Raw genomic sequence first — 55055 nt, 5'->3', positions numbered from 1 at the left:
AGCTGCCCGGGTGTTTCCCACCAAGTTAGCCTTGACCTGACTCCAGACGGCCCTTCTCGCTTTCAGCTTGAGCCCCCCGGCTACCTGCTGCACCAGTGGTCAGCGGCGCATGGCATGATTACTCACCAAGGTTTTATAGCGTGCTACCCGGGCCCTTTCCCATTTTATGATGCCAACGGGCTCATTGATTAAGACGTGGCCATGGGAGCACGCGCTGTATCGTTCATTGCTAGCTCCCAGGCTTGCACCATCTGCTTTTTCTCCACCCCCCAGCGGTAGCCGCCTAGTGCGCCGCTTTGTTGAATCACTCGGTGGCAGGGAATCCACAGCGCGATGGGATTAGCGCCCACGGCGTTACCCACCGCACGGGAGGATTTAGGCGCGCCCAACGCCTGGGCTAGGTGGGAATAGCTGGCTAACTGGCCTTCAGGAATGGTCAACAGCGCTCGCCATACCGCCATTTGGAAATTGGTACCGGTCACGTGCAGCGACAAAGCGGCTGCGCCCTCTTGGGGTTTAGAAAATTTAGGTTTAGAAAGTTTAGGTTTAGAAAACCTAGATTTAGCAAATAACCCTTCTACCGCGTAACGCGTGGCCTCAGTATTGTGCTGCAACGTACTAAGCGGCCACTCCTTGGCAAGCCGTGCCAACAGCGACTCTGCGCTGGTGGCATCAACAAACCCCATTCGGCAGATACCGCGGGGGGTCACGGCAACAAAGATGTGGCCAAACGGCGTTTCATGAACGCCATAAGCAATCTCAACGCCCTCACCTTGGCGCTTATATTCACCGGGAGTCGCTGCTTCTAGCTGCACGAAATGATCATAAAGCCGTGAGCCGCCGCTCAAGCCCAGGCTATGGGCAACATCCAGTAGCGAAGATGAGGATTGAATCAGCTGCTTGCCGCGTTCTAACGTCAGCGCCTGCAAAAAGCGCTTGGGGCTAACCCCCACGTAATGACTAAATAGGCGCTGAAAGTGAAAGGCACTTAAATGAACGTGATCAGCCACCATCTCTAAATGAGGCTGCGCCGCTGCATGGGCCACCATGTAAGCCATGGCTTTTTCGATACGCTCATAATCATTCATCTGTGTCTCTCTAGCGGTCAGTTTATTCGTTGTGGTGCCCTGCTGGCAGCCTAAGCGACCTGACTGCGTTTGCCGACCCGAATCTTGCTCAGTACCTACACTCGGATGCAGCTGTCATTAGCGTTATAGTGAGGCTAAAGACATCCTCACACTTTTCCGCTAGGGTGTGGCCCCGCCTCAAATGACGGTACACAATACGCCCATGCAAGACTTGATCAATGATATTGCGACAGCCATGGCGAACGCAGAAGAGCGTGGCAAAGTAGCAGACTATATTCCCGAGCTTGGCCACGTTGACCCGAAGAAGTTTGCCATCTCACTCGCCACCGTAGACGGCAACGTGTACTCGGCAGGTTGCGCAACCACACCGTTCTCTATTCAGAGTATCTCGAAAGTATTTACGCTGACCATTGCCCTTGGGCAGATGGGCGATGCGCTATGGAAAAAAGTCGGCCGCGAACCGTCAGGCGACCCTTTCAACTCGATTGTCCAGCTTGAGCACGAGAGCGGTAAACCGCGTAATCCGTTTATCAATGCCGGCGCGATCGCGGTTGTCGATGCCATCATGATGGGCCATGAACCCAAAGAAACATTGGCCGAAATTCTCAATTTCGTGCGCTATATTGCCGATGACGACAGCATCTGCTTTGACCACGCAGTGGCTGCTTCCGAGATGGCGCACCGCGACCGCAACGCATCACTGGCACACTTTATGAAAGCGTTTGGCCACCTGCGCCACGATGTTGATAAAGTGCTAGGTACTTACTTTCACCAGTGTGCGATTGCCATGAGCTGTGAACAGCTCGCTCATGCTGGCCTATTTTTGGCATCAGATGGCATAAATAAGCCCAGCGGCATTCGTGTGGTAGCCCCCCAAAGAGCACGGCGTATTAACTCGCTAATGATGATGTGCGGGCACTACGATGCCTCTGGCGAGTTCGCTTTTCGTGTTGGGCTCCCCGGTAAAAGCGGCGTGGGCGGCGGGATACTGGCTATCGCCCCAGGGCATGGCTCTATTGCGGTTTGGTCACCGGGGTTAGATTCCTTCGGCAATAGCCTGCTAGGTAGCCAAGCGCTGGAGATGTTTGTGCAACGTACCGGCTGGTCGGTGTTTGGGCACTAACACCGTTTAAGAAGCCACCTCAATTTTGTTCAATACGAAGTCGTGGCTGCCATTGCAAACTCCTTGCTTGCCTTAAGGAGGATGACAATGAGCACGTCACTACTGCTACCTATAATGTTACCCATGTCGGCCTTTGCACTTGCTGCTTCTATTTCACCAGGGCCGGTGAATATCGTTTGCCTGAGCAGCGGCACGCACTACCCCATCGCTCAAGGGCTGAATTTTGTGACAGGCGCTACGCTGGGGTTTATTGCACTTTTTTTATGTATCGGTGCAGGGCTTTATTCACTTTTGAATGTGCTGCCTCTGCTGGAAGCATTTTTACGTTGGGCAGGCTTGCTGTTTTTACTTTATCTCAGCTATCAACTGTTACAGCACGATGGCCGCTTGCAGGAAAGAAGCGCCGATAATGCTCCGGGCTTTATTGCGGGCGCCGTGATGCAGTGGCTCAACCCCAAAGCATGGCTAGCATCTGCCGCAGGCATTGCCGCTTATACCAGCGGTAGCGAGCCTTACCAACTATGGCTCTTCGCTGCCCTCTACCTACCTATTTGCTGGCTATCGCTTGCCAGCTGGGTATATGCCGGTGCATTTCTCAAACGCTATATTCACCGTCCGTTCATTCTGCTAACAATTAACCGCATATTGGCGGGCAGCTTAGCCGCAAGCGCGCTTTTTCTGTTATTTAACTAGCTTCTGCAGCTTGATTGATGGATGTATGGCGGTACTGATTCGGCGTAGCCGCAACTAGCCGCTTAAACGTTCTTTGAAAGTGTGGCTGATCATTAAATCCTGCATTAAGGGCGGCCTCGACGATAGGCTGCCCTTGCTTAAGCGCCTGTTGTCCCATCTGAATACGCTGATTTATCAAATAGGCATGTGGAGTCAATCCAAAATGTTGTTTAAAAGTGCGAATCAGGTGCCCAGCGCTGTAGCCAGACTGCTGGCATAAGCGTTCAAGCGAAATATCAGTGGCGCAATTTACACGCAAGTAGGCAGCGATTTTTTCCAGTTCACAAGACACTTGAGGCAATATCACAGGGGGGTCTTGGGCAAGCGCCTGCATCATCAGAGATAGGCACTCCCTCAGCACCATTTGCTTATCGTCAATAGCTCGCTGATCATCCAGTAAGCATGCTGCCATATCGCAATACTCTGCATAGAGATTTGGCTGAGTCACCACGGCCGTCGATATGTCTTGCCATTCAGGCGCGTCGAGTAAACCTAGTTGATAACGCAGCTGGCTCAACCATTCGGCGTCGATATAGAGCATCAAATAGGCCCATGGCTGGCTCTCAATAGGATTACAGGCGTGCACCCAGTGGGGGTTCATCATAACCATGTCGCCCGCTTGAATCCGGTAAGATGCGTCACGATAGCAAAACGTGCTACGCCCTGCGGTAACGGCCCCGAGCGACCAATGCGAATGGCTGTGAGGGGCATAGCAAATTTGCCGCGCATCACTAATATGACGTAGTTCCACATAAGGCATGCGAGCATCGCGCCAGAATCTAGGTGACGAGTCAGTACTGGAAAACATCGTGTTGGGTGTAAGTATCGATGACGAAAGTGTACTCATGTTCTGCTCTCATTATTGCAGAGGGTTTGCTCGGCTATGCTATGTGGCGAACCATTCAAGCGGTTAAAGACGCTGACCACCCTAGCAACGACACCAAAGGGTTAGCTATCCGCGCAGACCTAATGGTGAGTGCCGTCTAGGTACAGATAGCTTAATCTACAATGAACAGCTTGGCGCCCTGCTGGGTAGAGGAGCGATGAGGCTCCGCATTGTCAGCGACCTGATAGCTCATGCCAGGGCTGAGTACGAACTGGCGGCCATCTTTTAATTCGGTGTGGAGCTCGCCTTCCAAGCAAAGCAATATGTGGCCCTTTACACACCAGTGGTCGGCCAAATAGCCGGGGCTATACTCGACCATACGTACCCGCATATCGCCAAAGTGCTGAGTGCGCCAGTAAGCCACTCCTTGCTCACCTGAATGCTCGGTCTTCTCAATCTCAGCCCAGTCAGTAATCCCAAAAGGTAGGTCTTTAATGTTCATCGCTGATCCTCTAGAAGCACGAAATATTACGTTTCCATCGGTGCATACTATCACCTCAGAATGAGCCACCGCTGGCATGAAGCGGTACTTCCTTCTCAAACTCCACGCGCTCGTTTACTATGCGCCACCCACCCCATCGACCACCACTAGGCGACCATGTCTGTCAACGCGCTCTATACCGACCTTTCTGGCTACTACGACTTGATGTGCGTGGATATCGACTACCAAGCACAAAGCAACGCCATTCGTAGGCTTCATCAGATTTTCGGCAACGGCGGTACGCGCCATCTGGATTTAGCCTGTGGCACCGGCCCACATGTACGCCATTTTATTGATGCGGGCTACACCAGCAGCGGCCTTGATATCAATCAACCCATGCTGGATATCGCCGCCAAGCGCTGCCCAGAAGCAGATTTCACGCTGCAGGATATGAGCGATTTCACGGTTGATGAATCTCAGGACTTAATAACGTGTTTTTTATATTCGATTCATTACAACGATGGGATTGAAAAGCTCACGGCGTGTATTGCTCACGCCCATCGCGCCTTAAAAACGGGCGGCGTTTTTTATTTTAATGCGGTTGATAAAGACAAAATTAATAACGATTTATTTGTTAAGCACACTGCCAAACATGAAGGCGATGTGTTCACGTTTCGTTCTGGGTGGCACTACGCAGGCCAAGGGGAGCAACAATCGCTTCGGCTCAGCATTGAAAAAATCAGCGGGGCAGAGTCTCAGCAATGGAACGATGAGCATCCGATGGTGGCGTTCAACTTTGCAACATTATTAGCGCTGTTGAAGCCATACTTTGACGTTCACGTCTTTGAACATAACTACGAGACTATTACCCCTTGGGACGAAAACGCAGGAAATGCGATTTTCGTCTGCGTCAAAGTTTAACGTTCAAACTTAAGTGGCAGAGAGGCAGGCACACGTCGCCCTGCCTCTTTGTGTAATACAGCAAGCTGACTTTTATAAACTCAGGCCTCGACGTCACTCTGATTAGGCCGCTGCTGACGCTGAATGCCGAGTAAAAAATTGCGTAGCACTTGATCCTTGCACTCGCGATAATTCTTATGGCTGGGCTTGCGGAAAAATGCGCTCAGCTCGTGATTACTTAAACTGAAATCTGCCAGCTCAAAAATAGCAGCGATATCACCTGCTTGTAAATTCAACGCAATTCTCAGCTTTTGAAACACCATATTATTATTCAAATGATCTTCTAACTTGGGTTGCGGACCATTACGCTTACCACGTTTAAAGCTAATAAAACCATTGAGAAATGCGGCTAACTCTTTGGCTCTCATATTGAGAAAAGCCTCATCTTCTTCCTTTTTCAACCAAGAAGACACTTGCTCTTCGCTGGCCTCAAAATCTGCCAGGGCGAAGATTTTAATCATAGTGCTATCTTTAAAATCAAAGGCGTACCGTATACGGCGCAAAATATCATTATTGGTCAAAATTACAGCTCCTAGTCTTAGGGAAATCAGCCCAGCCCTTTATCGTATAAGGCTGTGCTTAACATCAGCAACCTACAGATGACAACGTGACGCTTATGCAGCCGTTAGCGTTGCCAGCAGTTTATCTATTTCTTCTTTCAAATCATTATCTTCAATCTTATTCGCATTCAGTTTTGCCGCTTGAAGATTCTTGATAGCCGCATCTTTTTGACCTAGCTCAACTTGCAATGTCGCCATTGAAAAACCGATGGAAGACATGTGGTCTTTCGAATTAATAGCGACCGCTTTCTCTAGCGCTTTGTCATAGACACACAGCGCATCGTCTAACTCTTCTGTAAAGTCAGCCAGCGTTTCCCACTGTTCAGGGTGATCTTTATCGGTGTTTTCGTTATCAGTGCAAATAGCCTTCAACTCTGCATAGAGTGACTCAAATGCCTCTCTATCATCTTTATCAGCCGCCTTCATTAGCTTCTCAGCCAACTCATAGACAGACTTGTAAATTTTAGTATTAATCACGTCAGCTACCTTCAACAGTAAAATGTGAATCGACTGATTAACTCGCCGATACGATCCATTGCGCGCCAACACTACGGCCATTGGCGATGGCTCGCATTATACCCATGAAGCAACGCATTGAAGTCTTTTTCCAGAGTGATGCCCATGCCACGCTCTGCCGATGACGACGACAACTTTTTAAACGAATCCCTAAAAAGCACAAACCTTACGATAAAGCCTATTCAAACACCTCGTAATGACGCGTCACGTTTCGGGTTAGCTGTCCCCAATCGGAGTTTGCTACACGCTGCTGATGTCGCTCAAAGGCGGCACGGTCGACAAACTCTTCATAGACATCAAAACGGCAAGGGTCGGCGCTATTCTGAGCAACCTCGAACGTCATGCAGCCTGGTTCTTCAAGGGTGAGCGCGCGGTGATCGACAAGCCCGGTTTTCACGGCTTCCAGATCGCTGTCAGGGACGGTTATAAAACCTTTCAAGGTTACTTTTGGCACTGAGGTCTTCCCTTTATACAGCGTTACCATTCAATGTGAATGGGCGTACCCACCTTAACCAGCTCCATGAACTCATCCATTTCCAAGTTGCTCAAGGCAATGCAGCCATTGGTCCAGTTGAAGCGTTGAGCAATGGGCGCCAGCCACCCCAACCAGTTAAACTGGCCGTGCACCATGATAAAACCACCTGGCGATACGCCGAGGCTTTCGGCATGCGCTATATCTGCTTCATTGGGGTAACTCACATGCATGGAACGATAAGCCGCGGAGTCCTCTTTCTTGTAGTCCAGGGTGTAGTGACCTTCAGGCGTTCGCTGGTCGCCCTCCTGCACCTTATGGCCCTGCGGGTTGCCGCCAAACGCAACGCGAAACTCTCTAACTACGTTCTCCCCATCCAGGAGATACATACGGTTTTCTGATTTATCTACTTTTACCAGATCGACATCCGCCAGAACCGGAGTCACTAGAAACAGCAGCAGCCATGCTAGTTTATTCATCGTATAAGCCAGTAGATAAAAGCCCTGGAGTGTACGGGAGATCGTTTAGGCGGTGCTACCGCTAAAACGCGATGTACAGCCGCAACGCATACTGATGCTGTATGCCCTGCTCGATAATCGGTTCAGGGTAATGTCTTAAAACCGATTACGCGGCGGTGATAGGTAGCGCTTCCAATACTCGTTATGAAGCCAGTCAATAAACTCATCAGAACTAGTATGGCCCGCGAAGGCAAAATTATAGATAAGCCAGATAGCCCCACGATTAGAGGCGGCTTTATAAGCGGCAATCGCCTGAGCGCCATCAAGCCAGTGAAAGGCCATACACGTCGAGATAAGATCAAAACGACCCTGCTTCGAAAGCTCGGTATAGTCGGCCCTTCTTACACATAGCCCGCGCTTTCGTGCTATGGCCAGCATCTCGTCAGATGAATCAATTCCCATGACGTCCTGACCAAGTTCAAGTAATAGTATAGTAGAATCACCAGTGCCACACGCCACATCAACCACGCGCTCAAAGTGCCTGTCCTGCATGTGCTGGTGCATTTTTTGAACGACAGCCTGATGGATTTTGGGGCGATAGTGGTCATACCGTTCACCCATGCCACTCTCTGTGAGGTACTGGGTCATGGGCGCTTCCTGTCCAGCCGGCTATTAGTAAATACATGGCTAAAAGTTAAGCTTCCGAGGCTTCCACTGCTAAACCAATTTCTTGTCCATAGGAGATCTCTAGAATATGACCATCAGGGTCATTGATAAATGCCCAATAGCCAACCGGATCGCCTGAATCAGTCGCTTCTTTGGATAAAATACCTTCATGCCTAGCACGGTCGCATAGGTCATCCACTGCGCGTCGACTTTCACACCCCACACCCAAATGAGCAAAAGGCCCTAAAATAGGAACCGGCTGGCTATTTTGGACGAGAACGAGGACAAATGGGCGCGTTTTATCTGACAACCAGACAACGCGTTTGCCGGCTTCCTCATCGATTCGCTCGTGCATGACTGACATGTTGGCGTAGCGCTGATAAAACGCAATGCTGCTATCCAAGTTACTCGCTGATAATGCAATGTGGGTAAAGCCAATATCTTTTGCCATCGAAAACTCCAAAGCGATCTAGATAATTCAATAAGTATTACGGCGCTAGGCTTTAACAATGCCGAGCCAAAAGTTTCTTCACGGGCTCAAGCGTCACCGTCACTCCGCGCAATTGCCTACAACGCATCACGATTTAAATTGCGCTCCGCCGGGATGTCACTGAGGTACTCGACAAACTCGACTTCAAAACCCGCCGGGTCGACAAAATAAACGTTTTTGCGAAACGGCTCTGTCGCGCCGGGTTTGGCAATGGCAAAACCCGCGTTATTTAACCGGGCAACCGCAGCATCCAGGTTATCGGTCACGTAGGCAAAATGCGCTAAGCCGACGCTATGCCCCGTCAAATCGCGATTCGTTCCTTCGCCATGGTCGCTTAATGCTAGGTAATGTCTATCGTCACCGAAGTGCACCCATTTACGCGGCTTGCCGTACCACTCGCCTTGGCCCTCATCGCGTATCTGCCAGTGTGGGAAAGCGGCGCGGTAAAAGTCCAGCATGGCATCCATATCCGCAACGACCAGGTTAACGTGCTCTAAGTACATAAACGTTCTCCTTGTTTGATTTCCAATAAGAGGTTAAAACCTCAACCCATATTGAGGTAAAGCTTTTTTTGAACATGAACAAAAGCGGGAGCGAGCATGGCGGAGGCAAATTGGAGTGTTGGCAAAGTGGCCAAGCGCTGCGGAATCAACGTCAGTGCCCTGCATTTTTACGAGCAGCAAGGGTTGATCCACAGTTCTCGCAATGCAGGAAACCAGCGCCGCTATAAACCCGAGGTGCTTAGACGCATTTCTGTGATCAAAGCCGCGCAGAAAGTCGGCGTGAGCCTTGAAGAGATTAAACAGGCCTTTGAATCGCTGCCGAATAACCGCACGCCCACGATGGAGGACTGGCAACAGCTTTCAAAACGCTGGCAGCGCATGCTGGATGGCCGTATTGCGTATCTACAAACGCTGCGCAATAACCTGAGCGGCTGTATCGGCTGCGGTTGCCTGAGCATGACCAACTGCCCGCTGTATAATCCGGATGATCAATTGGCGAAAGTGGGTAGCGGGCCGGTGCTGTTGGATCAGGCGGAAGAGCGGGCCGGAGGCAACGCTCATCAACAAACCAACGCCAGCTCATAGGCCAGCACTTGCCGCTAACGTGCGCCTCGATAAAACCACGTTGATCAATCAGTGTGCGAATGCAGATGGTGCTAATCTTGGATAATGAGTGGTTGCTCAGTTTTCTCACCATACAATGACAAGGATGGTTATGGCCGCTTTTTTTACCTCTTCAAGTGCACGTCGGTCTTTGCGCGTCTGTTGTCTATTATTGCTTCTGTTAAGCATTGCCTATGGATTCTCTGCTGACGCGGCAGCCGGGGATGCAACAACGGCTCGGGCGTCCAATAATGTAGAACAAGGCGATACTGGTGCCGCTGCCCCCGCAGCCCTCCCAGCGCCTGCTACTATCAGCAGTGAGGGCACTAACAATGCGCAGATCGAAACCACACCTTCACCGCTCAAAGACAATGAGATTCGCCAGCGCATAAGCGGAATTTTTTCTGAAATTGAGGGACTGGGAGCGATTGAGGTTAGCGTCGCCCAAGGCGTGGTCATCCTGGCAGGTGAAACGGCCAATGAAAGAAAAGCCCAGCAAGCCATCAATTTAGCCAATCGGCTGACTGATGTAGTAACGGTAGATGATCAGATCAACCGTACCTTGGACGTGCAGGATAATGTCTCGACCGCCTATCAAGGTTTAAGGACCAAAGGCCGAAATCTGTTCAAGGCCCTGCCCTTATTAGTGGTCGCTTTCTTACTGTTTGGGTTAGTCGCGTGGTTTGGCGCCTGGCTGTCTAGACGCCAAAAACTCTGGCAACGATTAACGCCTAACCCATTCGTGGCAGAGTTGTTGGCACAAACTATCAAAGTTATTTTTATTATCTTGGGGCTGATACTGGCGTTAAGCCTGATAGGGGCTGAGACAATTATAGGTACGCTGCTGGGCGGTGCGGGGGTGATCGGTATCGCCATTGGTTTCGCCGTGAAAGATACCATTGAAAATTACATTGCATCCTTGATGCTCAGCATTCGCCAACCTTTTCAAGCGCGGGACCACGTGGTCATCAATGATAAAGAAGGCATTGTGGTGCGCCTGACCTCCCGCGCCACGATTCTCATGACCCTGGATGGTAACCAGCTACGTATACCCAACGCGGATGTATTCAAAGGCATTATTCTCAATTACACCCAGAATCCAGAGCGCCGCTTCACGTTTGAGCTAGGGGTTGATGCCAATGACGACCCGCTAGCGGCCATCAAGGTAGGCCTTGATGCCGTTCAGACATTAGACTTTGTTTTAGCCGAACCCAAGGCCATTGCCATCATCACTCACGTGGGCGACTCCAACATCATATTAGAATTTCAAATGTGGGTAGATCAGTCAAAAACGGACTTTGGTAAAGCGCGCAGTATTGCCATTCGTGAAACCAAACACGCCCTAGAAGATCAAGGGTTCAGCCTACCAGAACCGATCTATCGCTTACGTTTTAATTCCAAGCTTGAGCAAGCATTGGAACGCTTTCAGATCCAAAGCGCAGATTCGCTCACCCCTGATATGACGCTGACCTCGACCACGCCTGATTCCCAAATAGCCATGGGGCCCAATGCGCTTGACGAAAGAGAGAAACAACAAGCCAAAGCACGCGCAAAGGAGGTACTGCGCGGCCAGGATGCCGATGAAGTGCTGGATGCACGGCCTGACGAGAAGCTGATGGAAAAGGTAGATCAGGAAATTGCTGAGAATGCTGATGGAACCGATTTATTGAATAAGAACTCGCTGCGGGAGTAGATCTCAGGCTATCCGGCACATGCGCATAGCGCCCTTTGCTTGACGATAGCGGTAGCTGAATGAAGCGGCGTTAGCCTGGAATAGATCAAGCGCATTCTGTATAGCTCATGAATAATGGCGTATTACCCTTTTACGCTATACTGCATCATCTTTTATTTTCGACACACCTTACGACAATCTGTCAGAGTTCATTATGTCATTTGCAAAACTAGGCTTATCCAGTCCGCTTGTTCAAGCGATTACCGAACTCGGATACAAAGCGCCAACGCCCATCCAGGAACAAGCGATTCCTGTCATTCTCTCGGGTCAAGACTTAATCGCCACCGCACAAACGGGAACAGGCAAAACCGCGGCCTTTGTTCTGCCGCTGCTAGAACGATTCAGTAACGCGGGAACGTTACGCGGCAAACGCATACGTGCGCTAATTCTAGTACCGACGCGTGAGTTAGCGGTCCAGGTTGAAGCCAATGTGGCTCAATACGCTAAACACACGCACTTAACGTCTATGGCGATGTATGGCGGTGTAGACACCGAAGCTCAAAAAGAGCGCCTAATCGCAGGGGTGGATATTCTGGTCGCCACGCCGGGCAGATTGCTGGATTTGGCTCATCAGCGGGCGCTGCACTTTGATGAGCTAAAAGTCATGGTGTTGGACGAAGCGGACAGAATGGTCGACATGGGTTTTGTCGATGACATCAAAAAAATCATCGACCGCCTGCCTGAAAACCGTCAGAACCTGCTGTTTTCGGCCACCATGACTGGCGACGTTCGGGCGCTGGCCTACGGCTTTTCAGATAGCAAAATGACCGACCTGGCGGCGGATATCTCCATTACGCCCAACATTCGCGCCGCCGCCAGCATCAAGCAATGGCTCATCACGGTAGATAAGGACACCAAGTCCGCACTGTTGAGTCACTTGATCAACGAGAACAAGTGGGATCAGGCGCTTATCTTTGTCGAGAAAAAACACAATGCCGCCAAGCTGGTGGCGCAACTGGAAAAACGCGGCATCACCGCGGACTCCATTCACGGCGGCAGAAGCCAGGCCATGCGCGAGCAGGTCTTGGCTCAGTTCAAATCCGGCGAACTCAAGTACTTGATTGCCACCGGGGTGGCCGCTCGTGGTCTGGATATTGACGAACTGAGCCGCGTGGTGAATTACGATTTACCGTTCCAGCCAGAAGATTACATCCACCGCATTGGCCGAACCGGTCGTGCGGGCGCCTCGGGTGAAGCTATATCGTTGGTCGATATCAGTGACTTCAAGAACTTGTGTGCCATTGAAAGGCGATTAAACGCAATCATCGAGCGCAAGGAAGTCGAAGGCTTCCCGGTTAAAAAGGCCGTGCCCGCTTCAAACTTGAATTATAAAAAGAAGTAACCGCTAATACGTAACCAGGAAGCTCACCCCTCAAGCGATCAAAAGGTGAGCTTCGCTAGTCGGATTTAAACGCATCCAATAGCTCGGCATTAGTGGGATATTTCTCCAATAGCGCAAGCAACTTCTGCGCGCCTTCTATTGGCTTAAGTGCTGTCAAACCTCTACGCAATGTGCGTACTTTTTCAATATCTTTTTCATCAATCAAAAGCTCTTCACGACGGGTACTGCTTTTGGCGATATCTATCGCCGGGAAAATCCGTTGATTGGCCACGTCGCGAGATAACACGAGTTCCATATTGCCCGTGCCCTTGAACTCCTCGAAAATCACCTGATCCATACGGCTTCCCGTATCTACCAGCACGGTGGCCAGAATCGTGAGCGACCCGCCGTTTTCGATCTTTCGCGCGGCGCCAAACAGCTTGCGGGGTATTTCCATCGCGCGGGAATCCAGCCCACCCGACATCGTACGGCCATTGCCCCGCTGCTCGGCATTATGAACGCGCGAGAGTCTGGTAAGAGAATCAATCACAATCATCACATCATGCCCCTCGCCCGCTTGCTTACGCGCCGTCTCAAGGAGCTTATCTGCCATACGCACATGGTGTGTATAGGTTTCGTCTGAAGACGATGCATGAACCTCTGCCGATACACTGCGCTTAAAATCGGTCACTTCTTCAGGGCGCTCATCAATCAGCAAGGCATACAGCTTTATATCAGGATGAGCCTCAGCAACGGCCTGACAGATATGTTTTAACATCGTCGTTTTGCCTGAGCCTGGCGGCGCCACGATTAATCCTCGTTGCCCCATTCCTATGGGCGTAATTAAATCCATCGCCCGCACAGTGCGCTCTTGAGAGCCAGGCGCCAAGTAAATGCGTGGGGAAGGATGAATAGCGACGCCATTTAAAAAACGTTGTTCGGGATTGTCAGGAAATTGATCTTCCACTTCGTCGGCGGGGTTGTCGTCTATCTGTTTTTTTGCCTTCAAAGCTAATGTTTTTCTAGCCATAATATCGATGGATTGCCTTAAATAATCTGAATTTATAGAATAACTGCAGCACTTTGAAAATGACATTGGCCTCTTGCCGATATATAACGTCCAGCGTATGAGTGCGAACGTGCGAGCGTCGCAGCAGCCGAAATCCGTGAATAACACGCTCCGTTATGTGGCAATCCAACCAAGTGCTACAATTTATGACATTGCAACACATTCTGAAGTAGTTATCATGAAAAGCGAAATACTTAAGCACACGCATAGATCATGACACAAAAGTCGCATTTACCAGCATCTGTGATGATCTCGGATTAAGCCCATCTCAGGCACTCAAGCTTTTTGCACGTGCCGTCATCAATCATGGCGGTATACCCTTTGAGCTTAAAACGCGCCAACCAAATGAAACAACTGCGGCTGCAATTCAGGAACTAGCAGAAGGTAAAGGCCACCATGCTTTCATAGTTTCGCCTGCGTGGAATCACGGCCTCCATGCCCTTTGCCTCAACCTGTTCACGGATACGCTCGCTGTCATAGCCTTTGTCAGCCACCAGCGCATCACCTGACGGCAAGTCGTAAATTAATGCCTGGGCTTCTGTGCTGTCGTGTACCTCACCGCCCGTTATCCTGAAAGCATTGGAAGTTCGTAAGCGTCAACGGCCAGATGAAGTTTGCTGGTGTTGTCTGCACGGCTTTTACCAATGGCTTCTGTTTGCTCTGTGGCGGCCCTGTACTGTCCTGGTGTGCTTTAACATAAGAGCCATCAATGAACAGCCACTCAACATCAGGGTAATCCACCAATGTGCTGAAAACCGTCATCAGTGTTCCAGCCGCTGACCAGGCGTTAAAGCGCTTATAGACAGTATTCCAAGACCCAAACGCTTCGACCAGTGTTCATCCGTGAGCATTTGTCAGGGCATCGCAGGCTCGCAGTTTGTTGGTGCGGGGACCTCTATTCTGCGAGCTTGCTTCTACTCTACCAAATCTTCTTCGCCCAAACGTCAACAGGCCCTAGCTAATTCAGCTAATCAATATAGGTAGGCTCGCTGGAGAGACGGTCTTCCGGCAGTTTGTCTCGCACGCCGGCTACTTGGCCAGCACTTACCTCACCACCTTCATTGCCCCAGGCATTACGCACGAAATTGGCCACATCAGCTACCTCATCATCAGAAAGCCGCCAGGCGAAATCGGGCATGGCCAGCGCTTCTGGACGCTTCTCGGTCGAAGGCATACGAGCGCCGGATAGAATCACGCGAATGATCCCGGTGGGATCCTCGGCATTGACCAGCGAACTGCCCTCCAGTGACGGAAACACCTGCGATGCCCCTTTACCATTGGCAAAGTGGCAGGCGTTGCAGTTATCCAGATAGAGCCGAGCACCGGTATTACCGTCCACATCGGCGTGGGTCAGCATCGCTTGGGTCTGTTCGGCGGCCTGTTCATCGTGGGGCGCCTCGTCGCCTTTTCCTGCGGGCAATGATTTGAGATAGCTCGCGATAGCATAGAGGTCGGCCTCATCCAGATGCGATGTACTGTACGCAACCACCGGGGCCATCTCACCGGCAACGGCGCTATAATCATTTCGGCCTGTCTCCAGATAGGCAACGATATCCTCTTCGCTCCAGCGCTGAAGCGGATGGCGCTGATTACCACTACCGCGCAGATTAGGTGCGTACCAGCCTTCCAGCGTTTCCCCTCTCAGGAAGTCACGGCCCTCGCCGTTCATGGCCTTTTCCTGGAAGAACAACCCACGCGGTGTATGACAACTGCCGCAGTGCCCCAGCCCTTGCACCAGGTAAGCGCCCCGGTTCAGCTCATCGCTTCGATCATTAGAGGGCGTGAACGGTTCAGAGGATGTGAAAAACCAGTTCCAAATCCCAATACCCCAGCGCTGGTTGAACGGAAAGCTCAGATCCGTACTCTCCGGCTGATTCGACACCGGCGCAACGCCTTCCATGAAGTAGGCATAGAGGGCGTCAATATCGTCATCGATAATTAACGAGTAGGAAGGATACGGCATGGCCGGATAAAGCTTTTTGCCATCATTACGCACGCCATCGCGCAGCGCAGCGGCAAACTCATCGCGCGTATAGTTGCCAATTCCGGTATCTGGGTCAGGGGTAATATTGGTCGAGAAAATCTCCCCAAAAGGGCTTTCAATCGCCTGACCGCCAGCAAAAGGCTCGCCACCTGGAGCGGTGTGACAGGCAACACAATCGCCCGCTCTGGAAAGGTACTCACCGCGCTCTATCTCAGTCTGATCAAATGCCATGCCTTGCGCCGCCGCGCTTAAAAGACCAACGCCCGCCAACCCCTGACGCCATTGTCGATGTATCATCATGGTCGCTCTCCTTATGCTTGAACCAGCGGGCCGGGGTTGGGTAAGTACTGCTCGCGGATCGCTTTCGCAGCCCAATAGGTCAGCGCGCCCACAAGCCCCGTGGGGTTGTACTGAAGATTCTGGGGAAAAGCATTGGCCCCCATCACAAACACGTTGTGGACATCCCAGCTCTGCAGATACCTATTCAGCGCACTGCTGGAAGGGTCGGACCCCATGATCGCACCACCGACGTTATGGGTCGTCTGGTAAGGCCGGACATCATAATGCGAATCGAAATCCTTGAACGAGAGCTTGTAGTCGTCCGGCCCCAGCGCCTTGGAGAGCGTGTCGATCTTCTGTTTCATGAACTGGGTCATGCGCACATCGTTTGCCTTCCAGTCAAACGTCATGCGCATGAGCGGTCGCCCATGGTCATCGGTATAGTTGGGGTCAAGATCCAGATAGCAGTCGCGGTAGGCCATGTTGCTGCCGTGAGAACCAATCGTCATGGTGTGACCATAGGTTTCCTGCACGGCCTGTTTCCAGCCAGCGCCCCAGCTTGGCGCACCTGAGCGCAGCGGCATATTGCGAATCGGCTGCCCATTGGTCATCGCGGCATTGATATAGGAGCCGCCAATGAAGCCTTCCTGGGCAAAGTCGATCTGCTCAACGCCGAAGTCGTTGATGATTTCGCCATTGGCACCTGCACCAATGAAGGGATTGAACTCTTTATCCTTGAAGTAGAGCGTTGAGCCACCGTTCATCTGGTAGGCGTAGTTCTTGCCGACCACACCCTCGCCGCTTACCGGGTCATAAGGGGTACCAATACCCGATACCAACATCAGGTGTACATTGTTCAGCGAGAACGTACCCAGCACCACCAGATCAGCCGGCTGAAATATCTCATCGCCCTCGCTATCGATATAGGTCACGCCGGTGGCCTTTTTGCCATCGCTATCTAGCTCGACCCGTATCACTTCGCTATTGGCCTGGTAAGAGAAATTTTCGCGCCGCTTCAGTGCGCCCAGAATACAGGTCTGGGGCGAGGACTTGGAGTAGTTCATGCAGCCATAACGTTCACAGAAACCACAAAAATTACACGGCCCAAGCTGCATACCATAGGGGTTGGTATACGCTTCTGAAGCGTTACCGGCAGGCAAGGGAAAAGGATGCAGTCCCTGATCACGCGCCATGTCAGCAAACAGCGTATCGTTATGGGTACGCGCGAGCGGCGGCATGGGATATTCATTTGAGCGCCATCCCTCGAATGGGTTGCCCCCTTCCTGAAGCTCGCCGTTAAGGTTACCCGCCTTGCCAGAAATACCCGCCACTTTTTCGAAATAGTCAAAAAAGGGCTCCAGCTCTTCGTAGCTCACGCCGTAATCCTGAATGGTCATTTCATCAGGAATGATATCGGCGCCGAAGTTCTCCTCGACGTAGCTTTTAAGGCGCAATTCCTGAGGCTGTGGCCGCCAAGTATGTCCGTTCCAGTGCACGCCCGCGCCGCCAACACCATCACCGGGTAGGAATGAACCCAGGGTACGGTAAGGGACAGCCATATCACCAAGACCATGACGAACCGTCAGCGTGCTTTTGGCCGGCTGTTGCATCAGTTTAAGGCGCACGCCGTAGGTAAGCTCATCGGCCATTTTCGGATAGGAAAAGTCCGGTACGGTATCGCGGTCTTCACCGCGCTCAAGCGCCAAAACGCTTAAGCCTTCCTCGGTTAATTCCATGCCCATAATCGAATTGGTCCAGCCAAGACCAACCAGTACAACATCAACCGGTGGATTTATTTTTGCCATGCTTATCCCCTTTCGCCGGTAAGGCTGACCGGCCCTAACGGATATTTGACGTTATGTTGGTCGACCCACTCCAGATACGCGCCCCTGGCGCCTGGGAAGCCGATAAATTTCCAGGCGGCCATATGCTTGTTGCCGCCATGGATTGGGTCGGCAAAATAGCCCTCTTTGGTATTTTGCAACAAAAAGGCAAAAAACTGGCGAGCACTAACGTTGTCGAAGGTTATGTCGCCCTGCTCAAGCTGCTGTAACACCTCTTCCTGAGTGGCGTTATCCAGGGCTGAGAACCTTTGGCCATACTGGCGCACGCAGTAGTCAAGCGTTGCGGCAATCCCCGCCCGATAAACCTCCCGTGGGAGCATTGACGACTGATATCCCATCAGCGGTAATACATCGTCAGGAAAGGGACCTTTCATGTACCAATCAGCCGCATAACCAAAGCTGCCTTCCATCTGCCTATCAATAAAGATGGGCACATTGGTTTCCAGGGCACCGGGCCCAGGCCCGTCGCTGGGAATCAACCGGTCACAGGCCGCAAGCAGAAAAACCCATTCGTCTGCGTCGAAAAAAACTGGCTGATAGTCACTTAGCTGTTCTGGTGGTTCGCTGGCGGAGACGGTAAGTGAGATGCCACTCCCCAGGGTGACGGCAGGAATGCTGGTTAACGCACCCTTCATAAATCGTCGACGCGATTCATTGTTTAGGCTCAACGGTCTGCTCCTTTATGCTTTTTTCAGTCACGGTTTTTTATAGTTAGCTCGGGCTAATTAATTAAGTCTAGGACCTGTTGACGTTTGAGCGAAGAAAATTTGGCAGGATAAAGGCAAAATCGCACAATGTTGGTTCCCACACCAACAAACTGTGAGCCTGCGATGTCCCGAAAATGCTCACGGATGAACACTGGTCGAAGCTAAAACCTATCCTGCTTCAACAAGGTGTCTATGACAAGGCCAGTCTGCGACCCACTGTGGAAGGTATTCTTTACCGGATGCGCACGGGTTGTCAGTGGCGGAACCTGCCCGAAGCGTTTGGGTCTTGGAATACTGTCTATAAGCGCTTTAACGCCTGGTCAGCGGCTGGAACACTGATGACGGTTTGCAGCACATGGGTGGATTACCCTGATGTTGAGTGGCTGTTCATTGATGGCTGTTATGTTAAAGCACACCAGGACAGTACAGGGCCGCCACAGAGCAAACAGAAGTCATTGGTAAAAGCCGTGCAGGCAACACCAGCAAACCTCATCTGGCCGTCGACGCTTACGGACTTCCCAATGCTTTCAGGATAACGGGCGGTGAGGTACACGACAGCACAGAAGCCCAGGCATTAATTGACGACTTGCCGTCAGGTGATGCGCTGGTGGCTGACAAAGGCTATGACAGCGAGCGTATCCGTGAACAGGGCACGATTGAGGCTGTCCAGTGCGCGAACCTTGAGCGACTTGTTAGAAGGCGACCTACTGATAAACTTCAATACAGAACCGCACCTTGCCTAAAGGCTTAACCTCATGCCGTATGGTCGGTTCTACGACACCACTATTTTCCGGATCAAGAATAATAACTTCTTTTACTGGCTCGTTGATTGTGTACTGTAGTTTGCCCTCCAGCACCACAATTTTTCCTCATATGAATTCCTTGATTTGGTGCTCGTTCAGCAGCCCTTTAGGCATTGTATGCTCATCAAAGTCTGGGGTTTTCTTGTATGGAGTAACGCTGTTCGGTAACGGCTTCAAGTTGGGTTGCCTTCTAACGCCTTAGCTCAGTTGCCGCCGGAGCGGCCGAAGGCCGCGGAGGGAACCCGAAGCGCGGCAGCGCTTTGGGCGGTCAACTGCAGCGATCTGTTAGCTTTGTTTGGCAAGGTATTCTTTAGCGCGCTGGCCAACGAAACTACGCCCAGCATTTGACCCGTTAATCCATTCATCAACTGAAAACAATTCAAACAGTCCGACTTTAATCAACGTCGGAACGGCCACTTCCAAGTGTTCTTCTACTTCTCCGCGTTCGCCTGCGTTGTACAAAGCGACATTGCGAAGCATCGTCGCGACCGTACCTGTTTGCACCCTACTCCCGTCCTTGAGAGTGACGGCGGGAAGCTCTTCTCCGTCGGCCACGATCTTTTTATTGATCGACCTGAGCTGTTCGGTGTTATCTGGCGAGCTTTCAAGCATCTCTATTTCCTTCAACAATTATTCGTGATAGCTAACGCCGCCAACACGCGCAGCTTTGTAGTGAAGGCGAAGCCGCAACGAAAAAGCTGTCGCTGTGCTTGGCATTGTTAGGCGCTGAACTACGGACGGTTTTCATTTATATATTTAATTGCATGTTTGGATAATGTTAGTGGCTGAGGGCCTCGCCTCGACCGAAGGGTTAGGCCGCACTTGGCGGAGGCTGCAAGGGCTGGGGCTGCTTTTCGACCCTTTGGAGCTCGGGGCTGAGGTACGCCCACTTTGGGGCACTTGAACTCCAGATGCTTGCCACCGGGGTGACGGAAGACGGATCATCAAGTGTTCCAACACGGACAACTGTCATGCCGAGGCGACCCGTGTTGTCGGCAAACAAGTGGCTTCCGCACTTCGGGCAGAACCTTCGACGGACATGGTTGCCGCTATCCGCGATGCTGATGTACTCGGCTGGGTTTCCCTCGATTTCAATCGATGAAGTCGGGAAGATGGCATTGACCGTCCCGTTGGATGAGATGTACTGGCAATCACGGCACCAGCACATCCTGGAGATTACTGGATTGCCGGCCAATCGGTATCGGATGTCTCCGCAGAGGCAGCCTCCGGTACGTTCTTGCATGAGTCACCCCTTCTCGTGATTCAGGCGGAAGAACCGCTGTCATGTATTTAGTGCGGCCTAACGCAAAGCTTTGGGGCGGCTGGAGCGCAGCGTAAGCCGTCCCAGCCGCGCTAGCGGCGACAACAGCGTCTTGTTAGGAGACTTCCACTTCCATATTGAAAAAACGTTCATCTTCGCTTTGTGTAACAAAACCATTCCTTTGGTAGAGACTGACCGCTGGGCTAATTTTTAATACCCGTAATGCAAGCCTACTTAAATTTTCATTTACAGTACGATTTTTAGCTTCTTGTATTGCGACCTGTCCGATTCCTTTATTTTGCGCCGACGGGATAACCTGAAGATCCCTTAAGACACAGCGATCATTGTCAAATTGCAAGCGCATTACTCCAACGACGTCTTGCTTATAAATGATGTCATAGTTTTCAAGTTCAGCAGTAACTTCATACACCTTTGACGCGTCCCACTCAGGAGCAAATTGCTCGTAGTAAACTCGCATATTCTCAAAGGTGAAATTAGCCGCTCTTCTGAGGTTTTTAGAGCGTACAAATGTTATATCCATCGAGTCTCCTAACGCCTGAGTTAAGCCGAACCGCGAAGCGGGTTCGGCTTGAACGAATTGTTAGGCATCTTCATACGGAAGGTCCTCTGGATCAACGCCGATATAGTCTGGCTCAGGCATGGCATCAAGGCGCACTGCCGTGATCTCTGAGTGACCAAGTAGAAGAGCCTTGGCTATGCGATGCATCCCATCCATAACTTGACCGTCCGGCGAAAGGATGATTGGGTAAGTCAGGTCTGTAGCTTCAACTAGTCGCATGTGGCCCACCAAGTCACGGCAGGTAGGAGGCGGATCGTCCGAGTCGTACCAATACGCCTCATCGATTTCTTGGATTTCGGATAGCTGGACGGTCGAAGGCTTGGCTGTGCGAGCCAGGTCGATCAACCGATGCACGTCCCAAGCAAGCAATCCTTCTTTGCTTTCTCGAAAGTGATATTGCTTACGCATAAGTGATACCTAACAGTGATTATATACCCGGCTGCATAACCTCAATGAACGTGCCAGCGCGTTCATTGAGGTTATCTAGCCGCCTTGATCAAATCTACCTCATTGATTCTATTGATAGCAAAGCAAATTTTGGCTACATATTAAAAATTCATGCGCCTTCTCGTTTTGCTTTTTGCGCATGAGGGGCAATCGCTAATAAATAAATGATACCCACATATCTTGAACCGCTACTTTCCAGCAGGAGGGCATGGCAGGCGGCAATTAATAACAGCGGAGGTGGCCACGCTGGCTTTTTGAGAAAATTCGATAATATATCGCAATAGCGGGTGGCCACTTTTGAAAAGCATATTTTATAAATACCTGTGACCTTATCCACTAGGCTAGCCTTACTGATTCGGCAAGTTAATGAGTGGGTTGTAACGCATTCATGAACAACACATCATCACTACTCACAATAGCCGCATACTCCCCTTCCAAATTAGTCAGTGACATAGCATGCACTTCATCTGCAGTGCGATAAGTGCCTGAGTAGTCCTGCTTGGCAAAGGTAAACGTAGCGTCAGCGACTACCTGGGTATCAAAACCAAGATTTCCTACGTTGCGAGCGGTGGCTTCAACCGAATTGCTGGTACTCACACCGACGATAACCAGCCGCTTGACCCCGCGAAGGTAAAGCCAGCGCTCTAAACCTGAATGAGTAAATGCACAGGGTACGCTCTTTTCCACGACGTGCTCGTTAGATTGCGGGGCTAGTACGGGCTGGAACTCTGCGCCTAGGCTGCCCCGGCCAAAATGGCGAGCCGGGGGAGCGTGAGATATGGCGTACATACACCACTAACCCGCCAACATTACGCCATTTTATAAGCAGAGATTATATTATCTTCAGCATCTGGGTTATTGCGCTCACCAGCGGCAGGGTCGCTCATATCTCGCCGCATATAAATGATCATCAGGGCGGAAAGTTGATTACTCAAAATACTTCAACCTTCTATACAGCTTGCCTAAAAAGCGTGTGCCCAGCATTAATCCAATACTGAGTACAACCACTGCCAGCGAACCGTAAGCCACTATTCCGCCCCACGCCCACTGGCTAATTACCGTGCCTAGATGCTGAACGAAAAGATACACGCCAATTAAGAAACTACCTGCCCGTACCAAACCTGTCTCGCTGATGGATAAGGCTGAGTAAGTGCTATCACTTTCATGAATCTTATGGGCCAGTAACCCAGCAGAAAACCACAATGCAACACCCGCGATGAAAGGCATAACGGTGGTTGCTACTAGGCCTGGTAGCCACTGGGATAAGGTTGCATCCAGTGCCAGGCTTGGGCCAAACAGCAGTCTCGATACGTTTAAGAGCGGGTTTATGGCGAGGTAAATGGCGAGTAATCGAATCAGCAGTACGGAGAAAGGCTTCATTGTCATACCTCACATTTAAAACTCTAGCATAATCAAAAGTCCTCTATCAGATGCAGCATTGCCCTGATAACGCCTGAGTTGAGGGGCTTTTGTGGAGCACGCGCAGCGTGCGGAACAAAAGTACCTCTCCAACGATTTGTTATGCGACTGCATATCTAGCGCTCTATGCCGGCCGAATTATCGCTAGGTCCTAGCGTACTGATTAGATACTCCTCTAGAGCCGGTGCTTCAAAGCGAGTTTTCTCGGGGACCGCGACGGTGAGAACATACCGAGGAAAACTGCTCCATTCGTGGTAAAAACGACACGATCGATCTGACGCGTAGCCGCAATACGATGAAATACGGGCTCCTAAAGAGCTTCTACCTGAAGCCTTTCCCACGTAAACCACGTTCAAATCCTTGTTAAGAAAAGCGTATATCCCGGCACGACCGGCGTGAGGCCACACTTCAGGCCATTGAGCAAAGCACTTGATAGATGCGGGGCCCAGTTCGGGTGACATGTCATAAGGCGCAGAACTCTCGAACGGCTGTAGAGTCGGATTTCGATATTTCTCCGCGTAATTTTCAACCGCCGCCAGTAGCTTTTCTAAATTAGGTGACATTAAACCTCCACTGTTGCATAAAGCCTAAGCTCAGTTGGCCGCCGGAGCGCGAAGCGCGGAGGGAACCCGAAACGCGGCAGCGTTTTGGGCGGTCAACTGCAGCGACCTGTTAGGGGCACTACGGCGGGGAGTAGAACGCCGCAATAGAGCACACACGCTAATGTCGCGCATACTAGAAATGGATTCGTAAACGACGCAGGAAGCTGCAGCCAGACCAAACCGGTGAACAGAAGCACCGACGCTGCAAACAAAAGAACAACTGCCCATCGATTAAGAATGACGAGCCCTAAAGCGTAAATTAATGTGGCTGCAGCCACTACGCTCAGCGGCCAATGGAGCTGTGGGCGGTAAGTCGTGAATAGAATGATAAAGATCCAGCGCAGTGCGAGCGCTATGAGCATAGAAGCGGCTAGCCAGATGAACAACTTCTGTAAAAGACTCAAATTCATACTTATCCCCTAACGGCCAAGTTCAGTGAGCGGCGTAGCCGTCCACTGCAACGCCGAGTTAGAACCGAGCCAACTATGAGGCAAAGTTCCCACGACGCTATGAAAATGAAAGCTGCTTGCGCAAGCTGGACGCGCGCTACAGGAAAATTTGGCATGAAACCAGTGCTTCTCATGCGAAGCGCTTAACAACGCGCAGTTGTGAGGAGAAAGAGAGAGGGCGCGATTAATCGTGGGAGACTAAAAAGAGCGGACTTACATTTTAATCAATCGGCGCCGTTAAGCATCTCGCTTGAATTTCGGGTTAGGGCTGGCACCACTCACGACTGCGGCAGCAGGAATCGAAAAGGGGAGTGACGCGGCGCGCCAGGACCCATGTGGAAGTGTCGCTCGACAGAAATAAGTCATGCTGCCTTCTCCTACCAGCGATCCGTCTAAAACTTCTTCGGTGTCTAATAAAACGGCGCGCGCCCTTACACAATCAACGAGTTCTTCGCTCTTTATATCCCACCCGATTTCCAGAAGTGGCGAAAGAATCCTGTCTGCACGACTAATGGCCATAGTGGCCACATGTACAACCGGCAGATCGTATCTCTCGTAACTTCTTACCGACACTACGACAAACGCCAGCCGCTGGGCCTCTAGGACAACAGTCCCAGCGCTACATCCAAGCAGTGCCGCGACAGCCCAGTAGTCTCGATCATTCGATATAAGCCGTGTGATGCAACGATTTGCCCATGCCTCTTCTGTTTTTCGAAATTCCATCCAATATGGGGAAAGAGAGTTCCGCAAAGCCCCGGTTTCGTGAAGGGAGCCCACAAGATTAATTTGATAATCTAGGGACTCTGGGTTCTCGGTGAGGCACGACGCAGCAGCGTCAACAACAAAATGGCCTTTTTTTTGTGCATTGAGGCGCAGCTTGTTGAGTTTGTTAAACAGTTTATCGGACATGTAGACCCTAACGTTTGGTTAAGGGGCGGGCTTTAGCCCGTCCCAGAGAGCGAAGCGAACGATTTGAACCACTTGTTAGGTTTTAATACGCTATCCAAGCTTCACTTCCGTCGAACTCATATTTTGTCTCTTGTGAGGTTGAGCGCAACACAGGCCAGACTAAGTTAAAGCTGTGAATGTACTCTGGTAGCACAAAGTATTTTCTGGTCTCTGAATCAATGACAACCGTTTTTCGCTCAACTAATTTCTCCATCCAACTCAGAGCTAGATAACGCGAGTCTTTTGAATAGGCAAAAAGGCAACCCCATACATAGCCCGGGAACTTTTTACCGTCAACAGTTAGCTTATGGTAGGAGTCACCGTGAGGGGGCTCGCCGGCATACATGAGAGATGCACGGTGGTTAGCATCAGGGGAAATTAGTACATAGTCGCCCATGCCGGCCCACTTACAACTCCCATCGCTGGGCAATATTAGTTCTTCTGGTTCCACGCAGATGTACCTTTAAAACCTAACAGTGATTATATAGCCCACTACATAACATTCTTGAATGTGCTCGCGCATTTATTAACATTATCCAGCATTCAAAAAAGCTCTAAACATCTGTTTTATATAGCACAGGCGCGACATTCGGCTATATATCAAAAATTCGCGTGTCCGCTCGTTTTGCTCTGTTCAATCATACTTTATTGATAAATTTTGCTTCGGTCACCTGAAAACTTGATCGCGAGGGGTAGCCATAGGTCTTAGGTGGGTGTTGGTTTGGGTGACGTCACCGCTGCGCCCTGAGGCGCAATGCCTGCGCGGTGGGGAGTTGACGATGTGGGCATGTGGCTGAGCGGGGCTGCGGGTGCTGCCCTTCGCAAGTCCCTTTTTGGCTTGTGCCTCCCCAAGGCGGTACCCGCATTACAGGGGGCTTTATTGTGGCGGAATATATCGCGCGCTAAAGCGCCCTCCCGCAACACTTGTTCAACACCACTAATGCAGTGGCTATGTTTGTGGGAGGAGCTTTGGATTTATGCTTTGAGGACATAGCGCAGAGTTTCGACGACTGGATCGTTAGTCGTACGCATGGCCTGGGCCTTGGCATCATCTGCTTTAAGCGATCTTCTTCGCTGAGTAGGGTAATATAAGGCTAGGCCAGCGCTGCAACGTTTATTGCCATTCCAGCTTAAGGTCTTTATGTGACTGTGCGCAGTCGCGCAGGTAAAGATTAATCAAGCTTTGATAAGGAAGGTCTTTTTCTTCAGCGAGATGTTTGAAATACGCGATGGTGTCTTCATCCAGGCGGATCGTGACCTGCTTTTTAAGCTTTTTGGCGTATGGGTTTTTAACAGACTCTGAAAAATCATAATGATCACGCATATCTATATCCTTCGTAGGCTTTTCTCTCTCGTTTATCTGCCTTGCGCGCTGAGATAATGCGAATGGTCTCACCGTCTCTAATGCAGTGGCACACCACCAACAAGCGCGAATGAATGCTCGTCCCGAGCAGTATGAAGCGATCCTCCTCTTCAGAATGATCGGGATCTGATATCAGACGGCCGAACTCATCTGTAAAAGCAGTTTTGGCCTCTTGAAACGAGACGTCATGCTTTTTGCGATTAGCGGCATCCTTACGTGGATCCCAGTTAAAGGTCAGATGATTCATAATTACATTGTAGTTATAGTGTAAATATTATCAAGATATTGGAAATGATAATTTCTGGGGCAGGGATTTTTCACGCGTTAAAGCATGCTCCTACAAAGCCTGGCTACTTAGAAGCGGGAGTTCCGCAGGCCACTTTGGGCCTGCAGAATATTTTGCAGGCTTAAGCTTTCAGCACGTACTTGAGGGTTTCAACCACTTGATCTGTAGTAATGCACCATGCTTGCGCACCCGCATCCACCTCTTTCAGCGGGTGAACGATGTCGTCGCTGTGCAGGGTAATGTAGGGCTTGGCGAGTGCGGCGCAGTAGCCTGCATCAAAGGCGGCATTCCACTGCTTGTACTTGTCGCCAAAACGCACCACGACTAAATCGCTTTGCTCAATCAAAGTGCGGGTGCGGATGGCGTTTACCTTAGACGACTGGTGGTCGCGCCAGAACTGATTGCTCTGCTCGCCCAGGTGATCACCTGCGGCGTCACTGGCGTCGTGGTCGGTGACCGGGGCGGTGAAGACGATATCCAAACCTGCAGCTTCTGCACCACGCTGGATTTCATCGCGCCAGTCGGTGTGGATCTCGCCGGATAGGTAAACGTAAAAGCTCATGGCTTACTCCTTAAATATTGAATATCAGATAACTAAGTAGAGCCATTTTATGGAAAAACATTCCAACTTAATACCGGCGTTACAGTAGCGGGTGTTTGGCGAGCATATAGATATCCATAATCCAGCCATGTGCTTCACGCAGCGCGGCGCGTCGCTCAATAATCTCATCGTTTACTTCGCTTAGCGGGCCTTTGATCAAGCATTGCTTGTCCATCCCCAGGTAAGCGCCCCACCAGATGTAAGTATCTTCTTGTGGCAGCGTGGCAAACGCCCCGCCGCTGTCGAGCATGACGGCAACGGTGGCGGCATCGCTTGGCCAGCCGCGTTCGCGTAGGCGGCGGCCGGTGGTTATTTGAACGGGCTCGGCGAGCGCGTTGAGCGGAACTTTGTGCTCGGCGGTGAGCACTTGCAGGCTGGTGATGCCGGGCACTACCTTGACCTCAACAGCGCGACCACTATCAGTCAGGCGCTTGGCAATACGCAGGCTGCTGTCATAAAGCGAAGGATCGCCCCACACCAACATGCCCACCTGCCCGCCGTTGGGTAAATGCTTATCCATAAGCTGTGCCCACACCCGCGCAATGGCGCTATGCCAATCGTCTACCGCGCTGAGGTACGCACACTTGGCATCGCGGGTGGGTAAATCGAACTCCACGATGTTGGCCTGTGTAGCGCTATCAAGCAGCTGTTCGCACAGCAGTCGGCGCAAGTCGAGCAGGTCTGATTTTGCCTCACCCTTGCGCGGCAGCAGAAGCACATCGGCGCTGTTGAGCGCCCGCACGGCGGCTAAGGTAACGTGATCGGGGTTGCCAGTACCGATACCAATCAGCGAAAGCGTGATCATGCGCGGTCCTCTCCATCATCCACGCTGCCCGCAAACGGTGAATCCGCAGACTGCGGCCGAAAGCGGCGGTCGTAACCTACCGCGTACAGGCTGCTTTCCTGAAAATCGTCGCTTTCCAGCACCGGCCCTACCAGAATCAGCGCCGTGCGCTGCAGGGCGCCTGCAGCTAATGCTTCAATGCTGGAAAGACGGCCTCGAACCACTCGCTCATCGGGCCAGCTCGCCCGCCAAACGATAGCGACCGGGCACTGGGGGCCGTAAAACGGCGTTAAATCACTCACTACCTGCGCCAGATTATGCACGGAAAGGTGAATAGCCAGCGTAGCGCCGGTATTAGCGAAATTGGCGAGGCTTTCACTGCTGGGCATTGCGCTGGCGCGGCCCGGCGTGCGTGTTAGCACTAATGATTGCGCCACTCCTGGCAATGTTAGCTCTTGGCCCAGCGTTGCCGCCGCCGCCGCAAAGGAAGGCACGCCGGGGGTGACGCTGTAAGGAATATCCAGCGCACGCAGGCGGCGCAGCTGCTCCCCCATGGCCGACCACACCGACACATCGCCGGAGTGAAGCCGGGCGATATTCTGGCCCACAGCGTGGGCGGCTTGAATTTCATCAAGAATCTCATCCAGAGAAAGCGGCGCCGTATTAACGATGCGCGCGCCTTCTGGGCAGTGCTCAAGAATCTGCTCGGGCACGAGTGACCCTGCGTAAAGGCATACCGGGCAGGCCGCGATTAAATCGCGCCCGCGCAGCGTGAGCAGGTCCGGTGCGCCGGGGCCTGCGCCAATAAAATGAACCGTCATGAAGTAACTCCTGTTGCCCGTGCCTTTGCCACCGCGGCCGTGGCTTTTCTGTCGGCTGAAATGATTCGCGGCCCCAGCAGCTGGGCACCGCTGCCCGCAGCCAAAAGCGCAACGGCTTCCGCCACGCTGCCGGTGCCCTTTGCCTGCTGGCTATAAGCTGAGCGGGTAAGCGTCGCCATGCTGGTTAAGTCTTCGTCTGCCACCACGATAACCTCAAGGCGATGCTGGCGGCCGAGGCTTTCCACCAGCGGGCGCATCGCGTGGGTAACGGCCAACCGGGCGATATCGCCATATTGTTGGCAAAGCTGCTCAAGCGCTTGTTCTAGCGATGCCAGCGTTGCCTCTCGGCGAAAACCAAACCCGGCTATGAGCATCGGCGTAGTGCTCATCGGCGTACCTTCTGCATTACCCGCCCTTTCAACGCACCACCCGCCACTGCACAACCGGGTAGCTGGCTTTCCAACCCCTGCGTTGGCCGATAGGCGCGGCAATGGCCAGCTCAAGGCGATAAAGATCGCCACCCACCGCCTGATGCCAGTGCGCCAGCAGCGCTTCTGATTCCAACGTAACGGCATTGACGACCACCCGCACGCCCGCTGGCAGGCGCTGCCATAACTGTTCTAAAAGCGCTTGAGAAAGCCCGCCGCCGATAAACACCGCCTGCGGCAGCGGCGCATTCGCCAGCGCTTCCAGCGCATCGCCTTCTTTGACGTCTAGCCAGTCAACGCCAAGATGCTGGGCATTGCTGCGCGCCCGTGCGGCCCGCTCAGCGTGGTGCTCAAAGCCAATGGCCTGGTTGTCAGGGTGAGCTAGCAGCCACTCAATGGCGATGGAGCCTGAGCCGGTGCCGATATCCCACAGCCGCTCACCGGGTTTAGGGGCCAGCGCTGCCAGCGTCATAGCGCGCACAGGCTGCTTGGTGATTTGCCCATCGTGGTCAAAAAAGCTGTCGGCAAGGCCGGGCGTGAGTGGCATAGACGGGCCGTCACCGGCCACAAGAATGCCCAGCGCTACAGGATGAGTGATATCCGACGGCAGCGCCTCACTCATACTCAGCGTGCGGATTCGCTGGTTATCACCGCCTAACGATTCAAGCAGGGTTAGCTGAGACTCCGCAAAGCCAAACCGCACAACAAGCGAGGCCAGTTCGGCCACCGCATCGGCGTCTCTTACCAACACCAGTAAGCGCCTGCCGGTATGCAGATAAGGGCGAATGCGGGTCAGCGGCTTGGCATGCAGGCCCAGGCAGGTGCAACGCTCTAACGGCCAAGCCAAATGCGAGGCCGCTAGGCTAAACGTTGAGGGCGAAGGAATGGCCATCCATTCGCTGGCGAGCAGGTGAGGCGCCAGGCTTGTGCCGGCACCAAACCAGAACGGGTCACCGGACACCAGCATCACGACTCGGCGGCCCCGCTCGTTCAGCAGCTCGGCAATACCCTCGGCAAACGGCACCGGCCATTCACGAACCGCCGCATTGAGTGGCGGCAAAAGGCGCAAGTGGCGGCGCGCACCGAATACTACCTCGGCATCCGCCAGCTGCTGACGGCTTGCCGCCGTCAATCCCTCTGTGCCACTCTCCCCCCAGCCTAAAACTGTCAGCCAGGGAGTATTGTTAATCTCAGCCATGATAAACGTCCTGATTCTTGGCGGAACGAGTGAAGCCAGCGCCCTGGCCTGCGCCGTTGCCGAACTTGGGCTTCCGGCCATCTTCAGCTACGCAGGCCGCGTCAATGCGCCAAAGCCCCAACCGCTTCCTACCCGCGTGGGGGGCTTTGGCGGCGTGGATGGCCTTATCGCGTTTATTAAGCACGCGGGTATTACCCATATCGTCGATGCCACCCACCCTTTCGCTGCGCAAATGAGCCGCAACGCGCTGAGTGCCGCGGCGCAAAGCGGTGTGGCTATGCTGGCATTGACCCGCCCCGCTTGGCAGCCTAAGCAAGGCGACCGGTGGCAGCCAGTGGCCAGCATTAATGACGCCGTGGCCGCGTTGGCCGGCCCACCCCAGCGCGTGCTGCTAGCGATTGGTCGTCTACATCTGAAAGCGTTCAGCGCGCAGCCCCAGCATCACTACGTGCTGCGGCTGATTGACCCGCCAACTGAAACGCCGCCGCTGACTCATTTTACCACCACGCTAGACAGAGGCCCGTTCACTCTCGATGGCGATTTAGCGCTGCTACAAACGCAGCGTATCGAGCGTATTGTTTGCAAAAACGCTGGCGGCGAAGGCGCCGCGGCTAAGCTTGCGGCTGCGCGTCACCTGAAGGTGCCTGTGATGATGATCGAACGGCCGATGCTACCAGCGCGTCGTGAAGTTCATTGTGTCTATGACGTGCTTGCGTGGATTAACTCAGCAAACTGACCTTGGGGTATACACCAGCGGAGCCTGGTCTTCATCCGCGCCGGGGCTTTTCATTCGGTCAATTCGGCGCGTTTGGCTAGAGCCGACAATCACCAGCGTACGCATATCAGCCATTTCTGGCGTTGCTTCGGCTAAGGTCGTCACGCTAATCGCCTCATCTGACGTGGAAACCGCTCGGGCAAAGATGATCAAACGCTCGGACTCACACACCTCACGCAATACCTTCAACGTGCGCTCAAACCCCACCGGCCTTGCCTTGGAACGCGGGTTGTAAAACGCCATGGCGAAATCAGCCTCTGCCGAGAGACGCAGGCGCTTTTCAATCAGCGACCAGGGCTTAAGGTTGTCGGATAAATTAATACAGCAAAAATCATGGCCGAGCGGTGCGCCTGCCCGTGCGCTGGCTGCCAGCATGGCGGAAATACCCGGCAACACCTGAATATCTATTGATCGCCAACGCGGGTCGCCTGCCTCTAGCGCCTCAAACACGGCGGATGCCATGGCAAACACACCCGGGTCGCCGGAGGAAACTACTGCAACGCGATGCCCCTCAAACGCGAGCTGCAGCGCCTGTTCAGCGCGATTAATCTCTTCGCGATTATCTGAACCATGGCGAATAAGCCCTTCACGTGGCGCGACTCGATTAACGTAGGGCACATAGCCCACCACATCAGATGCCTCTAACAGCGCTGCAGATACTTCGGGCGTGATCATGCTCGCTGCCCCCGGACCTAAGCCAACAATTTTTAGCCATCCGCTCATGGGCGCCTGCCGTTGCCGTGGATCAGCACAATCGAGAAATAAGGCACGTTCTCAGTTCCTTCAGCTAGCGGATCAAGATCGCTTAGCGGCAGCACGCGCTGCTGCGCCATCGCCGCGTACTCGATTAGCCACGCCTGATGCTCACGGCCAGCCGTTACCAGCGCCCGTCGCAGCTTGTTAAGGTTGCGGCCGATTTTCATGACGACCAGCGCGTCGGTCTGGGCAATCCGCTCCGCCAGTGCTTGCTCAGGGAGCGTTGCCATGAGGACGGTCAGAATGTCATCGCCCCAGGTGATCGGCTGTCCGGTAGCGGTCCAGGCCGCCGACATACCGGTAATTCCCGGCACTACTGAAACCGATACCTGGTTAAGTAGCCGCGTATAGAGATGCATAAACGAGCCGTAGAAGAACGGATCGCCTTCGCAGAGCACCACCACGTCGCAACCGGCGTTGGCCATCTCAATCAGCTGGGCAACGCTCTGCTCATAAAAAGACGACAGCAAGGCGTTATAGCGCGGGTCATCCACCGGGATTTCCGTGGTCACCGGATATTCCATGGGCAGCTCAATAACATCCGGTGCCAGCAGGCCTTCAACGATGCTGCGCGCATGGCCTTTACGGCCCTTCTTACGAAAATAGGCAATGTGCGTGGCCTGGCGAATCAACCGGTCGGCCCGCACGCTCATTAGGTCCTGACTCCCCGGCCCCAGGCCAACGCCTACAATGCCTCCCTGGGTCGTTCGGATTCCCTGGGTCATTCGCTACGATCCGCCAGCGCATTGAGGGCTGCGACCGTCACCGCGCTGCCGCCTAAGCGACCGCGCACGATACAGCTGGGGATGGCGAAATTCTCCCACAGCGCCTGCTTTGACTCCGCCGCCCCCACAAACCCAACCGGGCAGCCGATCACCGCCGCTGGGCGCGGGCAGCTAGGGTCTTCGAGCATATTTAAAAGATGAAACAGCGCGGTAGGCGCATTGCCAATCGCCACCACGGCACCTTCAAGATGCGGGCGCCAAAGTTCAAGCGCTGCCGCCGAGCGGGTATTAGCCATCTGTTGAGCCATGCCCGGCACGCGTTCATCGCGCAGGGTACAGATCACCTCGTTGTTGGCCGGCAAGCGCTTGCGGGTAATGCCTTCCGAGACCATATGCGCATCGCAGAGGATCGGCGCGCCCTGCTCTAATGCTGAGCGTGCGCGGTTAACCGCATCGTTTTGAAAATGAATATGCGCGGCAAGTTCGACCAGCCCGGCGGCGTGAATCATACGAACCGCTACCGGCTCTTCTTCTGGCGAAAAGCGGCTCAGTTCTGCTTCGCGTCGGATAATCGCAAAAGATTCCCGGTAAATCGCCGGTCCGCTTGTTTCGTACTTATAGGGCACCCAAATTCTCCAGATATGCAATTACCTCAGCATCACTGAGGCCTGTCTGAACCGGCGCGCTGTCGGCACGGCCGTTGACGATAAGATTAAATTTTCCAGCATGGCCCACTAAACAGACCGCTGCAGCCTGTTGCCGGGCACAGCCCTTGGCGCAGCCCGACATGTGAAGAGACGTTTCTACCAGGCCACTCAATCGCTCAGCCAATGGCTGCGTGGCGACACTTGCCTGTGCGCAGTAAGGCGCGCCGGGGCAAGCATCTATCAATAGTCGCGAGTCACTGCTATCGCTGATCAAGCCTTCTACCGCGGGCAAGGCTGTACCTTCAGTCAGCGCTTGCTTGACCACCAAATGCCGCCAGGGTGTGACGCGTAGGTGAGTCACTGACGCCGGGGTCACGGCTTTGCGCCAGGCGCTGGCCTGCGCACGGCCAAACGGCAGCCCATAGACCATCGCGCAGGCCTGTTTACCAAGTGCGCGGCTTGCCGCTGGCTGCGCCGGGCGCACGCTGGCGGGTGCCCATGAGGGCAACGCTACCTGGTGTCGGCGCATGCGCCCTGCCTGGCTTCCGCCGCTTTCCACAAACCAATGTGTCAGGCGGATCAGGTGCTCTACGGCGGCCTCAATCGAGTCCACTGGCGTGCCATGCTGGTGCCCCTCTGCGCGCACCATCAAGCCACCCGATTCTGAACGTTCAATACGAAAATCTGCCGCAGCGTCGCTCAGTACCGGGGCATCTCCCGCATCAATCGCAATGCCGACCTTGCCTGGCATGATGGCGAGCGCATTGCGCCTTGCTTGCAACAAACGTGCACCGGTGTGCGTGTCATCGCCTATCTGCCAGCCGGGGGCCAGCATGATGGGCGGCAGGCGTTCGGCCTCAGGGCTGGCATCCACCAGGCCATTTTCGATCAGAAAATCCATGAGCGCAGGCCAGCTAGCGTCGGTTACTCCGCGCAGCTGGATATTGGCTCGACTGGTGAGCTCTATTAAGCCGTTACCAAACGTATCTGCCGCTTCACACAGGGCCAGCACCTGGGCACGTGAAAGCTCGCCCATGGGCGGGCGAACTCTTACCAGCAGGCCATCGCCGGTTTGCATAGGCTGCCACGCGCCGGGGCACCAACCTTTGATACCAGGGCTGAGCGCCTCTGCGCGCGTGTTAATGGCCATAGCGGCCGGTCTCTTTGGCTTCATCTATTGCCAGCAGCAGGTCTTGCAGCGCCTGCCCCTGCTCGCCCGGATCTTGCCACATGCCGCGCTGGGCCGCTTCAAGCAGCCGTTCGGCCATTTCCTCAAGCGCGGCAGGATTATGCTCACGCAAAAACTGCTGGCTGGCCGGGTCAAGCACGAAGGCCTCGCTGATCTGGGCGTACTGATAGTCCGCAACTAAATCAGTGGTGGCGTCGTAGGCGAACAGATAGTCCACGGTGGCGGCCATTTCAAACGCGCCTTTGTAGCCATGCTCGCGCATCGCATTTATCCACTTCGGATTCAGCACACGCGAGCGAATAACGCGGGCAAGCTCTTCTTTCAGCGTGCGAATCTTGGGGGCGGCCGGGTTAGCGTGATCCGCGTGATAAATGGTCGGCGCATGGCCGCTTAGCGCACGAGTGGCATTGGCCATGCCGCCTTGAAAAGCGTAATAGCTGTTGGAGTCAAGAATATCGTGCTCGCGGTTATCCTGGTTTTGCATGACCGCATCCAGCCCTTTGAGCTGCTGTTCAAACGCCTTGCGTGCGCCAACGCCCGACTCTTTAAACTGCCCATAGGCGTAGGCGCCTGCGTCTAAATACGCCTCGGCCAAATCGTCAGCACTGTTCCAAGCGCGGCTTTCGATCAGCCGATTAAGACCGGCGCCGTACTCACCGGGCTTGCTGCCAAAAATACGGTAGCGGGCCTGCTGAGCGGCGATTTCAGAAGACATTCCTTGAGCTTCAAGCGTGCGCTGCTGGCTGAGCACGGCCGTTCGAATGGTATTGCTGTCGCCCGGCTCTTGATACTCGGCAACGGCTTGCACCGCGGCATCGAATAGCCGAATGACGTTAGGAAACGCGTCGCGGAAAAAGCCGGAAACGCGCAAGGTGACGTCGACGCGCGGGCGGTTCAGCAGCATCGATGGAATCACTTCAAAATCGAACACCCGCTGCGAGCCCAGCGACCATTTAGGCCGCACGCCCATCAGCGCGAATGCCTGGGCGATGTCATCCCCGCCGGTACGCATGGTGGCGGTGCCCCAAATCGACAGACCCAGACGGCGCGGGTAGTCGCCGTTATCCTGCAGGTAGCGCTCTACGAATGCCTGCGCTGATTTCTGCCCCAGCGTCCAGGCCGCCGGTGAGGGAATCGAGCGGTTATCCACGCTAAAGAAGTTACGCCCGGTAGGCAGCGTGTCTAGCCGCCCTCGGCTAGGCGCGCCGCTTGGCCCAGCGGGCACGAACAGACCGTCCAGCCCATCCAACAGCGACTGAATCTCCATTTTTACGCCGCGCAGCATAGCGACCCACAGATGCTCGCGGGCATAGCGCAGCTGCGCCGCGGTGGCAGGATAGCCATGGGCGAGTTCAACGAGGCAGCCTTGGGCGAGTACGTAGTCGGTAATGAGCTGCTCGGCCAATAGTTCCAGCCGCTCACGGGTATCCGCACCGGTTCGCCAAGCATCGTTGAGCTGGCTGGCCAATAGTGCCGGGCGCGGGCCGTTCCAGGGTTCACTGCTGGCCGCAAGCGGGTCAAAGGGGGAAGCGTCGTTCGATAGCCCCAGGTCATCGGCTAGATTATGCAGCAGGCCGCGCTGAGCAGTCGCCTCGCCACGGGGCAGCCTCAGTAGCGCTACCAGCGTACCCGCTAGCTTCTCCTGCGGTGGCAGCGTGCCGAGAATGTGCAGGCCGTGGCGTATCTGCGACTCTTTAATATCGCAAAGGAAGGTATCCAGCTCATTGAGAATCTCGCTGTCACAGCTGCTATCAACAGCGCGGGCAAGTTCCTGGTCGATGCCGGTTGCGCGCAGGTGGCTCAAAATCTGCTCACGAATCAGCGCTTCGCGCCGGGGGTCCATATCCAGCGCCTGATAATACTCATCACACAGCGCTTCAAGTTCGGCCATCGGCCCGTACAGTTCAGCCCGCGCCAGGGGCGGCATTAGGTGATCAATGATCACCGCTTGGCTTCTACGCTTGGCCTGGGCACCCTCACCGGGGTCGTTGACGATAAACGGATAGAAATGCGGCAGCGGCCCCAGCGCGATATCCGGCCAGCAGTCGGCACTTAGCGCCGTGCTTTTGCCCGGTAGCCATTCTAAATTGCCGTGTTTGCCCACGTGCACCACGGCATCAACGTGATAGTGCTCGCGTAGCCAAAGATAAAACGCCAAGTAGCTATGCGGCGGTACCAGCTGCATATCGTGGTACGACTGCGTTAAGTCAATGTTCGGGTCGTCACAAAACTCACGTTCAGGCTGAATACCGACGAACGTTTCACCCAGGCGAATACCGGAAATCATCAGCCGCCCCTGCCGGCATTTGGGGTCATCTGCGGGTGCGCCCCAGCGTGCCCACACGGCTTCTTGGAGCGTGGCGGGCAGCGTTTGAAACCAGCTTAAATACTCATCAACGCCGATACTTTGCCAGCAAGCGCGCTGATCGAGGCTTTCGTGATCATTGGTGACGGCACCCTGCAGCCGGCGAATCAGCGCATCGCCATCACTAGGGATATCGTTGACCGGATAGCCCGATGAAGCCAGCGCGTTTATGAGTTTTAGCGTTGAGGCGGGTGTATCTAGCCCCACGCCATTGCCAATACGCCCATCGCGGTTGGGGTAGTTCGCCATGATCAGCGCGACACGTTTTTCAGCGTTGGGCGTTTGCCGCAGGTCGCAAAACCGACGTGCCAGCGTGGCGACAAACGCTGCGCGTTCAGGATGCAGCGTGTGATGCGTGACCGACAGCTGACTGCGGGCATTGTAGTGTGCTTCGGCCTTAAACCCGACGGCGCGAGTAATGATGCGACCGTCCATTTCAGGTAGCACTATCTGCATCGCCACGTCGCGGCTATGTAGCCCCGCGGCCATTGCCTGCCAGTCATCAGCTGTGCTGCTGGCCATCATGGCCTGGAGCACCACGGGGCTGCCGACAAACAGGCTGCCCGAGCCATCACTGCCCTGCTCGCTACTGAGGGCATCGACCTCGTCGGTATTACGGTTGACCGAAAAGCTGGTGGTATTGATCACCAGCATGGCACCGGTTTGCTCAATAAGATGATTGGCAAACACGATACAGGGCCCCTCTTTTAGCGATGCTACCGCCACGGCTAACGGCTCAAGCCCTTGGGCTTTAAGCGCATCAATCATGCCGTCGGGCACGGCGGTATTGCCGCCCTGCAGATGGCTGCGATAAAACAGCAGCAAGCAAACAGGCCGCTCAGCAACACGCTGATCACGCCATTCACTTAAGCTCACCGCCTGGCGCCCGCTTGCCTGCGGTGCATAGATAACCGCCGCGGGGATCACCTTCGGCTCTTGCCACGGCTGAGCGTGGGCTAAACACTCGCTACCCACAAAGCGCAGCAGCTGCTCGGCATTGTCAACGCCGCCTTCGCGCAGGTAGCGCCACACGCGGTAGGCAGCGTCAAAGCTCACGCTCGAATCGTTCAGTAGCGCATCGTCCGGTGCATCACAGCCGGGCACCATAATCAGCTGGCGCTCAGGTTTCGCCGCAGCCCAGGCCAACAAGCGCTCATGGCCGTAAGGCCAATAGCCCTTGCCGCCTAACAGCGAAACGATCACCAGCCTGGCTTTTTCAAGCACGCGATCTTCATAGAGATCAAAGGCCGCCGGCTTTACCAGATTCATCCAATTCGCCAGCCTCACCGACGGGTAATCATCGCCCAGGCGGTCAACCGCCTGAGCCAGCGCCGACAGGTTGCTGTCAGCCGCTGACATAATGACGACCTCGGCGGGGCTTTGTTGCAGGTCGACGATACCTTCATCGTCAACAAAGCCCCCAGGCTTGGCAGCGAAAAGATGCATTAAGCGCTGACCGTGCGCTCAGCGCTGGATAGCGCCGCCTGAATGTCGTCGCGGTTAAGCGCTTTACCAATAATGACCAGCTGGGTTTGGCGACGCTCATCCTGCCCCCAAAGCCTGTCGAAGTAGCCGTCTAGCCGTTCGCCTACCGCTTGAATTACGCGGCGCATCGGCTTGCCGGGAACCGCCGCAAAGCCTTTAGCCCGATAGATTTCCTGTGTTTCTAGCAGCTGCTGAAGCTGGGCTGCCAGAACGTCGGCATCGACTTCGCCGAGCGTTATTACGCAAGAATCAAAATGATCGTGGGCATGGTCGTGGTGCGCGCCTTCGGCGTGATGTTTGTCGTGGTGGTTGGCGATACGGTCGATGTTCTCTTCGCTGGCCGCGCCAATGCCCATTAATGCCTCTAGCTGCGCGGTGTCGGTCGCCAGCGTTTGGTCGATAAACAGTATTTTGACCGACGCGGGCACCCGCGCTTTTACTAGCGTCTCCACGCGGGCCTTTTCCTCTGCGCTTAGCAGGTCGGTCTTGGTGACCAAGACTAAATCCGCGGCGCTGAGCTGATCGTCAAGCAGCTCACGCAGGCTCGGGTCGTGATCAAGGCTTTCGTCAGCTAACCGCTGCGCAGCCACTTTACCTTCGTCGCTGGCAAAACGGCCGGCGGCCACGGCAGGCCCATCGATGACGGTAATAATTGCATCTACGGTGCAGTGGCTGCGCACTTCCGGCCAGTTAAATGCCTGCACCAGCGGCTTGGGCAGCGCCAGCCCGCTGGTTTCAATTAAAATGTGGTCGATATCATTACGTCGAGCGACCAGCTTTTTCATCACTGGCAAAAATTCTTCTTCCACCGTGCAACAGATACAGCCATTGGCCAGCTCGTAAATACTGCCATCCTCGCCGTCCATCGGCTGTTCGCCTTCGCAACCGAGCGCGCAGCTACGCAGCAGGCTCGAATCTATGTCCTGCTCGCCAAATTCGTTGACGATCACCGCAATGCGCTTGCCGGTCACTTGACGCAAAATATTGGCCAGCAGCGTCGTTTTACCGCTGCCGAGAAAACCGGTGACGACCGTGGCGGGGATTTTATTTAGCTGCATGCGTTAAATTCCTCTGTGGCGCTAGGCTGCGCTGATGCTGCTGAGCCGTTGAACAGGCTCGCGACCGCGGCAGGATTATTAGGAAAGAAAAAGTGAAGATACGATGCGGTTAACTGGCGCTGGCGATAAATCGGCTCGCCCGGTGCGGGGTGGCGCTGACGGCGGCCGTGGGCAATAGGCTCAGGCGTGCCTTCTGCCATTGAGCGATGATGCGCATGCCCGCGAAGAGCACCTTCCGCCAAGTCGGCGGTTTGCATTCCCTGGCAGCCTCTTCGTCCGCGCATGGCGCCTTGCCCTGGCAGCAGACCCAGCATCGTATGGGTGTTTTCGTCGTAGTCGGTCAGCGTGTCCAAACAGTAGAGCATGCCGCCACACTCAGCGAGAATGGGCTTGCCTACGCTATAAAAGCACTGAATATCCTCGCGCATACTGGCATTCTCAGCCAACGTTGACGCATGCAACTCTGGGTAACCACCGGGCAGCCAAAGCGCATCGCACAAGGGCAAACGGCGGTCGGCCAGCGGTGAGAAAAAGCATAGCTTCGCGCCCATCTGCTCAAGCAGGTCCAAATTGGCCTGGTAGATAAAGCTAAACGCCGCATCTTTAGCCACACCAATGGTCTGGCCCGCCAGCGAAGATGGCACTGACGGCACATGGTCTTGCGCAGCGGTGAACGTTACGGGCGCTATTTTCATCAACGCCGTCGCAAGCCCGGCGGCGTCTAATGCACTGGCGGCCGCTTCAAAGCGCGCTTCCAAATCATCACGAATCTCGTCTGCCTGTACCAACCCCAGGTGACGTTCGGGAAGCGTTAAGGCGGGGTCGCGCGGCACTGCGGCCAGTAGCGGAATCGAGAGCGGTAGCGCTGACTCAATCAGCTCACGATGGCGCTGCGTGCCGCAGGCGTTGGCGATCATGCCTGCGATGTGAAGGTCATCGCGAAAGCCTGCAAGGCCCGACATCAGGGCGGCCGCCGTTTGTGCCATGCCTTTAACGTCCATCACGATCACCAGCGGCAACTCGAACAGCGCAGCCAAATCGGCGCTGGAAGGCTCGCCATCGAAAAGGCCCATGGCGCCTTCCACCAAAATAATATCGGCACTCACCGCCGCTTGATAAAAGCGCTGCCGGCAGTAGGTTTCACCGGCCATCCACAGATCTAACTGGTCCACGGGCTGGCTTGATGCTTGCGCCAATATTTGCGGGTCCAGGTAATCAGGGCCGGTTTTAAATACTCTGACTACTTTGCCCTGGTTGCGCAGCAGGCGTGCCAGCCCCGCCGTGACGGTTGTTTTGCCCTGTCCTGAAGAAGGTGCGGCGATAAATAGCGCCGGGCAGCTAGCGCTTGGCAAAGAAGTCGTCATCAGTACTCGATCCCCGCCTGAGCTTTAACGCCGTTACGAAACGCGTGACGGTCATCCTGTACGGTGCTGATGGTATCGGCGATTTCCTGCAGCGCCAGCGCCATGGTTCGGCCGGTGATAATCACATTTTGATGGGCGGGTCGGCGTAAAAGCGCCTCGACAATAGGCGCCGTGTCTAAATAGCCGTATTTGAACATGTAGCTCATTTCGTCCAGTACGATAACGTTGTAGGCAGGGTCTTCTAACAGCCCCCGGGCGATTTCCCAGGCGGCTTCGGCGGCTTTGATATCGCGCTGTCGATCCTGAGTTTCCCAGGTAAAGCCCTGGCCCATAATGTGCCAGTCAAGCTGAGGGTGATCGCGAAAAAACAGGTACTCACCGGTCTCGCGGCGGCCTTTAATGAACTGAATGACCGCGCCTTTTTGGCCGTGGCCTAGTGAGCGCGCCAGCGTGCCGAAAGCAGAGCTGCTTTTTCCTTTGCCGTTTCCTTTTAGCAAAATCAATACACCGCGCTCTTCAGATGCACGCGCGATTCGCTCGTCGATAACTTCTTTCTTACGCTGCATACGGTCTAGGTGACTGCTATCGCTCATGCTGGCTCCTGGGTGAGCGGTGTCCAATAGAGTGCGCCAAGCTGCTGAGCAAGACGCGCTGCCTGGCCACGTTTAACGAAGGACTGTTCGGCATCCATGACCACGCAGTCGCCAAGCGGCGGCAGGCCAGCGACGGACTCTCGGGTACGCCCATCGGTCATTAGGTAAGTACGGATAAGTAAGCCGGGGTCGCGGCGCTGCCACTGACGAATCAACTGGCCTGCGTGAGCAACCGCTTTACGTAGCGGTGTGCCGCCACCGCCATCGGTGGCATTTAATAAGGCTTGCACACTTTTGGGAGCACGCTGTCGTGGCAGTAAGCACGTCAGCGTGTCGTTACCAAACCCGACTACCGCCATTTGCTCACGAGCTGAATAAGCTTGGCGAGTAAGGCTATCGACCCATCCTTTGGTCTGGCCCAAAAGCCGCTTACCGAGCGTCGAGCCGGAGGTATCAAGCAATACCAAATGCACCCGTGGCTGACCGGTTCGCGCCTTGCGATAGCACAGCTGACGCCAGGGCCACTGGCCGCGATTCGCAATCAAAGTACCAAACCAATCGAGGCGAAATGCTGCCGCTGGCGGCTTATTGGCTCGCCCCTGCCCCAGCGCAAGGCCCTTACGCGTGCCGCCGTTAAGCAGCGAGTGTTTTCCAAAGGGCCGAGCTAATAATGCCGGCAGCGTAAGCGGCTGACTTTCCAGCATGTTCTGCGCCATGGGCGGCATAGCGCCCCATTGCCCGTGTGAAGCTGAGCGCTCGTCTGTATTGCTTGACGACGCTGAACTGCTGGGGTCTTGGCCCGATTCTTGAGGCGATGACGGTGAAGATGGTGGCGGTGAAGATGGCGGCTCAGCAGACTTATCGTCAGCGCGCGTACGCCGATGGGCCAGCACCCACGGCTCTACGCAATCGACATCTTCCTGGCTGATCGTCGTATCACCGCGCCAAGCAGCGTGGGCCTGCGCGGCGCGGTGCCAGGTAACGTCGGCGCGCATACCTTCAACCCCTGCCGCTTCGCAGCGCTTAGCGATGTGCTCGTAAACCCAGGCAGATGTCGTTACCGTCGCCAGCCCTCGGCGCGCATGCTCTACACGGCTGACGAGCGCAGCTTGTTCGTCGGCAAAGCCTGCTATAAAACCAGCGGGATCGCGATCAAAGGCATCGCGCTGCTGCACAATGGCAATGCGCGCTTCAATACTGACGCTAGGCGGCTGCTCAAGGCACAGCCCAAAGCGGTCAAGCAACTGGGGGCGAAGCTCGCCCTCATCGGGGTTCATGGTGCCGATTAGGCTAAAGCGCGCTGGATGCGAATGGCTAATGCCGTCGCGTTCGACGATGTTGATACCGCTGGCCGCGACATCGAGCAGTAAATCGACCAGCGTATCGGCCAGTAAATTCACTTCATCGACGTATAAAATCCCGCCATCGGCTTTGGCCAATAGCCCTTCATGGAACGTGGCTTCACGCTCAGTGAGTATCTTTTGCAGATCAAGGCTGCCGGTTAGGCGGTCTTCGCTGGCGCCAAGCGGCAAGGTGACAAACGGTGGTTTTCGCTTCTCGCCCTCAGGCAAAATGGCCGCTAGCGCCCGCGCAAGGGTCGATTTCGCGCTACCGCGTGGCCCGCTAATCAGCACCCCGCCAATACGCGGATTAATCACGTTCAGCAGCAGCGCTGTTTTAAGCGACGTCTGACCGACCACGGCGGTAAAGGGAAACTCAACCACAGGCATCACCATGGGCAAAAGGAGCCAAGTTAATACATTAAACGGCGTAGGGACACCGCCTCACGCGTGAAAATTATTCATACCTGACAAGAACATAACGATAGAGCCAAGCGTTAAGAAAGTGACTACAATGACCGCCCAGTATAGTGGAAGGCGTTAGATAGAGGCCAGCCTATCACGCCAGCACGTCACCAACCGCAAAGGCCTTGCGTGCTTTATTCTCTCGTCTTCGGCAGTCCGTCGAGTCTTTCCTCAATCGGCATTTGGAACACCGTCCCATGAAGCTCGCCCGCCCTTTATGCATTTCGTTAGCTTTCTTACCCGCCCACGCAGCCTTTGCTGATAGCACGGCTTATCCGCTTACGCTGACTAATTGCGGCGTAGAAATCACGTTTGATGCCCCCCCCGAGAGTACGGTAACGGTCGGCCAGTCTGCGACCGAGGTGCTATATCGCCTGGGGCTTGCCGATAAGGTGAGCGGCACGTCAGTCTGGTTTAATCCCGTGCTGCCCGAATTCAGCGATATAAACAGCCGCATTGAGCGTATTGCCGATAACGACCCAAGCTTTGAGTCTGTGGTGAACAAGCGGCCTGATCTCGTCGCGGCTCAATACGAGTGGCACGTAGGCCCTACCGGCAGCGTAGCCACCCGCGAGCAGTTTCATGAGCTGGGCATCGCCTCTTACATCATGCCTGCCGATTGCGATACCAAAGACAACGCGACCGGCGGTGACGGCACCCGGGTGGCGGCATTCTCCACCGACTCAATTTATAAAGGCGTTCACGAACTGGCGGCTATTTTCGACGTGCAAAGCGCGGGCGATACGTTAGTGGCCGATTTGCAGGCCCGTGAGAAACGCGCTATCGGACTGGCTACGAGCCTTGCACTACCCGACGACCTGTCGGCCGTGTTTTGGTTTTCCTCTTACGATTTAGCGGCCGACCCTATCGTTGCCGGTCAATTGGGGGCGCCTGGCTATATGATGGAGCAACTCGGTATCCAAAACGTGGTTACCTCTAATGAAGAATGGCCGACCGTAGGCTGGGAGTCGATTGCTCGTGCTAATCCTGACGTGATCGTGGTGGCACGCATGGACCGGCGCCGCTACCCAGGCGATGATCTGGCCACCAAACTTGAGCTTCTACAAAGCGACCCGGTTACTCGCGAAATGAACGCCGTGAAAAACGGCCGCATTGTGGAAATGGATGCCCATGCGATGAGTGCCACCATGCGCAGCATTTATGGCCTTGAGTCTCTTGCCCAAGCGTTATCGACCATGTCGTTTAACTAATGCCTATCGCACTAAAGCGATCATCCACAGAGGGCTTTTGGTGGCGCTGGCTATTGTTAACGCCGCTTGTGCTGTTCATAGCGCTAATGGCGGGCACCGCGATTGGTGAGACATCTATTCCTATTGAGACGATTTTCAAAGTGCTGGCTAATCAGCTGTTCGGGGCTGACTATGCCGTTGATCGCATTGATGCCGGCATTATTTGGAACTATCGGCTTAGCCGCGCCATTGTTGCCGCCTGCTGCGGCACGGGTTTGGCCTTAGCGGGGGTGGTGCTACAAGCCCTGTTGCGCAACCCTCTCGCCGACCCTTATCTCATGGGCATATCGGCCGGGGCTTCAACCGGCGCGGTCGCCGTAGCGGTGGCGGGCGTTGGCGCAGGCGTTATAACGCTTTCGATTGGCGCTTTCGCGGGCGCGGGATTGGCGTTCGGCTTAGTGATACTGCTTGCCCATGCGGCGAGCAGCGGCACCGGCGGCGGGCGTGGCATTCAGGCGGCGGGGGCTATTATCTTAGCGGGCATTGCGGGCTCGCAGCTATTTAATGCGCTGACCGCTTTCATTATTACTAAATCGGCTAGCGCTGAGCAGGCCCGTGGAATCATGTTTTGGCTACTGGGCAACCTTTCTGGCGTGCGCTGGGACAATGTTTGGATGGCAGTCCCCGCCGCGCTGTTTGGCCTTATTATTTGCCTATGGCACCGGCGAGCCCTGGATGCCTTTACCTTCGGCACCGATAGCGCGGCCTCCATGGGCATTGCCGTGCGGCCGGTGCGCGGCCTACTGATTACCACGATGGCGCTGGTGACAGCGATCATGGTGTCTATGGTAGGGGCCATCGGCTTTGTGGGCCTGGTGATTCCGCATGCCATGCGCTTTATTGTCGGCAGCCGCCATACGCGGCTGGTGCCTGCCGCGGCGCTGGCGGGCGCTGTATTTTTGATTTTTTCAGATATCCTTTCACGCATTTTGGTCACAGGACAGGTGCTACCGATTGGCGTCATCACATCGCTTATTGGCGCGCCGGCCTTTGCTCTTATCCTGATACGCGGGACGAGGACACGATGAAAATCACCGCCGAACAACTCACCTGGCGCGTTCACGGCAGCCAGCTCCTGACGGACGTTTCGCTGTCGGTATCGCCTCGCCAAACCTTTGGCCTGATTGGCCCCAACGGTTCAGGTAAAACCACCCTGCTTCGGCTTCTCGCGGGGCTGCGCAAACCGAAGCAAGGCCGTGTGCTGCTGGGTGATCGGCCGATGAATACCATGCGTCAGCGAGATATCGCCCAATCGGTTACGTTAGTGGAACAGCAGGCGGAAACCACTGATCGCATCAAGGTGCGCGATGTCGTGGCGCTTGGCCGTACGCCGTTTCTGTCAGCGCTGCGCCCCTGGTCCCACCAGGATGAGCTGATTGTGGCGCAGGCGCTAAAGGATGTGGATATGCAGCATATGGCTGACCGTTTTTGGCACACGCTGTCAGGCGGCGAACGCCAGCGTGTGCATATTGGCCGCGCCCTGGCTCAGCAGCCTAAAATTCTGCTGCTTGATGAGCCGACGAACCATTTAGACATTCGCCATCAGCTTTCGATTCTTGAGCTGGTCAGGCAACTACCGATCACGGTGATTATTTCTCTTCACGATCTTAACCACGCCATGGAGTGCGACCGAATAGGCGTGATGGAGGGTGGCCGTTTGGTTGACACCGGCCCACCTCGAGACGTGCTGACGCCTTATCGCTTACGTCAGACGTTTGGCGTTTATGCTGATATCTTCGCCGACCCCATCGACGGCAGCCAGGTGATGCGTTTTCGTAGCGCCGTTTAATAACAGCCTGCGACTTAAACACTTACCTAAAAAACTCCCAGACGACGCTGTGCTCAGTGCCCATGCTCCACAGCAGCACCGTAACGACGAGGAGTGCTTCTAGCACCAAGACACCGATCCCCAATGTCTTGATTGAAAGAATGAATCCACGCTGATGGCTAATGCCTAGAAAACTGGGCGTCCCTCTGTAGAGCAGGTAGCCGGAATACACCAGCCCAATCACCATCCCCAGCATACAGAGCCAGAAAACCGGATATAGCGCAAAAACCCCGCATATAAACATCGGAGTCGCAATGTAGCCCGCAAAGATAAGGCAGTCGCGGCGACTGGGGCGCTGCTCTATATCGCGGGCCATCCAATAGATCACGCTACCTACAATGCCAACGGCCAGCAGTATCAGCGCATAAAAAGCCACGCCTAGCGCAATGCCGTTTGAGAGAGACACTTTATAGGTGTCACTGCCGCCATAGGTCCAGCCAACCTGAGTGGTACCAATCAGTGCGCAGATGACGGGGATAGCGGCAAGCAAAAGAACGTGGTGGGCATAAAGATGGGTGACCGTTTCATGCTCGCCACTGATCTTATGCCATTCTCGTTCAGGATGATGGAGGAGCCCCCAAACATGATGGATCATAACGACCTCCCGTTTTTGCAGATGCAATATCGATAGGATCATTCATTAACCGACCGGGCCAGCAGTGGCCCGCATCAATATTCAGTGTAGGCCAAGAATCAGGTGTGAAGGGGTTTATCACGGAGGGTTTTAGAAATAGATTATCCGTTGATGGGCACAAACACCGGTGCGCCATCCACCTCAACCACCACTAGCCGCTGACGATATAGCTTTTCCAATGCGCTAGGCACCAGCATGCTATCCCGCGTGCCCCAACAGGCCTCGCCATTAGGATAAAGCAGCAGCACATGGTCGCACCAACGGGCAGCCAAGTTGAGATCGTGCAGACACATCATTACCGCATGGCCGGAAGCGGCCTGCTCGGCCATAAGCGTCATCACTGAGCTTTGATGATGAAGATCAAGATGATTGGTGGGCTCATCAGCCAGCCACACGCTAGGCGCCTGCGTTAGCACGGTGGCAATCGCCACGCGCTGGCGCTCGCCGCCCGAAAGCGTGCTGACCAAGCGGTCACGTAAGTGCGCCACGTCTAAGCGCTGCAGCGCTTCTTCCGCACGCTGATAGTCCGCGGCGCCCTCCATTTGCCAAGCCGATAGGTACGGATGACGCCCAATCAGCGCGGTCTCTAACACAGACGCAGGAAAGCCATCCTGGCGATCCTGAAATATCAGCCCCAAGCGCTGTGCAATATAGCGGCGGCGTTGTTGATGCATGGGCTGTCCATTCAATTCAACCTCGCCGGACCGGGGCGCATGCAGCCCCGCCAACGTATGCAGCAGCGTCGTTTTACCCGCGCCATTGGGACCCAATACACCCCAACGCTGACCGGGCTGAATGGTTATATTAAGCGGCGTACCGCTTTCTCTACCGGGCACATCGATGATGAGGTCATGGGTAGAAAGTACGCTCATCAGCGGCTCCGATAGAGCAGAAACAGAAAGGTAGGAACGCCCAGTAGCGCGGTGATCACCCCGACCGGCAGCTGTTCTGGCGCGATCACAGTGCGCGCCAGCGTGTCGGCCAGCACTAGCAGCGTGCCACCGGCTAACGCGCAGGCAGGCAGTATCAGCCGCTGATCATTACCCAACAGCAAGCGCAGCATATGCGGCACGACCAAGCCCACAAAACCAATACTACCGGCGGTTGTCACTGCCGCCGCCGTCAGTAAGCTGGCGGCAACGTAGATACACCACTCAAGCGGCTTGACCGCAACGCCCAGTGCGGCAGCCTGCTGCGGGCCACGCGCCAGCACGTTTAAGCTGCGCCCAAGCGGAATTAGCACCACGCAGGTGGCTAATAGCAGCATTAGCGGCGGCCACGGTGTTCGGGCGTAGGAAAGATCGCCCATCAGCCAATAGAGCATTCCCGGCAGTCGTTCGGCCGGGCTTAAGGCCAACATCAGCGTAATCACTGCGCCCCACCCCGCCGCGACGACCACCCCCGTGAGCAGCAGTCGAGAAGGTGTCCAACTGCCGCTGCCATGCGCCAGCCCAAACACAAGAAAGGTAGAAAACAGCGCGCCGCCAAACGCTGAGCTTGAGATGGCCAACCCCCCTAGCCCTGCCAGCATGGCCGCCAGCGCGCCAATCGAGGCACCACCAGAAAGCCCAAGCACATAAGGATCGGCCAGAGGGTTTCGCAGTAGCACCTGCATTAACGCCCCAGCTACCGCTAGCAAACCACCCACCGCAAAGGCCGAAAGCGCGCGAGGCAAGCGCAGCTCTAGCACCATGATCCGTGCCAAGGCATCGCCCTGCTCGCCATCGCCCGTCACCACAGCCCAAATTTGTGCGGGGGAAATCTGCGCACTGCCGACACCCAGTGCTACCAGCAGCGCACCCAGCGCCGCTAGCAGCAATAGGCCCAGTGGCAGGCCCAGGCGCGTTAGCATTAAGTATTCCTGCGCTTTTGACGGGCAATATCAAGCTTCTCACAGAGCAGCTGAGTGCCCTCCATGAGGCGTGGCGTGGGGCGCTGTATGAGCGATGGCGGTACGAAAAACAGGTTATCTTCAGCCACGGCCATCAGACTAGAATACTGCTCCCAGTGCGTGAGCCAGTGACGATTTTCCTCTCCCATACCGCCGGCAACAATGACTTCAGGGTTAGCGGCAAGCACGGCTTCATCGTCGATGCGTGGGACAAGCCTCGACTGCCCGCCGAAGACGTTAACACCGCCACACATTGTGATCACTTGGCCAATAAGGTGCTGATCATTAACGCTCATCAATGGTTCATCCCACACCTGGTAGAACGTCGGCACCGGGTCGCGCTCGCTGTAGCGTTCGGCAAGCTCGGTCATGGTCGTGCGGAAATTATCGGCAACGGCCTGCCCGGCAGCTTCAGTACCGGCCAAGCGTGCCAAGCGTTCTATGGCGCTGGCCACACCTTCCATACTGCGTGGCTCAATGTAAAACACCGGCATCCCCAGTGCTTTCAGCGTTTCAAGCTGCTCTGCCGGGTTGCCTGTTACCCAGCCGATCACTAGATCGGGCGCCAGACCTACCAGCGCTTCTAAATCAATGCGGGTATGGCTACCTACCGAGACCACATTTTTAGCGTCAGGCGGGTAGTCGCTGTAAGACACCACTGCCACCACTTGGTCGCCGGCACCGGCGGCGTACGTCAGCTCAGTCGCCCCCGGCGAAAGGGTAGCAATACGCTTAGCAGCCGAGTGAAGGCACACCTCACGGTCACGGTCATCGATTGCGCAGCGCGCAGGGTTATCGGCGTACGACGCTACCGATGCGACCAACAGCGCGAGGCCTAAGGCCCCGCACAGTCGGTGATTTTTCCTATTGGCCAAAGTGCACACTCAAAAATCCTGCTCGGCCTGCGTTAATGTAGTCCGCGCCGTCAAAGGAACGCGTGGTGATGTAGTCTTGATCCAGCGCATTTTCAACCGTCACACGGGCGCTCCAAAGCGGAGCGAACTGCCAGCCTGCACGAAGGTTAACAAGCCCATAGCCACTAAGGCGATCGTTATTTTGCGCATCACGATAGCGATGATTTTGCACTACCCACGAGCCTCCCAACGACCACTCGCCCAGCTCGCGATCAGCATCTAAGCGCACACTTTGCGTGGCGCGATTTTGTAGACGATTACCTGTCAGGCGATTTTCCGGATCGGTATAGGTCAATGCGGCGGCCAGCGTCCAATCATTAATCTCAACGCCACTTGCAAGCTCAGCACCGCGAATGCGTGATGTGGGCACATTGAACTGAACACCCTGCCCTGCGATCAGGTTATCGATATCCGTTTGATAGATGGCGGCATCCCAGAACCAGTTTGCATACTGGCCGCGCACGCCGACTTCAATTGATTCAGACGTTTCCGACTCTAAATCAGGATTGCCAAAGCCAGGGAAATATAGCTGGTTATAGGTAGGCGCATTAAATGCCGTCCCGTAGCTCGTGCGTAACGTATGATGGCCATCTAAGTCGTAACCCAACCCCAGGCTACCCGTTACTTCATTGCCATAGGCTTCGTTATCGTCAAAGCGCAGGCTGGCCTGAAACATAAACGGCGAGAAATCCAACAGCGCTTGAGAAAACACGGCGGCATTGCTGCGGCTATTTTCATCATAATCCGTCGTGCCGCTGACTCTGTCTTCGCTGTACTCAGCGCCGGCGATTAGCTCGTGCACACCTGCTGTGAAGGTGTTTTCCCAGCGCGCGGTACGCACTTTGGTATTAAAGACAGACTCCCCTGAATCAGCGACGTTATCGCTTTCATCCCGGGACTCGCTGAGCGTCAGTCGACTCCGCCAGTTGTCCATCAGCGGTAGCTCGCCATAGACACCCGCTACCTGCTGGACAAAATCGTTCTCACCGCCGTCATATTCATTATTACCGCGCGCACGAAGCGCCAGTACGCCCATTTCCGCGCCGCTTTCAAACGTATGCGAAACGCGCGCCAGCGCGGACGTATTGTCGTAACCTTTGTCGTCGCCACTCCTGCGCACAGGCTGGCCATCGGTGTTGAAATGACTGCCGGCAAAGCTATAGCGCGTGCCGCCTTCGCGACCGCTCACGCCAGCACTTAGCCGCTGGGTATTGAAAGAGCCCCCGCCTACCGATATACGCGGCTGCGGCCCCTCTTCATCGCCTTGCGGCGTAAAGAGCTGAATGACGCCACCAATCGCATCGGCACCGTAAAGGCTGCCGCGCGGGCCACGTACAATTTCCGCACGATCAAACATGCGCGGGTCAAGATACGACCACGCTGCACCGCCGCTAGTGGCAGAACGTAAACGGATACCATCAATTAACAGCACGTTTTGGCCGCTACCGGTGCCACGAATAAAGACGCTGCTGTTTTTGCCGAAGCTGCCATTGGAAGATACATCAACGCCCGGCTGGCCGCGGAGAAGATCGGTAATGCTGGTAGGGTCCTGGCGGCGAAAAGTCGCTTCGTCTATCACGGTTACCGACGAAAGGCTTTCATTCGCCGTACGCGGGGCCAGTGCTGCGGTGACCACAACAGGGTTAAGTGACTCAGCCGCTGTCGGCGTATTTTGCGCCGTGGATTGGGCCTGAACAGCCAGCGGTAGCGCAGACATAGCTAACGCCGCAAGCGTTGCGGTGGTATTAGAGCGATGGTTCATGTGAGATCCCTTGCGCGTCGTGCTCACCCGCACAACGTATTTTTTTTGGCCGAGCACAGGGCATAACTAGGCATAGCAAGGCAATAACGGTCGCACTGCATGATCACATCGTACCGCCGTCAATCACCCTGAGAGCGCCCACCGCGTCTCGGTATAGTTTGGTTCTGTTGAACCGCTACTCTCGGGCCGGTCTCCGGGCTGACGAGCGAAAGGCGGGCCTAACAAGGCCCACTCATTTCTGAACGACCACCTTCCCATGCCAAGGCACAGTGGCGTTTTAGCCGTTCTTATCTCGATCACCGTTGCGGGGGCAGCGTTGGAATCACGCAAGGCGTTCACCAACTTCCCGTTTCACTAGCGGCTTTTATACCGCCAGCACCTGAGAGTGCGCGTAAGCTAGCAACTTGCTATGAGGAGGTCAATTGAAAGAGAAGGTCAATTAAGGTGCCGTGAGCAGGCCTTTAACTAAGGGTTAAGCACTTATTTAATCGCCATCACCAGCCCGTGGCGGACATACCACACCCGCTCAGCGTGGGCAGTCATATCTTGAGTGAACCAACCATTTAGATCGCGCAGGCGACGCTGCGTGGGCTGCATGGGCACAATGCCGCGCCCAACGTCAGTAGCGATGATAATTAACGCTGCGCTGAGTGTTTCAGCGCGCAGGCAGAGCTGTTCTATATCGCCCTGCCAGCGCTGGCGCAGCGTGTCGCTATCGGTTGTTTCTAAATCTGCGCTGAGCCAATCAAGCACACCATTAATTACAAGCGGCGAGTGGCTAGAAAGCGCTGACCGGCAATCACTCAGCGGCTTATGGGCTTTGAGTCGCCAGGTAGTGGCGGCGGGAAAGCGAGCGGCTACGGCGTCGCGCTTGCCAGCGCAGGCACCGCCGATGAAGAGCTGCATTGCCATTCTCCTTGTCCCTTTTCATCAACGTGATACGAGAGCTGCCAGCGCCTGCCCTCGGCTTGAAGTACCGTGGCGCCCCAAAAGTGGATGGTTTCAAAGCGCCTGCGCAGTTCACGAATAACGCCGCCGTGGGTCACGGCCAGAATTTTTCGAGGGCCATTGGCCCTGGCATCAGCCGCCAAGTCAGATAGCCAGGCATCCAAACGCTCACGCAGCTGGGCGGCAGACTCGCCGCCGGGGATTTGCAGCTCACCCACGCTGTCAATCCAGGCACGATAGTGCGGCAAGTCTTTCAGCTCGTCGTAAACCTTACCTTCGTAGTCGCCAAAATCTAGCTCGCGAAGGCGCGCTTCAAGGTGCACCGGCGCGCCCGTATCTGCCGCCTGCGACCATTCCAGCGTTTGCTGGCAACGGTGTAGGTCGCTTGAGTAAATGGAATCAAACGACTCAAGCGCCAGCGCTTCACGCAGGGTTATCAACCCCGCCTGCGCATCGGGGAAAAGCAGCGGAATGTCGCGCTGGCCTTGATAGCGGCGCTCTAAATTCCAAGCGGTGATACCGTGACGAACTGCCACCAGCTCCACAGTAAGATCAGTAGCCAAAGCTCTCCTCCTTCAATAGTGGCACCGACCATATCGCCGTTAATGCCGTTGAATAATCGCATCATGACTCCGCGCATGAGCATCACAAAGACCGCGACCGCTAGCAGCATTAACACAGTGGAAGGCACTAGCAGGGCTAACAGCGCCATCGGCAATAGTGCTAGCGCAACGTCTTGACCACTAAGCGACTGCTGCCAGCTCCATGCCAAGCCTTGCGATTGGGCGCAGGGCGTCAGCACCAACAAGGCAACGCCGGCCCAGCGGCCTAACGCGGGCATCGCCACTAGCCACCAGAGTGGCGCCTGATAGTGAAGCAGCGCCCATAGTAAAATGCCTTTCCAGGCGAGTAAAAACACCAGCACCAATATGCCGAAGCTACCAACCTGAGAGTCCTTCATGATTTCCCAGCGGCGCGCCAGCGGCTGATTGCTGCCCAGCGCATCAGCGATATCCATCACTCCGTCTAAATGCAGGCCACCCGATAACGCCACCCACACGCTTAGCACGGCCAGCGCGGTGATCGGTACCGGAGCGTTTTGCAAAAGCAGTGCGACGAGCGCCAGTACGCCGCCAATCAACAATCCCACCAGCGGGTAGGAGCGCACTGCCCAGCGGCGTGTGTCTGGCGTCCATGGGCAGGCAACAGGCAGTGGAATGCGGGTAAGAAACTGCAGTGCTAACACCAGCCCCCATAGGGCATCTTTCATAATGACCGCCCGTTCATAAATAGCATCCGCTGACTGGTTTCCACTCCACCGCGCAGCCTGCCACCACCTCTATCACTGAGTCCGACTCTGCCGCCACCCAGCGGTGAGCGCGCTGCAGAAACGCGAGGTAGCGCCAGGTCTCGGCATCGGTGGGCGGCAGCGATTCATTGATGTCGTTAGAGACAATCACTAAATGCATGCTGCGTGCTCGGGCATCACAAAGACTATTCGTCAACAGCGTCAAGCCCTCCTCGTCACTCAGCTCACTGGCATACAGCACTTGGCTGGCCCATAGCGTTAAGCAATCAAGCAGCACGACACTGTTAGCGGGCAGCGCGGCAATCGCTTGATCGATACCGAGCGGCGCTTCGATGGTTTGCCACTGCACGGATTGTGACAGCGCGCGTCTGGACTCCCGATGGCGGGCCACCCGCTCGGCCATCTCCTCGTCATACACGCTGGCGGTGGCCAGGTAATAGCAAAGGCTGCCAGCGGCCGCCTTTAGCACTTGCTGCTCAGCAATGGCGCTTTTACCTGAGCGCGCCCCGCCGCTAACAAAGACAATCATGCAAAACCTTCATCAGCCGTTGATTGGCAGGCGCATCACGCAGCGCCACGCGCAGCCAGCCACCGTCTAGCCCGGCAAAGTTATGCGTGTGGCGTACCAGCACACCCCGGCGCAGCAGCTGTTCAAACAGTGCATCACAGTTAATGTCATGCTGGGCGCCGGGCCTAATTAAAAAGAAGCAGGCATGGCTAGGCGCGACGTCCAGCCCTAGTTGAGCCAGCGCTTGAGCCATGCGCGGATGCTCACTGGCAAGCCATCGCTGAGTGCGTCGTGCAAAGGCATCGTCTGCGAGCAGCGGCGCTACCAGCTCGGCTGCCAAATGATTAACACTCCAGGGTGGCTGATGAGCCTCTGCCGCGCTAATGGTGGCTTCATCCGCCAGCAGATAGCCCATACGAAGTCCTGGCAAGGTATAAAACTTGGTCATTGAGTGCAGCAATATCAGATGCGGAAAGCGCGCTAACAAAGGTGCCAGCGAGGCCGTTTGCTGGGTGTCATCAACCATATCGATAAACGCTTCATCAACCACCACGCGACAACCAAGCGCCGCGGTGCGCTCCAACAAACTCAGCATGGTCGGGGTATCTATAAGCGTTGCTGTCGGATTATTAGGTCGACAAAGGAACAGCACATCGTGGTCGGCTAACGCCTCTAGAAGCGTATCACACGCCAGCGTAAAGTTCGGCGCGGCCAGTGGGAACGCTGTGACAGAAAGCCGATGAGCGCAACAAGCGCGGTCATACTCGCCAAAGGTGGGCGTAATGATGGCGGCTCGCTGGCCGGCATGCAGCGCGGCAGCGAGAAAAATTGCCTCGGCTCCGCCG

At 54.8% G+C, this 55055-nt stretch carries 61 protein-coding genes, 2 pseudogenes and 1 riboswitch (2 of these 64 cut by a window edge); of the genes and pseudogenes, 13 read left to right on the top strand and 50 right to left on the bottom strand.

Annotated features, from left to right (window positions below; translation table 11 throughout):
• On the top strand, positions 1-192 hold the final stretch of the coding sequence (locus tag ACT3RP_RS13410) for a phosphodiesterase (RefSeq protein WP_483393973.1). It extends 675 nt beyond the left edge of the window; the window shows 192 of its 867 coding nt (coding positions 676-867); its start codon lies off the left edge, out of view; the stop codon is at positions 190-192.
• Here the strand turns inward: ACT3RP_RS13410 and ACT3RP_RS13405 are convergent.
• Positions 189-1088 carry a bifunctional transcriptional activator/DNA repair enzyme AdaA gene (locus ACT3RP_RS13405; protein ID WP_483393972.1) on the bottom strand — a complete coding sequence of 300 codons (900 nt, stop codon included), beginning with the start codon at positions 1086-1088 and terminating at the stop codon, positions 189-191. The genes ACT3RP_RS13410 and ACT3RP_RS13405 overlap by 4 nt on opposite strands.
• A 202-nt stretch (positions 1089-1290) precedes the next feature.
• On the opposite strand from ACT3RP_RS13405, the gene ACT3RP_RS13400 reads away from it, so the two are divergent.
• Entirely contained in the window at positions 1291-2211 is a 921-nt protein-coding gene (locus ACT3RP_RS13400) for a glutaminase (RefSeq protein ID WP_096282341.1), read from the top strand.
• A gap of 87 nt (positions 2212-2298) precedes the next feature.
• Positions 2299-2904 (top strand): LysE family translocator, encoded by a 606-nt coding sequence (locus ACT3RP_RS13395; RefSeq protein ID WP_483393971.1) that lies wholly within the window; start codon positions 2299-2301, stop codon positions 2902-2904.
• Here the strand turns inward: ACT3RP_RS13395 and ACT3RP_RS13390 are convergent.
• Both ACT3RP_RS13390 and ACT3RP_RS13385 read right to left on the bottom strand, forming a co-directional pair.
• A complete protein-coding gene (locus ACT3RP_RS13390; RefSeq protein ID WP_483393970.1) occupies positions 2897-3790 on the bottom strand; it encodes an AraC family ligand binding domain-containing protein in 894 nt (297 codons plus the stop codon). The genes ACT3RP_RS13395 and ACT3RP_RS13390 overlap by 8 nt on opposite strands.
• A gap of 151 nt (positions 3791-3941) precedes the next feature.
• Positions 3942-4271 carry a DHCW motif cupin fold protein gene (locus ACT3RP_RS13385; protein WP_235039595.1) on the bottom strand — a complete coding sequence of 110 codons (330 nt, stop codon included), beginning with the start codon at positions 4269-4271 and terminating at the stop codon, positions 3942-3944.
• Between the two features lie 156 nt (positions 4272-4427).
• Here ACT3RP_RS13385 and ACT3RP_RS13380 point away from each other — a divergent pair, with 156 nt between their 5' ends.
• Positions 4428-5171, top strand: a complete 744-nt coding sequence (locus ACT3RP_RS13380) for a class I SAM-dependent DNA methyltransferase (protein ID WP_483393969.1) — start codon at positions 4428-4430, stop codon at positions 5169-5171.
• An 80-nt stretch (positions 5172-5251) separates the two neighbouring features.
• On the opposite strand, the gene ACT3RP_RS13375 is transcribed toward ACT3RP_RS13380, so the two are convergent.
• The 7 genes from ACT3RP_RS13375 to ACT3RP_RS13345 all read right to left on the bottom strand — a co-directional run bounded on the left by ACT3RP_RS13375 (position 5252) and on the right by ACT3RP_RS13345 (position 8875).
• Positions 5252-5731, bottom strand: a complete 480-nt coding sequence (locus tag ACT3RP_RS13375) for a YehS family protein (protein ID WP_483393968.1) — start codon at positions 5729-5731, stop codon at positions 5252-5254.
• A 93-nt stretch (positions 5732-5824) separates the two neighbouring features.
• The gene (locus ACT3RP_RS13370) at positions 5825-6247 is read right to left on the bottom strand and encodes a tetratricopeptide repeat protein (RefSeq protein WP_483393967.1); all 423 of its coding nucleotides are present in this window, start codon (positions 6245-6247) and stop codon (positions 5825-5827) included.
• Positions 6248-6464: 217 nt separating this feature from the next.
• Positions 6465-6740 (bottom strand): putative quinol monooxygenase, encoded by a 276-nt coding sequence (locus ACT3RP_RS13365; protein ID WP_441686774.1) that lies wholly within the window; start codon positions 6738-6740, stop codon positions 6465-6467.
• Between the two features lie 23 nt (positions 6741-6763).
• Complete coding sequence (locus tag ACT3RP_RS13360; RefSeq protein ID WP_483393966.1) at positions 6764-7237, bottom strand: L,D-transpeptidase family protein; 474 nt, start codon at positions 7235-7237, stop codon at positions 6764-6766.
• A gap of 135 nt (positions 7238-7372) precedes the next feature.
• Positions 7373-7864 carry a class I SAM-dependent methyltransferase gene (locus tag ACT3RP_RS13355; RefSeq protein ID WP_483393965.1) on the bottom strand — a complete coding sequence of 164 codons (492 nt, stop codon included), beginning with the start codon at positions 7862-7864 and terminating at the stop codon, positions 7373-7375.
• Positions 7865-7910: 46 nt separating this feature from the next.
• Positions 7911-8333 (bottom strand): VOC family protein, encoded by a 423-nt coding sequence (locus tag ACT3RP_RS13350; RefSeq protein ID WP_096279504.1) that lies wholly within the window; start codon positions 8331-8333, stop codon positions 7911-7913.
• Positions 8334-8449: 116 nt separating this feature from the next.
• Entirely contained in the window at positions 8450-8875 is a 426-nt protein-coding gene (locus tag ACT3RP_RS13345) for a VOC family protein (RefSeq protein WP_483393964.1), read from the bottom strand.
• A gap of 96 nt (positions 8876-8971) precedes the next feature.
• On the opposite strand from ACT3RP_RS13345, the gene soxR reads away from it, so the two are divergent.
• From soxR to ACT3RP_RS13330, 3 genes are all read left to right on the top strand, one after another.
• Positions 8972-9460: a redox-sensitive transcriptional activator SoxR gene (gene soxR / locus ACT3RP_RS13340; RefSeq protein WP_483393963.1), complete on the top strand. Its 489-nt coding sequence runs from the start codon at positions 8972-8974 to the stop codon at positions 9458-9460.
• A 130-nt stretch (positions 9461-9590) separates the two neighbouring features.
• Positions 9591-11171, top strand: coding sequence for a mechanosensitive ion channel domain-containing protein (locus tag ACT3RP_RS13335; RefSeq protein WP_483393962.1), 1581 nt, complete (start codon positions 9591-9593; stop codon positions 11169-11171).
• Between the two features lie 193 nt (positions 11172-11364).
• On the top strand, positions 11365-12552 hold the full coding sequence (locus ACT3RP_RS13330) for a DEAD/DEAH box helicase (protein ID WP_444625647.1): 1188 nt from the start codon (positions 11365-11367) through the stop codon (positions 12550-12552).
• Positions 12553-12607: 55 nt separating this feature from the next.
• Here ACT3RP_RS13330 and rho read toward each other — a convergent pair whose 3' ends face one another.
• Positions 12608-13561: a transcription termination factor Rho gene (rho, locus tag ACT3RP_RS13325; protein ID WP_483394034.1), complete on the bottom strand. Its 954-nt coding sequence runs from the start codon at positions 13559-13561 to the stop codon at positions 12608-12610.
• Between the two features lie 245 nt (positions 13562-13806).
• Here rho and ACT3RP_RS13320 point away from each other — a divergent pair, with 245 nt between their 5' ends.
• Positions 13807-14109, top strand: a complete 303-nt coding sequence (locus ACT3RP_RS13320; RefSeq protein WP_483394033.1) for a type II toxin-antitoxin system RelB/DinJ family antitoxin — start codon at positions 13807-13809, stop codon at positions 14107-14109.
• On the opposite strand, the pseudogene ACT3RP_RS13315 reads toward ACT3RP_RS13320, so the two are convergent.
• The 4 genes and pseudogenes from ACT3RP_RS13315 to ACT3RP_RS13300 all read right to left on the bottom strand — a co-directional run.
• Positions 14008-14434 (bottom strand): annotated as a pseudogene (locus ACT3RP_RS13315) (IS5 family transposase); the annotation flags it as partial. The gene ACT3RP_RS13320 and the pseudogene ACT3RP_RS13315 overlap by 102 nt on opposite strands.
• 133 nt (positions 14435-14567) lie before the next feature.
• Complete coding sequence (locus ACT3RP_RS13310; protein WP_483393961.1) at positions 14568-15884, bottom strand: c-type cytochrome; 1317 nt, start codon at positions 15882-15884, stop codon at positions 14568-14570.
• Between the two features lie 11 nt (positions 15885-15895).
• Positions 15896-17668 (bottom strand): GMC family oxidoreductase, encoded by a 1773-nt coding sequence (locus ACT3RP_RS13305; protein WP_483393960.1) that lies wholly within the window; start codon positions 17666-17668, stop codon positions 15896-15898.
• A 2-nt stretch (positions 17669-17670) separates the two neighbouring features.
• Entirely contained in the window at positions 17671-18375 is a 705-nt protein-coding gene (locus ACT3RP_RS13300) for a gluconate 2-dehydrogenase subunit 3 family protein (RefSeq protein WP_483393959.1), read from the bottom strand.
• A 173-nt stretch (positions 18376-18548) separates the two neighbouring features.
• Between ACT3RP_RS13300 and ACT3RP_RS13295 the strand changes: the two are divergent.
• Positions 18549-19063 (top strand): annotated as a pseudogene (locus ACT3RP_RS13295) (IS5 family transposase); the annotation flags it as partial.
• Between the two features lie 55 nt (positions 19064-19118).
• On the opposite strand, the gene ACT3RP_RS13290 reads toward ACT3RP_RS13295, so the two are convergent.
• The 16 genes from ACT3RP_RS13290 to cbiE all read right to left on the bottom strand — a co-directional run bounded on the left by ACT3RP_RS13290 (position 19119) and on the right by cbiE (position 30404).
• Positions 19119-19271: a TehB-like domain-containing protein gene (locus ACT3RP_RS13290; RefSeq protein WP_444672632.1), complete on the bottom strand. Its 153-nt coding sequence runs from the start codon at positions 19269-19271 to the stop codon at positions 19119-19121.
• 231 nt (positions 19272-19502) lie between these two features.
• Positions 19503-19829 carry a DUF7709 family protein gene (locus ACT3RP_RS13285; protein WP_096279477.1) on the bottom strand — a complete coding sequence of 109 codons (327 nt, stop codon included), beginning with the start codon at positions 19827-19829 and terminating at the stop codon, positions 19503-19505.
• Between the two features lie 199 nt (positions 19830-20028).
• Entirely contained in the window at positions 20029-20460 is a 432-nt protein-coding gene (locus ACT3RP_RS13280) for a GFA family protein (RefSeq protein ID WP_483393958.1), read from the bottom strand.
• Between the two features lie 133 nt (positions 20461-20593).
• Positions 20594-21019, bottom strand: a complete 426-nt coding sequence (locus ACT3RP_RS13275; RefSeq protein ID WP_483393957.1) for a GNAT family N-acetyltransferase — start codon at positions 21017-21019, stop codon at positions 20594-20596.
• A 60-nt stretch (positions 21020-21079) separates the two neighbouring features.
• Complete coding sequence (locus ACT3RP_RS13270) at positions 21080-21466, bottom strand: hypothetical protein (RefSeq protein ID WP_444672096.1); 387 nt, start codon at positions 21464-21466, stop codon at positions 21080-21082.
• Positions 21467-21614: 148 nt separating this feature from the next.
• Entirely contained in the window at positions 21615-21842 is a 228-nt protein-coding gene (locus tag ACT3RP_RS13265) for a hypothetical protein (RefSeq protein WP_483393956.1), read from the bottom strand.
• Between the two features lie 26 nt (positions 21843-21868).
• A complete protein-coding gene (locus ACT3RP_RS13260; protein WP_483393955.1) occupies positions 21869-22294 on the bottom strand; it encodes an isochorismatase family protein in 426 nt (141 codons plus the stop codon).
• Positions 22295-22432: 138 nt separating this feature from the next.
• Positions 22433-22885: a hypothetical protein gene (locus ACT3RP_RS13255; protein ID WP_483393954.1), complete on the bottom strand. Its 453-nt coding sequence runs from the start codon at positions 22883-22885 to the stop codon at positions 22433-22435.
• Positions 22886-24212: 1327 nt separating this feature from the next.
• Positions 24213-24884 (bottom strand): hypothetical protein, encoded by a 672-nt coding sequence (locus ACT3RP_RS13250; RefSeq protein WP_444672628.1) that lies wholly within the window; start codon positions 24882-24884, stop codon positions 24213-24215.
• 1153 nt (positions 24885-26037) lie between these two features.
• Entirely contained in the window at positions 26038-26247 is a 210-nt protein-coding gene (locus ACT3RP_RS13245; protein WP_483393953.1) for a BrnA antitoxin family protein, read from the bottom strand.
• On the bottom strand, positions 26240-26533 hold the full coding sequence (locus tag ACT3RP_RS13240) for a BrnT family toxin (RefSeq protein ID WP_483393952.1): 294 nt from the start codon (positions 26531-26533) through the stop codon (positions 26240-26242). Before ACT3RP_RS13240 ends, ACT3RP_RS13245 begins: the two co-directional genes overlap by 8 nt.
• 160 nt (positions 26534-26693) lie before the next feature.
• Entirely contained in the window at positions 26694-27134 is a 441-nt protein-coding gene (locus ACT3RP_RS13235) for a YtoQ family protein (protein ID WP_483393951.1), read from the bottom strand.
• 79 nt (positions 27135-27213) lie between these two features.
• Complete coding sequence (gene cobF / locus ACT3RP_RS13230; RefSeq protein WP_483393950.1) at positions 27214-27978, bottom strand: precorrin-6A synthase (deacetylating); 765 nt, start codon at positions 27976-27978, stop codon at positions 27214-27216.
• Positions 27975-28778, bottom strand: coding sequence for a precorrin-4 C(11)-methyltransferase (cobM, locus tag ACT3RP_RS13225; RefSeq protein ID WP_483393949.1), 804 nt, complete (start codon positions 28776-28778; stop codon positions 27975-27977). The genes cobF and cobM overlap by 4 nt, the downstream gene beginning before the upstream one ends.
• Entirely contained in the window at positions 28775-29167 is a 393-nt protein-coding gene (locus ACT3RP_RS13220; protein ID WP_441686663.1) for a cobalamin biosynthesis protein, read from the bottom strand. Before ACT3RP_RS13220 ends, cobM begins: the two co-directional genes overlap by 4 nt.
• Before the next feature lie 28 nt (positions 29168-29195).
• Positions 29196-30404 carry a precorrin-6y C5,15-methyltransferase (decarboxylating) subunit CbiE gene (gene cbiE / locus ACT3RP_RS13215; protein WP_483393948.1) on the bottom strand — a complete coding sequence of 403 codons (1209 nt, stop codon included), beginning with the start codon at positions 30402-30404 and terminating at the stop codon, positions 29196-29198.
• Here cbiE and ACT3RP_RS13210 point away from each other — a divergent pair.
• Positions 30403-31140: a cobalt-precorrin-6A reductase gene (locus ACT3RP_RS13210; protein ID WP_483393947.1), complete on the top strand. Its 738-nt coding sequence runs from the start codon at positions 30403-30405 to the stop codon at positions 31138-31140. The genes cbiE and ACT3RP_RS13210 overlap by 2 nt on opposite strands.
• On the opposite strand, the gene cobJ is transcribed toward ACT3RP_RS13210, so the two are convergent.
• The 9 genes from cobJ to ACT3RP_RS13165 are packed head-to-tail and all read right to left on the bottom strand — an operon-like array spanning position 31129 to position 43091.
• Positions 31129-31902: a precorrin-3B C(17)-methyltransferase gene (gene cobJ / locus ACT3RP_RS13205; RefSeq protein ID WP_483393946.1), complete on the bottom strand. Its 774-nt coding sequence runs from the start codon at positions 31900-31902 to the stop codon at positions 31129-31131. The two genes, ACT3RP_RS13210 and cobJ, sit on opposite strands and share 12 nt — an antisense overlap.
• A complete protein-coding gene (locus ACT3RP_RS13200; RefSeq protein WP_483393945.1) occupies positions 31899-32660 on the bottom strand; it encodes a precorrin-2 C(20)-methyltransferase in 762 nt (253 codons plus the stop codon). The genes cobJ and ACT3RP_RS13200 overlap by 4 nt, the downstream gene beginning before the upstream one ends.
• On the bottom strand, positions 32657-33286 hold the full coding sequence (locus ACT3RP_RS13195) for a precorrin-8X methylmutase (protein ID WP_096279453.1): 630 nt from the start codon (positions 33284-33286) through the stop codon (positions 32657-32659). The genes ACT3RP_RS13200 and ACT3RP_RS13195 overlap by 4 nt, the downstream gene beginning before the upstream one ends.
• A complete protein-coding gene (locus ACT3RP_RS13190; protein ID WP_483393944.1) occupies positions 33276-34457 on the bottom strand; it encodes a ferredoxin-like domain-containing protein in 1182 nt (393 codons plus the stop codon). The genes ACT3RP_RS13195 and ACT3RP_RS13190 overlap by 11 nt, the downstream gene beginning before the upstream one ends.
• Positions 34447-38307: a cobaltochelatase subunit CobN gene (gene cobN, locus ACT3RP_RS13185; protein ID WP_483393943.1), complete on the bottom strand. Its 3861-nt coding sequence runs from the start codon at positions 38305-38307 to the stop codon at positions 34447-34449. The genes ACT3RP_RS13190 and cobN overlap by 11 nt, the downstream gene beginning before the upstream one ends.
• Positions 38307-39404, bottom strand: coding sequence for a cobalamin biosynthesis protein CobW (gene cobW / locus ACT3RP_RS13180; protein ID WP_096279447.1), 1098 nt, complete (start codon positions 39402-39404; stop codon positions 38307-38309). Before cobW ends, cobN begins: the two co-directional genes overlap by 1 nt.
• Complete coding sequence (locus tag ACT3RP_RS13175) at positions 39395-40768, bottom strand: cobyrinic acid a,c-diamide synthase CobB (protein ID WP_483393942.1); 1374 nt, start codon at positions 40766-40768, stop codon at positions 39395-39397. Before ACT3RP_RS13175 ends, cobW begins: the two co-directional genes overlap by 10 nt.
• Positions 40768-41361, bottom strand: a complete 594-nt coding sequence (gene cobO / locus ACT3RP_RS13170) for a cob(I)yrinic acid a,c-diamide adenosyltransferase (RefSeq protein ID WP_483393941.1) — start codon at positions 41359-41361, stop codon at positions 40768-40770. The genes ACT3RP_RS13175 and cobO overlap by 1 nt, the downstream gene beginning before the upstream one ends.
• Positions 41358-43091: an AAA family ATPase gene (locus ACT3RP_RS13165; RefSeq protein ID WP_483394032.1), complete on the bottom strand. Its 1734-nt coding sequence runs from the start codon at positions 43089-43091 to the stop codon at positions 41358-41360. The genes cobO and ACT3RP_RS13165 overlap by 4 nt, the downstream gene beginning before the upstream one ends.
• 272 nt (positions 43092-43363) lie before the next feature.
• Between ACT3RP_RS13165 and ACT3RP_RS13160 the strand changes: the two genes are divergently transcribed.
• From ACT3RP_RS13160 to ACT3RP_RS13150, 3 genes are read left to right on the top strand one after another with little or no spacing between them, the layout of a single operon-like run.
• Complete coding sequence (locus tag ACT3RP_RS13160; RefSeq protein WP_483393940.1) at positions 43364-44377, top strand: ABC transporter substrate-binding protein; 1014 nt, start codon at positions 43364-43366, stop codon at positions 44375-44377.
• Positions 44377-45444, top strand: coding sequence for a FecCD family ABC transporter permease (locus ACT3RP_RS13155; protein WP_444672537.1), 1068 nt, complete (start codon positions 44377-44379; stop codon positions 45442-45444). Before ACT3RP_RS13160 ends, ACT3RP_RS13155 begins: the two co-directional genes overlap by 1 nt.
• A complete protein-coding gene (locus ACT3RP_RS13150; RefSeq protein ID WP_441683756.1) occupies positions 45441-46205 on the top strand; it encodes an ABC transporter ATP-binding protein in 765 nt (254 codons plus the stop codon). The genes ACT3RP_RS13155 and ACT3RP_RS13150 overlap by 4 nt, the downstream gene beginning before the upstream one ends.
• A 22-nt stretch (positions 46206-46227) precedes the next feature.
• Here ACT3RP_RS13150 and ACT3RP_RS13145 read toward each other — a convergent pair whose 3' ends face one another.
• The 10 genes from ACT3RP_RS13145 to cobD form a co-directional block, all read right to left on the bottom strand.
• Positions 46228-46839 carry a Yip1 family protein gene (locus ACT3RP_RS13145; protein WP_096279431.1) on the bottom strand — a complete coding sequence of 204 codons (612 nt, stop codon included), beginning with the start codon at positions 46837-46839 and terminating at the stop codon, positions 46228-46230.
• Positions 46840-46979: 140 nt separating this feature from the next.
• On the bottom strand, positions 46980-47750 hold the full coding sequence (locus tag ACT3RP_RS13140) for an ABC transporter ATP-binding protein (protein ID WP_483393939.1): 771 nt from the start codon (positions 47748-47750) through the stop codon (positions 46980-46982).
• The gene (locus tag ACT3RP_RS13135) at positions 47750-48730 is read right to left on the bottom strand and encodes a FecCD family ABC transporter permease (RefSeq protein ID WP_483393938.1); all 981 of its coding nucleotides are present in this window, start codon (positions 48728-48730) and stop codon (positions 47750-47752) included. The genes ACT3RP_RS13140 and ACT3RP_RS13135 overlap by 1 nt, the downstream gene beginning before the upstream one ends.
• Positions 48730-49653, bottom strand: coding sequence for a cobalamin-binding protein (locus ACT3RP_RS13130; RefSeq protein ID WP_176483386.1), 924 nt, complete (start codon positions 49651-49653; stop codon positions 48730-48732). The genes ACT3RP_RS13135 and ACT3RP_RS13130 overlap by 1 nt, the downstream gene beginning before the upstream one ends.
• Positions 49634-51445: a TonB-dependent receptor domain-containing protein gene (locus ACT3RP_RS13125; RefSeq protein WP_483393937.1), complete on the bottom strand. Its 1812-nt coding sequence runs from the start codon at positions 51443-51445 to the stop codon at positions 49634-49636. The genes ACT3RP_RS13130 and ACT3RP_RS13125 overlap by 20 nt, the downstream gene beginning before the upstream one ends.
• Positions 51446-51612: 167 nt before the next feature.
• A riboswitch (cobalamin riboswitch) is annotated at positions 51613-51843 on the bottom strand.
• Between the two features lie 82 nt (positions 51844-51925).
• Positions 51926-52351 (bottom strand): bifunctional adenosylcobinamide kinase/adenosylcobinamide-phosphate guanylyltransferase, encoded by a 426-nt coding sequence (locus ACT3RP_RS13120; RefSeq protein WP_483393936.1) that lies wholly within the window; start codon positions 52349-52351, stop codon positions 51926-51928.
• On the bottom strand, positions 52303-52956 hold the full coding sequence (locus ACT3RP_RS13115; protein WP_483393935.1) for a histidine phosphatase family protein: 654 nt from the start codon (positions 52954-52956) through the stop codon (positions 52303-52305). The genes ACT3RP_RS13120 and ACT3RP_RS13115 overlap by 49 nt, the downstream gene beginning before the upstream one ends.
• Positions 52893-53663, bottom strand: a complete 771-nt coding sequence (cobS, locus tag ACT3RP_RS13110; RefSeq protein ID WP_444625677.1) for an adenosylcobinamide-GDP ribazoletransferase — start codon at positions 53661-53663, stop codon at positions 52893-52895. Before cobS ends, ACT3RP_RS13115 begins: the two co-directional genes overlap by 64 nt.
• Positions 53664-53676: 13 nt before the next feature.
• A complete protein-coding gene (locus ACT3RP_RS13105) occupies positions 53677-54231 on the bottom strand; it encodes a bifunctional adenosylcobinamide kinase/adenosylcobinamide-phosphate guanylyltransferase (protein ID WP_483393934.1) in 555 nt (184 codons plus the stop codon).
• Positions 54215-55055 carry the 3' portion of a threonine-phosphate decarboxylase CobD gene (gene cobD / locus ACT3RP_RS13100; protein WP_483394031.1) on the bottom strand. It continues 254 nt past the right edge of the window, so 841 of the gene's 1095 nt are visible here — the last part of the coding sequence; the start codon falls outside the window, past its right edge; the stop codon is at positions 54215-54217. Before cobD ends, ACT3RP_RS13105 begins: the two co-directional genes overlap by 17 nt.

The organism is Halomonas sp. AOP5-B2-8, from assembly GCF_052376475.1.
Classification (GTDB): Bacteria; Pseudomonadota; Gammaproteobacteria; order Pseudomonadales; family Halomonadaceae; genus Vreelandella; species Vreelandella casei.
Note: the sequence above shows the minus strand (reverse complement) of the source record. Positions and strands in the feature narration are given on the sequence as shown.

What these genes read in the sequence shown, in the direction of transcription:
- ACT3RP_RS13405 (WP_483393972.1), bottom strand. Translation starts at nt 1,088, where the DNA reads ATGAATGATTATGAGCGTATCGAAAAAGCCATGGCTTACATGGTGGCC.
- ACT3RP_RS13400 (WP_096282341.1), top strand. Translation starts at nt 1,291, where the DNA reads ATGCAAGACTTGATCAATGATATTGCGACAGCCATGGCGAACGCAGAA.
- ACT3RP_RS13395 (WP_483393971.1), top strand. Translation starts at nt 2,299, where the DNA reads ATGAGCACGTCACTACTGCTACCTATAATGTTACCCATGTCGGCCTTT.
- ACT3RP_RS13390 (WP_483393970.1), bottom strand. Translation starts at nt 3,790, where the DNA reads ATGAGTACACTTTCGTCATCGATACTTACACCCAACACGATGTTTTCC.
- ACT3RP_RS13385 (WP_235039595.1), bottom strand. Translation starts at nt 4,271, where the DNA reads ATGAACATTAAAGACCTACCTTTTGGGATTACTGACTGGGCTGAGATT.
- ACT3RP_RS13380 (WP_483393969.1), top strand. Translation starts at nt 4,428, where the DNA reads ATGTCTGTCAACGCGCTCTATACCGACCTTTCTGGCTACTACGACTTG.
- ACT3RP_RS13360 (WP_483393966.1), bottom strand. Translation starts at nt 7,237, where the DNA reads ATGAATAAACTAGCATGGCTGCTGCTGTTTCTAGTGACTCCGGTTCTG.
- ACT3RP_RS13355 (WP_483393965.1), bottom strand. Translation starts at nt 7,864, where the DNA reads ATGACCCAGTACCTCACAGAGAGTGGCATGGGTGAACGGTATGACCAC.
- ACT3RP_RS13350 (WP_096279504.1), bottom strand. Translation starts at nt 8,333, where the DNA reads ATGGCAAAAGATATTGGCTTTACCCACATTGCATTATCAGCGAGTAAC.
- ACT3RP_RS13345 (WP_483393964.1), bottom strand. Translation starts at nt 8,875, where the DNA reads ATGTACTTAGAGCACGTTAACCTGGTCGTTGCGGATATGGATGCCATG.
- soxR (WP_483393963.1), top strand. Translation starts at nt 8,972, where the DNA reads ATGGCGGAGGCAAATTGGAGTGTTGGCAAAGTGGCCAAGCGCTGCGGA.
- ACT3RP_RS13335 (WP_483393962.1), top strand. Translation starts at nt 9,591, where the DNA reads ATGGCCGCTTTTTTTACCTCTTCAAGTGCACGTCGGTCTTTGCGCGTC.
- ACT3RP_RS13330 (WP_444625647.1), top strand. Translation starts at nt 11,365, where the DNA reads ATGTCATTTGCAAAACTAGGCTTATCCAGTCCGCTTGTTCAAGCGATT.
- rho (WP_483394034.1), bottom strand. Translation starts at nt 13,561, where the DNA reads ATGGCTAGAAAAACATTAGCTTTGAAGGCAAAAAAACAGATAGACGAC.
- ACT3RP_RS13310 (WP_483393961.1), bottom strand. Translation starts at nt 15,884, where the DNA reads ATGATGATACATCGACAATGGCGTCAGGGGTTGGCGGGCGTTGGTCTT.
- ACT3RP_RS13305 (WP_483393960.1), bottom strand. Translation starts at nt 17,668, where the DNA reads ATGGCAAAAATAAATCCACCGGTTGATGTTGTACTGGTTGGTCTTGGC.
- ACT3RP_RS13285 (WP_096279477.1), bottom strand. Translation starts at nt 19,829, where the DNA reads ATGCTTGAAAGCTCGCCAGATAACACCGAACAGCTCAGGTCGATCAAT.
- ACT3RP_RS13280 (WP_483393958.1), bottom strand. Translation starts at nt 20,460, where the DNA reads ATGCAAGAACGTACCGGAGGCTGCCTCTGCGGAGACATCCGATACCGA.
- ACT3RP_RS13275 (WP_483393957.1), bottom strand. Translation starts at nt 21,019, where the DNA reads ATGGATATAACATTTGTACGCTCTAAAAACCTCAGAAGAGCGGCTAAT.
- ACT3RP_RS13270 (WP_444672096.1), bottom strand. Translation starts at nt 21,466, where the DNA reads ATGCGTAAGCAATATCACTTTCGAGAAAGCAAAGAAGGATTGCTTGCT.
- ACT3RP_RS13260 (WP_483393955.1), bottom strand. Translation starts at nt 22,294, where the DNA reads ATGTACGCCATATCTCACGCTCCCCCGGCTCGCCATTTTGGCCGGGGC.
- ACT3RP_RS13255 (WP_483393954.1), bottom strand. Translation starts at nt 22,885, where the DNA reads ATGAAGCCTTTCTCCGTACTGCTGATTCGATTACTCGCCATTTACCTC.
- ACT3RP_RS13250 (WP_444672628.1), bottom strand. Translation starts at nt 24,884, where the DNA reads ATGTCCGATAAACTGTTTAACAAACTCAACAAGCTGCGCCTCAATGCA.
- ACT3RP_RS13245 (WP_483393953.1), bottom strand. Translation starts at nt 26,247, where the DNA reads ATGCGTGATCATTATGATTTTTCAGAGTCTGTTAAAAACCCATACGCC.
- ACT3RP_RS13240 (WP_483393952.1), bottom strand. Translation starts at nt 26,533, where the DNA reads ATGAATCATCTGACCTTTAACTGGGATCCACGTAAGGATGCCGCTAAT.
- ACT3RP_RS13235 (WP_483393951.1), bottom strand. Translation starts at nt 27,134, where the DNA reads ATGAGCTTTTACGTTTACCTATCCGGCGAGATCCACACCGACTGGCGC.
- cobF (WP_483393950.1), bottom strand. Translation starts at nt 27,978, where the DNA reads ATGATCACGCTTTCGCTGATTGGTATCGGTACTGGCAACCCCGATCAC.
- cobM (WP_483393949.1), bottom strand. Translation starts at nt 28,778, where the DNA reads ATGACGGTTCATTTTATTGGCGCAGGCCCCGGCGCACCGGACCTGCTC.
- ACT3RP_RS13220 (WP_441686663.1), bottom strand. Translation starts at nt 29,167, where the DNA reads ATGAGCACTACGCCGATGCTCATAGCCGGGTTTGGTTTTCGCCGAGAG.
- ACT3RP_RS13210 (WP_483393947.1), top strand. Translation starts at nt 30,403, where the DNA reads ATGATAAACGTCCTGATTCTTGGCGGAACGAGTGAAGCCAGCGCCCTG.
- cbiE (WP_483393948.1), bottom strand. Translation starts at nt 30,404, where the DNA reads ATGGCTGAGATTAACAATACTCCCTGGCTGACAGTTTTAGGCTGGGGG.
- cobJ (WP_483393946.1), bottom strand. Translation starts at nt 31,902, where the DNA reads ATGAGCGGATGGCTAAAAATTGTTGGCTTAGGTCCGGGGGCAGCGAGC.
- ACT3RP_RS13200 (WP_483393945.1), bottom strand. Translation starts at nt 32,660, where the DNA reads ATGACCCAGGGAATCCGAACGACCCAGGGAGGCATTGTAGGCGTTGGC.
- ACT3RP_RS13190 (WP_483393944.1), bottom strand. Translation starts at nt 34,457, where the DNA reads ATGGCCATTAACACGCGCGCAGAGGCGCTCAGCCCTGGTATCAAAGGT.
- cobN (WP_483393943.1), bottom strand. Translation starts at nt 38,307, where the DNA reads ATGCATCTTTTCGCTGCCAAGCCTGGGGGCTTTGTTGACGATGAAGGT.
- cobW (WP_096279447.1), bottom strand. Translation starts at nt 39,404, where the DNA reads ATGCAGCTAAATAAAATCCCCGCCACGGTCGTCACCGGTTTTCTCGGC.
- ACT3RP_RS13175 (WP_483393942.1), bottom strand. Translation starts at nt 40,768, where the DNA reads ATGACGACTTCTTTGCCAAGCGCTAGCTGCCCGGCGCTATTTATCGCC.
- cobO (WP_483393941.1), bottom strand. Translation starts at nt 41,361, where the DNA reads ATGAGCGATAGCAGTCACCTAGACCGTATGCAGCGTAAGAAAGAAGTT.
- ACT3RP_RS13165 (WP_483394032.1), bottom strand. Translation starts at nt 43,091, where the DNA reads ATGCCTGTGGTTGAGTTTCCCTTTACCGCCGTGGTCGGTCAGACGTCG.
- ACT3RP_RS13160 (WP_483393940.1), top strand. Translation starts at nt 43,364, where the DNA reads ATGAAGCTCGCCCGCCCTTTATGCATTTCGTTAGCTTTCTTACCCGCC.
- ACT3RP_RS13155 (WP_444672537.1), top strand. Translation starts at nt 44,377, where the DNA reads ATGCCTATCGCACTAAAGCGATCATCCACAGAGGGCTTTTGGTGGCGC.
- ACT3RP_RS13150 (WP_441683756.1), top strand. Translation starts at nt 45,441, where the DNA reads ATGAAAATCACCGCCGAACAACTCACCTGGCGCGTTCACGGCAGCCAG.
- ACT3RP_RS13145 (WP_096279431.1), bottom strand. Translation starts at nt 46,839, where the DNA reads ATGATCCATCATGTTTGGGGGCTCCTCCATCATCCTGAACGAGAATGG.
- ACT3RP_RS13140 (WP_483393939.1), bottom strand. Translation starts at nt 47,750, where the DNA reads ATGAGCGTACTTTCTACCCATGACCTCATCATCGATGTGCCCGGTAGA.
- ACT3RP_RS13135 (WP_483393938.1), bottom strand. Translation starts at nt 48,730, where the DNA reads ATGCTAACGCGCCTGGGCCTGCCACTGGGCCTATTGCTGCTAGCGGCG.
- ACT3RP_RS13125 (WP_483393937.1), bottom strand. Translation starts at nt 51,445, where the DNA reads ATGAACCATCGCTCTAATACCACCGCAACGCTTGCGGCGTTAGCTATG.
- ACT3RP_RS13120 (WP_483393936.1), bottom strand. Translation starts at nt 52,351, where the DNA reads ATGCAGCTCTTCATCGGCGGTGCCTGCGCTGGCAAGCGCGACGCCGTA.
- cobS (WP_444625677.1), bottom strand. Translation starts at nt 53,663, where the DNA reads ATGAAAGATGCCCTATGGGGGCTGGTGTTAGCACTGCAGTTTCTTACC.
- ACT3RP_RS13105 (WP_483393934.1), bottom strand. Translation starts at nt 54,231, where the DNA reads ATGATTGTCTTTGTTAGCGGCGGGGCGCGCTCAGGTAAAAGCGCCATT.